Genomic DNA, 57,671 nt, shown 5'->3' with positions numbered 1-57,671 from the left:
ACGCTTTGCCTGTTGGCCGTTTTTAATATTTTCACGGCAAAGGGTGCCTCATATGGAACGGAGATATTGGCGGCGAATGCCGTACTCATCCAAATTAGCTATCTGATGGCTTACTTCTTTGACGGGCTCGCAAATGCTTCAAGCATTCTTGTGGGAAAAGCGATTGGTGCGGAAGATAAGCACTTATATAAGAAGACTCTGATCCTTTCGTTGCAGTGGGGTGTTCTGTTCTCCCTGATGATTGCCGTCAGTTACTATTTATGCGGTGATATCATCCTATCGCTTTTCACACGGATGCCAAGTGTCATTGAGCTGGCAAACATTTATGGGATCTGGCTTATTTTATTCCCGCTATCTGCTAGTGTAGGCATCGTTTTCTACGGGGTTTTTACTGGGGCAACAGAAGCTGCCCCTATTCGTAACTCGATGATCTATTCCTTGATTGCCTTCTTGATAACACTTTATATTTTTGTGCCGGCATATCAAAACCATGCATTATGGCTGGCCTTTACTGTATTCAGCCTAGGACGCTCGGTATTTTTGGCTTTGTATATACCACGGTTAAGCAAAAAATTATTTCCTAATAGGAGTGTGCGCCTTGAAAACGATCAAATGGTCTAGAAATCAGGAAAAAATCATTCATACATATCTGGATACTTATAAAATTTTACTAAAAGAAGATGATTTATCACCAAATAACGAAATCATCAATCGCGTTTTAACCGAACTGGTTTCGATGATTTCGAAACCGTTGGATCAGCATGTGGCAGAAGAAATTCTCAACCATGATGAAATCCGATCGATTCGGGGTACCATGCTTGAAAAGCTGACGATTGCTGAATCATTGATGGAGAATCATTATGCAGAAATATTTGTTGGCAGTGTGAACACCTTGGATGACTTCCGTTCTTTCATTTATTGGGATAACTACAAAGAACTGATTCAAACGGAGATCAGTGAATTGAAAAAGGTGAAAAATGATATTCAATCATTCGCATTTGTAGGGACGGGTCCTCTGCCACTAAGTCCATTGCTGCTTCAACGGGAGTTGGGTGCGAAAATGACATGTCTCGATATAGATGAACAAGCCCATTCACTTGGCAGGCGCATTGTCCACGAACTGGATGTCGAAGGGAATTCAGACTATATCCTGAATGATGGCGCCCTTCATGATTACAGGGAGTTCGATCTTGTATGGATTGCCAGCCTGGTTCCCAATAAAGAAGAAATACTGGAACGGATATTTCGGACGAACCCTCGCGCAACCGTCGCAATAAGGTCGGTTGACGGCATTCATCGATTATTATATGAGCCCGTTGATGCGACAAAGTTCAGTAAAGTGGCATGTGAGGAAGTCGGAAGAACGATCGCGGATTCTTTCATCATCAATTCAACCATTTATTACACATTTAAATAGTGACACCATGGAACGAGTTGCTACGGCAATTCGTTTTCTTTTGGGAAAAAGATATTCCTATAAACTTACTTGACATTATAAACTTATTAAAATATAATAACTTACATAAAGTAACTAACTAAAGGAGAATTCATACATGAATAAAAATGATGCAGGTCAAGTTTTTTTAAGGGTGATTTTAGGTCTTACTTTTTTCATTCACGGCGTTTCAAAGTTTCAAGGGGGCATAGGGAATACGGCTGGATTTTTCGATAGTCTTGGCATTCCTGGCTTCATGGCATACATCGTTGCAATAATCGAATTGATCGGTGGCATTGCGGTTATACTGGGTTTGGGAACACGAATCGTTTCCGTCCTATTTGCGGTCATTATGGCGGGGGCGATCTTCACGGCAAAATTACCTGCCGGCTTTCTTGGCAACGGGCAAGCGGCGGGCTATGAACTGGACTTGGCGCTGCTGGCCATGTCTGTCTATCTAGTGTGTGCAAACCGTACGGTTCTTTCTTTGGATCATGTGATTTTCAATAAAAAAGGGAAGTGATAATATGGATAAAAATTTTCATCAAAAACCAATTACTTTTGTTGGCGAAGTCAGTATAAACGTTTTGGATTTGAATAAGGCCATTTTGTTTTATCAAGAAATCATCGGTCTTCAAGTATTGAAGAAAAACGACCGGCTGGCTGTTTTAACGACAGACGGAAAAACCCCGTTGCTGACACTTGAGCAGCCTGCGGATGTGATTCCGAAAGAAGGGCGGACTACGGGCTTATATCACTTTGCCCTTTTGCTGCCAAGCCGTGCCGACTTATCGATTTTTTTACGCCATTTACTTCAAACGAAATATCCATTTGGAGCGGCGGATCATGAAGTGAGTGAAGCGCTGTACATTACCGATCCGGATGGCAATGGCATTGAAGTATACACTGACCGGCCATCCACTGATTGGAGATGGGCCGGTGGGGAAGTCGCAATGGGTACGGATCCGTTGGATGGGAATGACCTTCTGGAAGAAAGCGATGGTGAGTGGAGCAAACTCCCAGCAGGTACTTTAATGGGGCATATACATCTGCATGTAGCGGATTTACGTAAAACGGAGGAGTTTTACATGCAGGGTCTTGGGTTTACCGTTGTGAATCGATATGGAGGAGCGCTCTTTACTTCAACCGGCGGATATCATCATCATATCGGGCTGAACACTTGGAATGGCGTGGGCGCTCCTGCTCCAAAGGAAAATAGTGTGGGACTGAACTGGTATACTCTTGTTTTTGCTGATGAAGATGCGAGAAACAAAGTAACGGAGCAACTGCAAGGAATCGGGGCTGCCGTAACGGAAAAAGAAGGATTTTTCGCTGTAACAGATCCATCTGGCAATGAGATTCATTTAGTCGTCTAATTTAAAAGCAGAAAGCAAGGGTGAGGATAATGGGATTCTTAAGTAAATTATTTGGAAATAAAGAAACCGCGGCAGGGGAGAATGGAGAAATGACAAAAGTATTATTCGTTAAAGTGAATGATCGTCCAGCAGATCAGGCAATCAGCTCGAAAATGTATGACACCTTCTTAAAAGCATATAAAGAGACACACCTAACAGATGAAGTGACCGAGCTGGATTTATTTAAAGAAGAACTTCCGTACTATGGAAATACGGCGATAACCGGGTTGTATAAACGCAGCCAAGGTCTTGAACTGACAGCTGAAGAGGAAAAGGCGGCAGAACTGGTTGACCAATATTTAAATCAATTCCTGGCCATGGATAAAGTGGTATTCGCTTTCCCTCTATGGAACTCAACGGTTCCTGCACCGCTAATCACCTACCTTTCCTATTTGGCACAAGCCGGTAAAATGTTCAATTATACGGCGGAAGGTCCTGTCGGGTATGCTGGTGATAAGAAAGTCATGTTATTGAATGCCCGCGGTTCTGATTATGCATTGGAAGGAATGGCTTCTGCTGAAATGGCCGTGAATTTAGTGAAAAATATCATTGGCCTATGGGGAATCAATAATCCTGAGGTCGTGGTCATTGAAGGCCATAATCAGTATCCGGACCGGACACAAGAAATCATCGCAGATGGTTTGGAAAACGTTGCAAAAGCGGCTGAAACATTCTGATTGCGAGTGGAATGAATAGCAGGCAAAGAAGGCCCTCCATATTAATGGGGGCCTTTTTTGTGCGGGAATGATGTTATTTGACCTGATACTTTTTCAAGCGGTATTGAAGGCTTTGGCGGCTTATATTCAAGGCCTTGGCAGCTTGGGAGATATTCATGCCGTGTTCTTTCAAGATTTTCTCCAAATATTGCTTTTCAGTATTGGCAATATAATCATCAAGAGATAAGGTCGACTCCTGTAAATCTCCATTTGCATGATTCTCTTTTCTTTCGGGATGAATGTCTTCCAAATGGGCTTTCTTCCTAAATAGAGTCGGAAGGTGGGTGATGGCAATCTTTGTATCGCCAGGTTCCATTAAATTCATGGCCCCCTCAATGATATGTTCAAGTTCCCTTACGTTCCCGGGCCAGTCGTAATCATAAAAAAGCGAGTAGACCTCTTCACTGATCCCTTCAATATTCAATTCGAACAGCGCATTGAATTTCTCGATGAAGGATTGCGCCAGCAAGGGAATATCCTCTTTCCGTTCACGAAGAGGCGGGATGAATAACGAAACGACACTTAATCGATAATATAAATCCTTTCGTAAATGATCATTTGCAATGGCATCTATTGGATCTTCATTTATCGTTGCTATGACCCGTACGTCAATTTTTTTATCTTTTGTATCCCCAACGCGGCGAATCGTCCTTTCTTGAAGGGCCCTTAATAATTTCGCCTGCATATTCGGATTTAAGGAATTGATTTCATCAAGAAGGATGGTCCCGCCTTGTGCCTGTTCGAATAAACCTGGCCTTTCAATCGATCCGGTGAAGGCCCCTTTCTTCGTACCAAAAAGAATTCCTTCAATAAGACTATCTGGCAGGGCAGCACAGTTTTGGCTGATGAAAGGATGTGTCGAACGGCTGCTGCCATTATGGATGCTTTGGGCAAAGAGTTCTTTTCCCGTTCCCGTCTCCCCGACAATGAGGATGGAGGATGCCGTCCTGGTCGAACGCTTGCTTTTTTCAATGACTTCCAAGAAATTCTCACTCGTTCCGATGATGCTGTCAAACGTATATTTCGTATCGCCTTTATTCAGGATATTATCTTTAATGATTCTTTCAAGATTCGTTATATCCTTTGCCACTTCAATGGCTCCGATGATATTTTGATTCTGGTCCAAAATCGGAAATGTATTATTGATTGTTGTAATTTCCTGTCCGAGATTATTGAAGTAGGTCTGCTTCGAGTTTTCGGTTTTCCTTCCAGAATGAAGCGCCCGTATTAATGTGCTCTCCGTTTCTTCCTTGAATTTAAAGATCTCGTGAATCTTTTTCCCTAATACCTCTTCCGAATCCATGCCTTCTATTTCAGCCATTTTCTTGTTATATATAATGGTCCGCCCTTTTATATCGATTATATGTAACCCGATATCGATTACGTCCACTAGTGAGTGGAGGATGGTTTGGAAACCTTCTATTTTAATGATTTGATCTAAATGCATGAATGCCTCCCGTTTTTCTTCTTTTCTTAGAGCTATTGTAGAGGAATTAAAGCAAAGGCGCAAATAAAATTTGCACAGCAAGAATATTTTGCATTGAAGTGCAAAAATATTTTGCGGAAAAAGTGAAAAAACGCTGTTTTTTATGGTTTTTCTAGTTGGCATGAATTTTGCATTAATAAAAGTGTAAGGTTTAAGCGACAAAAATAGGGATTAGAGCAAAAAATAATGGCATTCTATGTCAGTTTTGCCCCAAAAGTGCTGAATTTCTTTGCATTTTAAAAGAAAAAACATTATTTTTTCAAAAAAATGAAAAGTTGGCACGGTACTTGCTTGATTAATAAGCGAGAAGTAAAAACATAAACTTTAGGGAGATGAGCCATAATGGTCCAACCATATAAACACGAACCATTTACTAATTTTAAAATCGAAGAAAACAAAAAAGCTTTTCAAGCGGCATTGAATGATGTAGCTAATGATTTAGGGAAGAAATATCCGCTGATCATTAATGGTGAAAAAGTGTTTACTGATGAAGTCATTACCTCTGTAAACCCAGCAAATAAAGAAGAAGTTATCGGAACCGTATCCAAAGCGAATAAGGATCTTGCCGAGCAAGCGATGCAGGCGGCAGATAAGACATTCCAAACTTGGAGAAAAACGAACGCGGAAGTGCGTGCGAATATTTTATTCAGGGCTGCAGCCACCGTTCGGAGAAGAAAACACTATTTCTCGGCACTATTGGTTAAAGAAGCAGGGAAGCCTTGGAATGAGGCGGATGCAGATACAGCGGAAGCAATCGACTTCATGGAATACTATGCACGTCAAATGCTGAAGCTTAAAGACGGCATGCCAGTCGAAAGCCGTCCGATTGAACATAATGCTTTCAATTATATTCCACTTGGTGTCGGTGTCATCATCTCACCTTGGAACTTCCCGTTTGCGATCATGGCAGGCATGACGACGGCTGCTCTTGTTTCAGGAAATACAGTCTTATTGAAACCGGCCAGTACAACACCGGTCATTGCAGCTAAATTCATCGAAGTATTGGAAGAAGCGGGCTTGCCTGCTGGAGTCGTGAACTTCATTCCAGGAAGCGGTGCCGAAGTGGGCGATTATTTGGTGGATCATCCTCGTACACGTTTCATCAGCTTTACTGGATCTCGTGATGTTGGAATCCGCATTTATGAGCGTGCTGCAAAAGTTCAGGAAGGTCAAATCTGGTTAAAACGTGTCATCGCTGAAATGGGCGGTAAAGATACGATCGTTGTTGATAAAGAGGCAGATCTGGAATTGGCGGCACAATCAATCGTCGCTTCTGCATTCGGATTCTCCGGTCAAAAATGTTCTGCTTGTTCACGTGCCGTAATAGTGGAAGATGTATATGACCAAGTCTTGAATCGTGCCATTGAATTAACGAAAGAAAAAACAATTGGGGAACCAACGGATGTAAGCAACTTCATGGGTCCGGTCATCGATCAAGCCGCTTACGACAAAGTCATGAGCTACGTTGAAATCGGTAAAGAAGAAGGGAAAATTGTTGCAGGGGGAGAAGGAGACAATTCAAAAGGTTTCTTCATCCAGCCAACTATCATTGCCGATGTGGATGAGAACGCACGCGTCATGAAAGAAGAGATTTTCGGACCAGTGGTTGCATTCTGTAAGGCAAAAGATTTCAATCATGCAATCGAGATTGCCAATAACACGGATTATGGATTAACGGGTGCGGTCATATCGAACAACATCGAACATATCGAACAAGCGCGTGAGGATTTCCACGTAGGTAACTTGTACTTCAATCGCGGCTGTACTGGTGCCATTGTAGGATACCAGCCATTTGGCGGATTCAATATGTCAGGTACAGATTCAAAAGCGGGCGGTCCTGATTATTTAGTTCTTCATCTTCAAGGAAAAACAACATCTGAAACGCTATAAATTTTAGGGGGAATCAACATGACAACAGTAACGGAAAAATTAATCGAGCAAACAGAACAATATGGTGCAAACAATTATAATCCACTTCCAATCGTCATCGCGAAGGCAGAAGGAGTTTGGGTGGAAGATCCTGAAGGCAACAAATATATGGATATGCTTAGTGCCTATTCAGCAGTGAACCAAGGCCACAGGCATCCGAAAATCATCGACGAATTAAAAAAGCAAGCTGATCGCGTAACATTAACGTCCCGTGCATTCCATAGTGATAAATTGGGCCCATGGTATGAAATGGTTTCCCGCATTACGCAAAAAGACATGGCACTGCCTATGAATACGGGTGCTGAAGCCGTTGAAACAGCAATCAAGGCTGTTAGACGCTGGGGTTATGATGTTAAGGGAATAGCAGAAAACCAAGCTGAAATCATTGCTTGTGTCGGTAACTTCCATGGCCGTACAATGGCAGCGGTGTCCTTATCATCCGATGAGGAATATAGAAGGGGCTTCGGACCGATGCTGCCAGGGATCAAGCTTATCCCTTACGGCGATCTTGAAGCATTGAAAGAAGCGATTACACCGCAAACGGCTGGATTCTTAATCGAACCGATTCAAGGTGAAGCGGGAATCATCATACCGCCACAAGGATTCTTAAAAGAAGCTTACGACTTATGTAAAGAAAATAATGTCCTATTCGTTTCTGATGAAATTCAGTCAGGACTTGGACGTTCAGGAAAAATGTTCGCCTCTGACTGGGATGGAGTAGTTCCGGACATGTACATTTTAGGTAAGGCGCTGGGCGGCGGGGTTTTCCCAATCTCTTGCGTAGCTGCAAACCGTGAAATCCTTGGCGTATTCAATCCTGGTTCACATGGTTCTACATTCGGCGGCAATCCATTGGCATGTGCGGTTTCCATCGCTTCATTGGAAGTTCTTGAAGAAGAAAAGCTTGCGGAACGTTCATTGGAGCTTGGACAATACTTTATGGATAGTTTAAAAGAAATCAAGAATCCAATGATTAAAGATATCCGCGGCAGAGGCTTATTCATCGGAGTCGAATTAACGGAAGCCGCAAGACCTTATTGTGAGCAGCTTAAAGAAGAAAAACTGCTATGTAAAGAAACACATGATACAGTTATCCGTTTTGCTCCGCCATTAGTGATTACAAAAGAAGACTTGGATTGGGCAATCGAACGCATTAAAAGAGTTTTATCCTAATATACCTATGAGGTGAATTCCATTGAGTACAACGATCAAAGAAGAAAAAGAAACTGCCAGCTTGCTTGATTCAACACAGGTCGTAATCAAGGAGGCGCTTGATAAGCTTGGCTATTCTGAAGAAGTGTTCGAGCTTTTGAAGGAACCTCTCCGGATGCTGACCGTCCGGATTCCGATTAAGATGGATGACAATACGACGAAGATTTTCACTGGATACCGTGCCCAGCACAACGATGCTGTCGGTCCGACGAAAGGCGGAATCCGTTTTCATCCCGAAGTCGATGAGGAAGAAGTCAAGGCACTTTCAATGTGGATGAGTTTGAAATGCGGAATCGTGAATCTGCCATATGGCGGAGGAAAAGGCGGCATCATCTGTGATCCGCGCCAAATGTCCATCGGTGAATTGGAAAGGCTTAGCCGTGGATACGTTCGGGCAATCAGCCAAATAGTGGGGCCGACAAAAGATATTCCGGCCCCGGATGTTTATACGAATTCACAAATCATGGCATGGATGATGGACGAGTACAGTAGAATAAGAGAACACGATTCTCCTGGTTTCATTACAGGTAAGCCACTGGTACTGGGCGGTTCACACGGTAGGGAAAAGGCGACTGCACAAGGTGTCACAATCTGTATCGAGGAAGCGGCAAAGCGTAAGGGCATAGAATTGAAAGGTGCACGCATCATCGTCCAAGGATTTGGGAATGCAGGAAGCTTTTTGGCCAAATTCATGCATGATGCAGGTGCGAAAGTGATTGGCATATCGGACGCATATGGTGCCATTTATAACCAGGATGGTCTGGATATCGATTACTTACTTGATAAAAGGGATAGCTTTGGAACGGTAACGACACTATTCGATAATACAATCACCAATCAGGAACTTCTGGAACAAGATTGTGATATTTTAGTGCCTGCTGCCATTTCCAATCAAATCACCAAAGAAAATGCCCATCTTATCAAAGCCCAAATTGTCGTGGAGGCAGCGAATGGACCGACCACTTTGGAGGCAACCAAGATCTTGACGGAACGCAATGTGCTTCTCGTGCCTGATGTATTGGCAAGTTCAGGCGGTGTGACAGTTTCTTACTTTGAATGGGTTCAAAATAATCAAGGTTATTATTGGGAAGATGCTGAAGTCCAAACCAAATTAAAAGAGTTATTGGTCAATTCATTTAATCAAGTTTATGAAATGTCCGCAACAAGAAAAGTGGATATGAGGCTGGCAGCGTATATGGTGGGTGTCAGAAAAATGGCAGAAGCCTCCATATTCCGTGGCTGGGTATAAGCTTTAGTCAAATAATGGAGAGTGGAGGAGTGATTCCGTGTTAAAACCGATTCATACCATCGAGTGTGCTCAGGATGGGACCGTTGAACAAGTTTACGTTCAAAAGAATTCCTATGTTTATGAATGGGAGAGGCTCTTTTTAGTGAAAACGGAGGATGGGAAATTGATTGATGTTTCAATAGGTGCCAGTGGTCACATTACTGAAATTAATGTTTCGGCAGGGGATCCTATTAATAGAAAGCTTCCTTTAGCTTTGCTCCAAGACGATTTTGTTATAACTGGCTCTGATTGATTATAGGAAAGAGGGTGTTCCAAAGGCGGAAGCGATTTCTGCTTTGGGATGCTCTTTTTTGTTGTGATCATTTAAATGGCAATCATAAAGACAGGAAAAAGTTTGAAAAGAAAAAACGCCCTGTTTCATGGTAAAATATCAGAATGATTGGACAATGCACGAAGCAGTTTCAAACCATGAAGCTACAACTGATCTGCGGGGATTGTCAGGGATTGAATATGTAAAGTTGAGAGGAGGCGGGAAGGGTGAATATGGATGTGGATATATTCAGGCGATTATCCGACTTTGATAATGTTTTGGTCGTAGATGATAAAGGGATGATCATTTTTTATGATATGGCAGATTTAAATGTCCTTAAAGAGCTTGGGATAAGGCCGGAAGAATTCATGGGGAAGAGTGTCACTTCCTTTTATAAAAACATTACAAACGAAAATAGTACGCTCATGAATGTGTTAAGGACGGGAAAACCGTTATGTAATATAAAACAAGAGATGATCACCAAAACGGGAGAGGTCATCGAAACGATCAATTCCACATTTCCGATAGCCGAAAACGGTAAAATCATTGGTGCCGTGGAATTCTCTAAGCGTTTCTTTTCCAAGGATGCCATCCAACATTTGGACAAATATTCGAACCATAAAATTTTCAGGAGAAATAATACCGTTTATACGATCGATGATATCATCACGGTTAACCCTAAAATGGAAAGCATTAAAGATAAACTTGGAAGAATTGCGCTAACGACCTCAAATGTGTTGATCGTTGGGGAAACGGGCACAGGAAAAGAACTTATCGCCCAGGCGATCCATAATTTAAGCGATCGATTTGGAAAGCCCTTCATTTCACTTAACTGCAGTGCAGTTCCTGCTAGTTTATGGGAAAGCACTTTGTTTGGTACGAATAAAGGGAGCTTCACCGGGTCGGAAGATATGCCGGGTCTATTCGAACAGGCTGAAGGGGGAACTTTATTTCTGGATGAAATCAATTCCTTGGATATTGATCTTCAGGTGAAGCTTCTGAAAGCGATTGAAGAGAAAACGATCAGGAGACTGGGCGGAAAGAAAAATATCCGCGTGGACATTAGGGTGATTTCAGCAACGAATGAGGTACCGGATATTTTACTGGCGGAGAAACGGCTGCGGGAAGATTTATTCTATAGAATTGGTGTCGTGCAGATTGACTTGCCAAGCTTGATGGAAAGAAAAGAAGATATAGAAGTCCTTGTTGACCATTATCTGAATTTTTACAACAATACGATGAATATTTATATAGACGGTGTTCAGGATGAAGTGCTCCAATGCTTCAAAAGATATCCATGGCCAGGGAATATCAGGGAATTGAAAAACGCGGTCGAGACGGCATATAATCATGTCCAGTCAAGTAGAATTACCCTTGATGATATTCCCGGAAGAATCAGGGATTATACGGAAACTCCAATGGCTGAAGACAACAATCTTAATGTGGATTCCTTAAAGGATGCGGTTCAGCAATATGAAAAAGAGATCATTGTTCGTCAATTGAAAAACACGAATGGGAAAATTGCGGAATCTGCCAGACAGCTTGGCATCTCTAAACAATTATTGAAATATAAAATGGAGAAACATAAATTGCGGTAAAAATTTTTTTACGCTAGGGGGAAAAATTTCACCCCTTCATAATGGATTTTGATAATCGAAGGGCCACGATTCTATACGCTAAATAGAATCGTGGCCCTTTTTGCTTTGCATGTAGCGTTTATAGGTTAACATGGATAAAAACTATTCAAATATTATTAAGATTGGCACGGTATTTGCTTATTACTAGGATAGGCGTATGAAAAGAGGCTTCATCGAGTGATAAAAAAATAGAGGTGAATGGATGAATACAAACAAGATAGTACGTGACAGCCTTATTTTTGGTTTTGCTTTATTTGCGGTATTTTTTGGGGCTGGCAACCTGATTTTCCCTCCGTCGATCGGACTTGCATCAGGGTCGGATTGGCTTGTGGCGCTAGTTGGCTTCATTCTTACGGGAATCGTACTCCCTATACTGGGAGTTGTGGCGGTCCTGAATTCAAAAGGGAAATTTGAAGAACTGACAAGGCCGATAAGCCCCTGGTTTTATAAGGTATTCAATCTGGTCGTCATGATAGGGATCGCGATGCTCGTCACTGTACCCCGGACGGCCGCTATGACCCATGAGATGGGGGTTCATACATTATTCCCGAATGTGCCATCTTTCGTGACGATGATCACTTTCTTTGGATTGAATTTTTATTTTGCCAGCGATCGATCTAATCTCATTGATAAAGTCGGACAAGTGCTAACGCCTGCCCTGTTCGCGATTCTTCTTTTTATCGTCATCAAAGGCACATTCGATCCATTGGGGGCACCTGTAAATACGGAAATTCAAAATCCGTTCGGTCACTCCTTTTTTAGTGCTTATCAGACGGGTGACGTGTTCACGGGCCTTCTTTGTGCCTCGGTTTTCATTGGCTCGATTGCGGCAAAAGGATATGCCGAAACTTCCAAAATGAAGAAAGTGGTCATGAATGGAACCATAGTGGCTGGTTTGGGATTGCTCATCATATACGGGGGGCTTCTGTTTATCGGTGCTACAGGAAGCGGGTTATTCCCTAATGACATGGAGAGTGCGCAGCTGGTGACGTGCCTGGTTTATAATCTGCTTGGAGATTACGGCACGATTGCATTGGCCATAGCGGTTTCATTAGCGTGCCTTACCACCTCGATTGGAATAACCGCTTCGATAGCGGACTTCCTTAGCGGGTTGACGAAGCAAAAAGTAAGTTACCGTAATTGGGTGATCGTCGTTTGCGCCACTGGAGTGTTGATGGGTCTAATGGGTGTCGAAAAGATCATCGACTACTCCGTACCATTATTCATGGGAATTTACCCTGTTTCGATTGTGGTTGTCTTACTTGGCGTTTTCCGCAAATACATACCAAACGCGGGAGCCTATAAGGGGTCGGTCCTGGCCACTTTCATCATCAGTTTATGCGAAACATTGGAAAGCATCGGCCTCCATATAGGATTCATGAATGATTTCATTTCCATCATTCCATTCAGTTCGTATGGGTTTGCATGGCTCATTCCGGCGGTACTGGGATTCGTGGCAGGAACGTTCATCCATGGAAAACAGGCTCAGGAAATTCCTTCAAGCCCCATGAATGGCGAAAATCATTCATCTTAAATGCTGAGAAAGGGCATAAGTTTGAATATGGGAATAAATAGGTGATTTGGATTTCATCATTTAGATTTTACTTACTAAGGAGAGGGAAAGTATGAATGCGAATAAACGAAATATGAAATGTATTTATATAAACGGAAAAATATTTACAGCGAACCCGAAACAACCTTATGCGAGTGCCATGGTTGTTCATAATGGGCGCGTCGAGTGGGTTGGAGAACAGTCAGAGACAGATGGAATGAATGGGGAACGGATCGATCTTCTAGGGCGGCGGGTACTTCCCGGACTAATTGATGCACATCTGCATCCGCTATTTTTAGCTAAGGCAGCCAAGCAAATTCCATGTATGCCCCCTGTCGTTGAATCGATTGAGGATTTGATCAAGGCCGTTCGTGAACAGTGTGAATCCCATAATTCAGGGGATTGGATTGAAAGCTGGGGATATGATGAAGGGAAATTGACGGAAGGAAGGTCCCCTTCACGCTACGATTTGGATAGGGCGACAACGGACGTCCCTGTTGTCATAACCCGGACCTGCGGCCATATTATCGTCGTCAACAGCAGGGCATTGGAATTGGCCGGGATCACGAAGGACACGCCAAATCCAGCAGGGGGGGAGATTGACAGGGATTCAGAAGGGGAGCCGACAGGGATATTACGGGAAAATGCAAAAGAATTGGTCAATAAAGTGATGCCGGTTCAAACATTTGAAGAAGAAACGGATACTCTTGCCGAATTGAGTCCCAAATTATTATCACACGGGATTACGGCAATCACTGAACTCCTGGCAAGGACCAAGCCGATCGATTACTTGGATATGTATAGGGCAGCAAGCGAAAAGGGCCTAAAGCAACGTACAGTTTTATACTACATTTGGGAAGATATGAAGAATGATATGATCTTGGATAAAGGTAAAACAAACAGAGAAAGCCAGAATCATATAGGTGGGGTTAAGTTATTCTCGGATGGCAGCGTGTCAGGTCAAACGGCGTGGGTCGATCCGCCATTTTTAGGGGAAGAAAAGAACCATGGCATACAGATGACATCAGAGGCAGAGTTGTTAAGTGCAGCTGAGGCAGCCAGGAAAAACAATATTCAATTGGTCATACATGCAATGGGGGAGCAAGCGATCGATTTGATCGTGAATACCTTTTACGGAAAAACGGGATGGATCGCGGATGGTCCATCGATAAGGATCGAACATGCAGCCATGCCTACAAAGCAAGCACTTCAGCGGGCAGCTGAAACGGGTATCGCTTTTGTTCCCCAACCAATCTTCTTATATGCCGAAATCGAAAGCTACCTTAATAATCTGGGTGCAGATCGCACAAGGCGAACCTACCCCATCCAATCCATGTTAGAAGCAGGCATTAAACTGGCATTCTCTTCCGATGCACCTGCCACGGCATGGGTCGATCCGGTCAATCCGTTCGTTGGAATCAAGGCAGCCGTAACTCGCGTTGCCTATGACGGTACTGACACAGGGCAGGATCAGCGTGTAGATGTGACTACCGCGATTACACTATATACAAGGGCCGCTCAGGAGATAACGAGAATCCCGGATGTCGGGCAGCTCACTCCGGGCTATCATGCAGATTTCATTGTACTCGACCAAGATATTTTGGCGATCAGACCGGAGGAAATCGATAGGATTACAGTGGAAGAAACCTATATGGGCGGTACTTTGGTTTATCAAAAAGAAACGACGATAACTAAATAGAAAAATGGGGACGAAAAGGGGGCAGTTTTCCTTTTCGTCCCTTTCCCTTTCTTGGTACGGATGTTCAGCGGCAGTAAAAAAAATTTTACGCTAAAGGGTAAAAAATTTTACTCTTCCATGCGAGGAAGCCTTGAAAGCGATGTTGCCGTTTGAGTGTCTAAGGCGCAAAGGGTTTGCTGAAATCCAATTTACCAAGAAGCCGGATGGTTAATTGCAGAAGATCAATAATTGGCACACAACTTGCTGATTTACTGGATGAATAGATTTTTTAGTTCATATTTGAGGAGGAAATGGTCATGCAAAGTTTGAAGTTATATCCGGAAATAAAAAGTGTAAGAGAAGATGTGATTGCTTGGCGACGTCATCTTCACCAGCATCCGGAATTATCCTATCAAGAAGAGCGGACATCGCAATTCGTATACGACACCCTGTTGTCATTTGGAAACCTGGAAGTTACACGTCCGACAAAATACAGTGTGATGGCCCGCTTGATTGGTACACAGCCCGGAAAAACATTAGGCATCCGTGCAGATATGGATGCACTGCCGATCGAGGAAGAGAACTCTTTCGATTTTAAATCCAAAACACCAGGTGTCATGCATGCTTGCGGTCATGATGGTCATACGGCGATGCTTCTTGGTACGGCGAAAATCCTTTCCGGAATGAAAGATAGCCTGAAAGGTGAAGTCCGCTTCTTTTTTCAGCATGCCGAAGAGTATTTTCCTGGGGGAGCGCAGGAAATGGTGGATGCAGGCGTTATGGAAGGTGTGGATATCGTGATTGGTGCCCACCTCATGTCCACCTTTGAAGTCGGGAAAGTTGGCATCGTGTATGGACCGATGATGGCTGCGCCGGATGGCTTCTTTCTGACCATCAAAGGAAAGGGAGGGCATGGTTCTGCACCTCATGAAACGATTGACAGCATCTCAATTGGTGCCCAGGTCGTTACGAACCTTCAATATATCGTGTCCCGCAATACAGATCCGTTGGACAACTTGGTTCTTTCCATCGGAAAGTTCGTTGGCGGGGAAGCGGCCAATGTCATTGCAAACTCCGTAGAGATCAGCGGAACGGTTCGAAGTTTTGATTTGAAATTCCGGGAATCCATGCCAGTTCTTATGGAAAGGGTAATCAAAGGCATTACGGAAGCACATGGCGCCTCTTATGAATTCGACTATCTAACTGGATATCGGCCGGTCATAAATGACAATGAAGTCACCAAGCTCATTGAAGAAACTGTCGGTGAAATTTATGGAGAACATTCTGTCGACCACCAAAAACCGACGATGGGGGCTGAGGACTTTTCGGCTTTCCAACAGAAGGCACCTAGCAATTATTTCTTGATAGGAGCTGGGAATAAGGAAAAGGGAATCACCTATCCCCACCATCATCCGCGTTTTACTTTTGACGAAGAGGCCATGGAGTACGGTGTTAACATCTTTATCCATGCTGTTCGAAAAATCTTAGGATAGAATTATATGAGCGGCCCGGCCTATCTGGGAGAAGGAAAAAAGAACTAGATTAACGAAAGGACTTTTTACCAATATAAATACAAGCGCCTTCGCTGACCGTTCACCCTCTTAACAGGGTATGGTTTTGCGAAGGTATTTTAATTTAGAAGCGCATAATGCCTTATTCCCCTTCATAAACTGTTATGGAACAAACAAGCCAGTAAACCAAGGGTATGAAAGGAGTGGATATGGCTGTCCGAAACCGGTTCAACCGCTTGACTCTATCCATGTGTGCTTTCTAGGAATTTAAGCCCACGGCCAGAAATATTATTTTAAAATACAACGTGAGATTTAACATCAAATAAATAGTGGTTTTTCTGAATCCATCCGTATTTACAATAAAAAGGAACATTCAGAATTCCGCCATTTAAAAAAGGGGAGTTAAAACAGAGTATGAGAATCTCAGAATTAAAGAGGAAAGCCCTTCAGTCGTTGGGAGGTAAATGGGGAGTAACTATTTCGCTTATGTTGCTCTTGTTCTTGATCAACCTCATTTTACCTTCAATTGTCGATGTGATCGGAAGCGGTGGGTTTTCACAATGGTTCATGCAGGAAGAAACACCATTATGGACGGATATCTTCAGCATGGTCTTTTCCATTGCCCTAATCCCGCTTACCATTTCGACCACTTGGTTCTACCTGAATTTGGTTAGGGAAGGAAACCCTGATATTCCAGAAGTATTCGCCATCTATAAAGATGGAAAAACCTCTTTCAAACTTATTGGGGCATCCATCTTACAAGCAATTTTCATTTTTTTATGGTCATTATTATTAATCATTCCAGGTATCATCAAAGCTATCGCCTATTCGCAGCAGTTTTTCTTATTGAAGGATCATCCTGAATACACGGTGCTTGAAGCCATTACAGAAAGCAGAAAAAGAATGAAGGGCTTGAAATGGAAGTATTTCCTTATGCACCTAAGCTTCATCGGGTGGGGCATCCTTTGCATGTTCACGGTGGGAATCGGTTTACTATGGCTGATTCCTTATGCAGGAACAACAATGGCTGCATTCTATAACGAATTAATCGTGCCTCAAGGAGATATTGACGACGATCAACAAATAGAGGGATAAAAGATCAACCGATAGCCAATGGCTATCGGTTTGAATTTGTAGACAAAAGGGGCATTACCTAAAATTTCAAAACAATGTTGATTGGAACGTAAGGTACGAGACTCCTGCGGGAAAAGCGTGAATCAAATGTATATTTTCCAAGAAAATCAATATGTTTCCACCCAATTATGAGTCGGGGGAAATGGTAAAAACGAAAGGTGAAAGTTGAAAGGTTGTTAAATCCGTTTCACCTTACTGAATTTGAATGTATTTTAATAACTTATATGCCAAAATAGCTAAGTATAACTTTATGCCATTATCATAATTGTTTAGGTCTAATCCAGTTTTTTTCTGTATCTGTTCTAACCTGTACTTCAGTGTATGGCGATGAATATATAACTCGCTTGCTGTTTCTTTAATACTTTGATTGAAAAAAAGATAAGCTTCAAGTGTAGTAATGAGGTCTATACCTTTTGAATCAAGCAGATTTCCAATGTATTTTTGGTAAAATTCTTCTAAATCTACCCCTGATTCTTTCATTTCAATGAGTAATTGATATACGCCAAAATCGTTATAATGGACTATGGATTTTGGTTTAAATAGAATTTGGGAAAATCGTGCTGCTTGCTCAGATTCAGCAGCACTTTTGTGTAATTGATAAACGTCGGCAGTTGTTTTACCAATACCTATAGCTATTTGTTCATTTGATAATGCCGAATTCCAATTATTTAAGAGGTTCTCAGCTAACTCTAAAATATTTAATCCAGGTTTTGCTTCCACCAAAATAATGACACTATCGGATTTTGTCCTCATGAGGTAGGGGATTTTTGACTTTCCCATGGTGTATTGAATACTTTCGGTTAACTCAATGTATTTTTCCTTTATTTTCTCCTCTTTCAATAATGGAAAATAAATATATATGATACTTTGTGGATTTGTAAGGTCTACTCCCAGTTTACGTCCTCTCTCGATCATATCTTTATTATTTGGGATTATAGGATTTAATACTTCTTCCAGGAAGTCACTAGTGAGCCTCAATTGTGTCTCCTCTACTGCTTTCCTCCGCAAAAATTCAATCGCAAATACAGTAGTGGCATGCTCAATTGCAATTGAATCCAATTCTTCCGATAACCTTTTTTCCTTTATAATGAGTAGACTTCCATAGGTATTTTTATTAGCTATAATAGGTTGACTATTAATTTTGTAGTTATCCATTTGTTTTTCATTTAGATCCTTTAAATTGTTAATATCAATGAAGTCATGTTTTATGTAGGAACTTATTATTTCATCTTTTGCTATAAGGATTACACTTGCATCAATTATTTCATGAAGGGTTTTTGTAATGGGATCAAATCCGTGTTGTTCTAATACAAGCCGTGTAAAATCCTGATGGATCCGTAGTGAATATTCAAATGTTTGGCTTTGTTTGTTAACAATTTGTACCAGTAGTTCTTTTGTAATCATAGAAAAGTTTATGTTTGCTGGAATTTCAATTAAAGGTAAGGCATATTCATCTGCGATGGTAATAAATGATTTTGGAATTTCCTTTAAATAAAATCCTGTATATATAGCTATTCCAGATAGTTTTCCGATGGATAAAAGCTTTTCGAATTCCTTGCGTTCCTTCGTATTTTCTCCTAATCCGAATCCTGTTGTGATCAAAAACTCTCCATCTTGTAAACGATAGATATCTTCAATTACCTCCACAATAGTTACCCATTTGATCCAATTTTGTAACCCCTTTTTTCCAGCCTTTAATTTTGTTTGTTTCATGATAGGCAGTTGCAAAGCTTCAGAAATCCGAATAGCCATAGATAGCCCCCTAGTGATTAAACTTAGTTTATCCTATCATCCATTATACGCGGTGTATAATGGAACATCTATTTTTTCATACGTTTGTCAAATTGTTATCTGTCAGAAATTTTAATAAAGTTTTCATATACTCTTATTATTCCGAGGGAGATGTAATGGATGAAGGAACGAGATTATTTAATTAAACCGGTATTAGGACAGCAATATCCAATAGCTGCATCTGCAAAAGGCATATATATATATGATCAGGGCGGTAAGAAATATATGGATGGGTCGTCTGGAGCTGTAACGGTAAGTATTGGACACGGTGTACAGGAGGTTATTAAAGAAACCCTTGCACAGGCAGAAAAAATTTCATTTTCTTATAGATCACAATTTACCAATGAACCGGCTGAAAAGCTAGCAGAAAAATTGAGTCAATTGGCTCCGGGAGATCTTAATTGGTCATTCTTTGTAAATAGTGGTTCAGAAGCGACCGAGACAGCGATGAAGATTGCTATACAATATTGGCAAGAAAAAGGACAACCACAAAAGGATCGCATTATATCTAGGTGGACTAGTTATCATGGCATTACAATGGGAGCATTATCCATGTCAGGACATATATTAAGAAGACAGAGGTTTGCAGCGATGTTAGCTGATTATCCTTCAGTAGCTGCCCCTTACACTTATCGTCGACCCGATCATTTAACTGAAGAAGAATTTGGTCTTCTTTGTGCTCAAGAACTTGAAATGGAGATTAGGCGTATTGGGGAAGAACGTGTTGCTGCATTTATTGCCGAGCCAATTATAGGAGCTTCTGGGGGGGCCATCACTCCACCAGCTAATTACTATCAAAAAATCAAGGAGATTTGTGAGCGTTGTAACGTCCTATTTATTGCAGATGAGGTAATGACCGGAATTGGCCGTACTGGGAAGATGTTTGCAATAGAACATTGGAATGTTACTCCAGACCTTATTACTCTAGGAAAAGGAATGAGCTCAGGGTATACCCCAATGGCAGCTACTCTAGTCAGTGATAAAGTTATGGAACCTATATTAAATGGATCTAAGTCCATTATGGGAGGCCATACTTATAGCGCCAATCCTCAATCTGCAGCAGTTGCACTAAAGGTTATTAAATACGTTGAGAAGCATCAATTGGTAGAAAAGGCAGAAGAACAAGGGATATATCTTATGAGTAAATTGAAAGCGCTTTTAAAGTCTTGCGAAATGATTGGGGATGTAAGAGGAAAGGGCCTTTTAATTGGAATGGAGTTCGTAGCCGACCGTGAAAAGAAAAACCCGTATCCACCTGAATTAAATGTAACAAATAGGGTAATTAAACAAGCCTTTGAAAAAGGGTTACTTATTTACCCAGCGTCAGGAGCTATTAATGGAATGGGGGATGCCATTATCATTTCGCCACCTTTGGTTATTACAAAAGATGAAATTGATAGTTTGGTAGATATTTTAGAAGAAGCAATTTCTGAAGTGCAATGTGAACTCAACATGGAGGGCAAGATCAATGCTACTGTCCAAGTCTAAACAAGGAAAGGTAAGTACTTTAGAGGCTGCCCTTCAAAGAATTTCCGACGGATGCTCCTTAATGTACGGAGGATTTGGCGGCATTGGTACTCCCCCTACCATTGTAGAAGGGATATTGAATAAAGGATGTAAACATTTAAGTTTAATAGGTAATGACGCAGGTTTCCCGGACGTTGGGGTTGGGAGATTGATTAGTTCAGGAAGGGTGAAGAAACTAATTACTTCTCATATTGGCTCCAACCCAATAGCCGGTCAATTAATGAACAAGGGGGAAATGGACGTAACATTTTCTCCACAAGGAACGTTGATTGAACGTATTCGAGCCGGTGGTATGGGATTAGGTGGTATTTTATCCGATGTGGGATTAGCCACGGTTGTAGAGGAAGGAAAGACACATATTACTGTAAATGGACAGGTATTTTTGATTGAAACAGCATTAACTGCTGAAGTATCTATAATCCATGCTTCAAAGGCTGATTATCTTGGAAATCTCATATTTGATAAAAGCGCACGTAATTTTAACCCTTTAGTTGCCATGGCGGGGGATTTTACGATAGTTGAAGCAGATGAGATTGTTCAAGTTGGTGAACTTGATCCAGAATCGATTATAACCCCTGGAATCTTTGTGGATATGGTAATTCCAAGTGAAGGAGTGAATTGGAAATGGGTTTGGGAGTAGAAGAACGCCATCGTATCGCTAAGCGCGCTGCCCAAGAAATAGAAAATGGAATGATTGTTAATCTAGGAATAGGCATTCCTACATTAATTGCTGATTATATCCCATCGGATATTTCTGTCCAATTCCATGCCGAAAATGGAGTGTTGGGCACTGGTCCGACACCAAACAGGAGTGATATTAATCCTAATTTATGTAATGCCGGTGGTTATCCCTGTTCGGTGGTTCAAGGAGCCTCCTTTTTTGACAGTGCTACTGCATTTGGCATGATCCGGCGAGGCCGTTTAGATGTTACCATTTTAGGAGCCCTTGAAGTAAGCGAGGAAGGCGACCTGGCAAATTGGATCGTTCCTGGAAAACTTGTCCCTGGTATGGGTGGGGCGATGGAGTTGGCTCAAAAGTCTAAAAAGGTAATTGTATTGATGAACCATACAAACAAACAAGGTAAATCGAAAATACTGAAGGAATGTACACTACCACTTACCGCTAAAGGTTGTGTTAGTTTGATCATCACTGAAATGGCTGTGATCGAGGTAACGCCACAAGGATTAGAGTTAAAAGAAGTTATGGAGCCTTACACAGTGGAAGATGTAATTAAACATACAGATGCACAATTGAAAGTATTAAAAACCACAGGAAAAGTTTAGGAGTGAATGAAATGGAAGATGCCGTCATCGTATCAGGAGTTCGTACTGGAGTGGGTGCATTTGGAAAGTCCCTTAAAAGTGTTTCCGCCACTGAAATGGGAAGACAAATATTGGAGGGTTTAATGGATAAGACCACTCTTACCAAAGCGGATGTAAATGAAGTGATATTTGGACATGGATATGTACATGGGGGAGGATTGAATTCAGCTAGAATATCATCGCAATTAGCTGGATTCCCAACGAGTGTTCCAGGACATGTAGTGATCAAGGCATGTGGTTCTAGTTTAAAAGCAATTACTAACGCGGCCTTAACGATTAAGGCCGGTCAAGAAGAGGTGGTAATTGCAGGTGGGGTAGAGAATATGAGTCAGGTCCCATATTTAGTTAAAAATAGATGGGGGACAAAGTTTGGGAACGTAGAAATGGAAGATGCCCTATTAACTGATGGTTTAATTTGTTCGTTGGAAAATGAACATATGGGAATGACGGCCGAACGCTTAACGCAAATTTACGGTATCTCCCGAGAGGAACAAGATAAATTTGCCTTTGATAGCCATAAAAAGGCAGTTCAGGCTATTGAAAATCATTATTTTAAAGATGAAATTTTACCAGTTCAGGTCACCGGTACGAAAGGAACTTACCTATTCAGGGCAGATGAGTCTGTACGCTCGGATATTCAGCTAGAAAAATTAATCAATCTTCCACCTGTTTTTAAATCGGATGGGTCAATCACTGCTGGGAATGCGTGCCCTATGAACGATGGAGCAGCAGCAGTTTTAATGATGTCAAAAAAGAAAGCTATACAAAAAGGTATTAAACCTTTGTTAAAAGTGAAAGCATTTTCCAGTGCTGGTGTTGAACCAGGCATTATGGGGATTGGACCTGTTCCAGCAACAAAAAAAGCACTGGAATTAGCCGGGTTAACTTTAGATGATATTGGTTTGATTGAGCTTAATGAAGCCTTTGCTGCACAGGCATTAGCTGTTATTAAAGAACTAGAGTTAGACTATTCAAAAGTAAATGTTAATGGTGGAGCTATTGCATTGGGGCATCCAGTTGGAGCAACTGGTGCTAAGCTAACTGTTAGTCTAATGAATGAAATGTTACGTACCAAAACAAAGTATGGAATGGTGACGCTATGTATGGCCGGAGGAATGGGGCTTACCGTCATATATGAAAACCTAACATTATAACCACATTAAAGCGAGGTGAACTGTATTGCAGTTAATCAAAGAACAAATTCAAACATGGTTAAAAGAGCATTATGAAGAAGGTACAGAATTATTACAACGACTTGTACAATCTCCTAGTATTTCTAAAAATGAGGCAAAAGCGCAATCAATAATCACTGAAGTATTATCGAATATGGGGTTAAAGGTGGATGCCTGGGAGCCATGTGGAGAAGAATTAACCGAAAGTCCCTACTTTTGCTCGTCAAGGGATGATTTTACAGGAAGTCCTAATGTTGTAGGTGTTCTACCCGGAACAGGCGGTGGCCGTTCCATAATCTTAAACGGACATATTGATGTTGTCCCTGAGGGTGATCATGAACAATGGACAGATGATCCCTATAGTGGAGCGATTAAGGAAGGAAAAATGTATGGTCGTGGTGTTACGGATATGAAAGGTGGGCTAGTTTCATTCCTTTTAGCCTTACAAGCCATTCTGCAACTCGACATTAAGCTTAGAGGCGACGTTATTTTTCAAAGTGTTATAGAAGAAGAGAGTGGTGGAACAGGGACTTTATCTACTATTCTAAAAGGCTATAAAGCTGATGCTGCACTAATCACTGAACCTACTAATATGAGGGTTTTCCCTAAACAGCAAGGATCCATGTGGTTTAGGATCTTTGTCAAAGGACGGTCAGCCCACGGGGGAACACGATATGAGGGAGTAAGTGCTTTTGATAAAGCAATGGTACTAGCGGAGCAAATCAGGGCTTTGGAGTTTAACCGGAATCAACGTATTAATGATCCTTTATACGAGCAGACCCCTATCCCCATTCCTATTAATATCGGAGTTTTTTCAGGAGGAAACTGGCCATCTTCAGTACCTGATTTGCTGAAAATAGAGGGAAGAATGGGTGTAGCACCCAACGAGAAGATAGAAGATGCACAACATGAAATGGAGGAATGTCTACAACAACTATCAGTCCTGGACCCATGGTTTAAGGAAAATCCACCTGTCTTAGAATGGTTTGGTGCTCGATGGCTACCAGGGGAAATCGATCTTGAACATGATTTGATGAATACGTTAGTTCATCAATATAGAGAAACTACTGGTGAAGAACCCGTGATAGAGGCCTCTCCTTGGGGAACTGACGGGGGATTACTTACAGAAGTAGGGAAAATTCCAACGGTGGTTTTTGGACCAGGGACAACGGAAATGGCACACTTCCCGGATGAGTATATTGAATTGGATAAAGTTTTTAAATCTGCAGAAATTATTGCATTAACTATAATTCAGTGGTGTAGTATCAAGGACAATATCTGAATTAATAGAAAATTGAATAATTAGTTCATGCATAAAACGGCTGATTTAATTTAGGAGGGTATTATGGCTGAATTAGATAATGAACAAGGTCTCAAAAGGGTAATGAAAAGTCGCCATTTATTTATGATTGCTTTAGGTGGTGTAATCGGTGCAGGGTTTTTCAACGCTTCAGGTTTTACGATTAGTCAGGCAGGCCCTATAGGCGCAGTTTTAGCCTATATGATGGGCGGACTTATTATGTATTTAGTTATGCTGTGCTTAGGGGAATTGACAGTGGAAATGCCAGTATCCGGATCTTTCCAAGCTTATGCGACTAAATACATTCATCCATCGACAGGCTTTACAGTTGGGTGGATTTATTGGATTGGGTGGTCTTCTACCGTAGCCTATGAAATTATCATTATAGGTTCGCTGATGCAAAGATGGTTCCCTGATATTTCTCCATGGATCTGGTCGTTAATTGCAGGAATTGTACTATTTTCTGTAAATGCCCTTTCTGCACGCAGTTTTGCTGAAACGGAATTCTGGTTTGCGAGTATCAAGGTAATCGCTATAATCTCTTTTATCTTTATTGGGTTAGCCGTCATTTTTGGTATTGTACCAATTGAGGGTGAACCAGCGGCTCCTTATTTTACACACTTAACAGAATTTGGCTTCTTTCCTAATGGAATGTTTGCAGTAGTTATTGCTATGATGGCTGTTAATTATTCATTAGGCGGTACGGAACTTATAGGAATTGCTTCTGGTGAAAGTGAAAATCCCGAGAAGACGATCCCTAAGGCCATAAACCAAACTGCTTACCGAATAATATTATTCTTTGTTTTGTCAATAATCATCGTTGTTTCTATAGTTCCTTGGCAACAAATCCAGCCAGCTGCCAGCCCGTTTGTTACAGCACTAGATAACATCGGTATACCATATGCAGCCGATATTATGAATTTTGTCATTATTACCTCATTACTATCTGTTGCTAACTCTGGTCTTTATACTACAACTAGGATGTTATACTCTCTTTCTAGTTCTAAGATGGCACCAAGATCCTTTCAAAAGTTAACCAAACAAGGTGTGCCTTTACTTGCTTTAACGGCTAGTATGGGAATCTCCTGTGTGTCCATTCTTGTTTCAAAAGTAGCGGCTGAAACTATTTATACCTGGATCCTTTCTGTAGCAGGAATGGCATCCATGTTGGCTTGGATGAGTATTGCGGCATCTCAGTATTTTTTCCGCAGACGATATGTAGCTGAAGGAGGAAAAGTTAGTGATCTAAAATTTCGGACCCCACTTTTCCCTTTAGTTCCTATCTTGGCATTTGTCTTTAATCTAGTTGTATTAATAAGTTTAGTATTTGACGAAGGAACTAAGTTGACTATTTATATTGGTGTTCCAGTAGCCATTGCTTTTCATTTGATATATATTTTATTTTTGCAAAAACGCGTAAAGAAAGATGTTGGGTCATCAGTTCAAGAGGAGTATGAAAAGGTGCGTTTAATTAATAAAAGTTAAAAGTGAACGATAAATAACAGATAATATGGCTCAAGTGCAAACAAGTTTCTTCATATATAAACGTCAAAATTGAAGATCATTGAACCGTACTGCTCAAGAACTGTTGGGTTTGTTTGGCATAAAAGCTGATCATGAAATGATATTGTAAAGAGCTATATTCAATATACGGTGGAATTTTTGGAACATAAAAAAAGTGACAGTTAATTCTCTATGCCCCTTAAAAAGGTTAAATTGTTCATTTTTCCTGGTGTATAATAGAATATTGAGAATGCCATTTAGGGGGATTACATAGTGAGTAGTGGTTTTAATATTGCGGATATGATATACCAATTGTTTTGCCTTGTATTTCTAATCCTGATCATCGTTGGGACCGTATCTCTTTTCCGTTCCATGAAGCAACGTAAAACCAGACTGGATATCATGGAAAAGAAAATGGATGATTTACAGGAACTGATTAAAAGGGGTAAAAATTGACGGCGGCATCGTTCATACTGCAGGAAAACTCGAAGAAAAGCGAGTTTGCCTGCAGTTTTTTTATTCGAAAAAGTTCCAGTTGATTGGAACGGAAGGTACGAGACTCCTGCGGGAAAAGCGTGTCCAAGGGAGACCCCGCAGGCGAGCCTGGAGTGGAAATCAACGATCAGATACAAACCCCCAAAAAAGTTCCAGTAGATTTCAGAAAGCCGCTCCTTTCCGCCGACTGCCTGCCAAGCCTCATCAAAGCAAGCATCTAGCAGGTCTCGGCTAGCCAGTTATTCGGCAGGAGTGTCACAAATTTCTTCAATTCAGTAAGGGGTTAACAAACTGGACAGCTGCATGTGCAGCTGTTTTTTCTATGCAGTGGAGGCATTCCGGTTCAAACTCCGGCAATTATAAAAAAATCTATATTGAAATAACTTAGTGAAAAGCACTGTCTCCGAATTTGAAAAAGAGGATTGGATTTTGAGCATCAATGGAGAGACATAAAAAAATAGAAAAAGAAAGTGAATTGTAAAAAATAAGCAGTTTTACATAGGGGTGTTGGGATCGTGGTGCAAATTTCATGTACGGCTGCTGGTATGGAAGATGCATGGTTTGTTGCGGTGTTTTACCCTATAATGGAATAGATGTGTATTTAAGGATTCGGTGAAAAAGTCCACCAGGAATGCTCGACCCTATAACAAATCGGCTGAGATGGAGAAAGCTGAACATCCGATCCTTTTGTTAGGTAACTTTTGAGAAGTGGGAGGAGTCGGTATCATGAAAGAAGTTATTGCAGTAAAAGAAATTACTAGGTTTAAAACACGGACGGAGGAATTTAGTCCGTACGCTTGGTGTAAACAGATGCTAGAAAATGACCCCGTAAGTTATCACGAAGGAACGGATACGTGGAATGTTTTTAAATATGAAGATGTGAAGCGGGTTCTCAGTGATTATAAACATTTTTCAAGTGTTCGGAAACGGACCACCATTTCGGTTGGAACGGATAGTGATGAAGGTTCCATTCCTGAAAAGATCCAAATCACTGAAGCTGATCCACCTGAGCATAGAAAACGCCGTTCACTGCTTGCCGCGGCATTCACACCTAGAAGTCTTCAAAACTGGGAACCTCGCATTCAGGAGATTGCTGATGAATTGATCGGAGAAATGGATGAGGAAACGGAGATTGATATTGTGCAATCATTGGCGAGTCCGCTTCCAATCATTGTCATGTCGGATTTGATGGGCGTTCCTTCGAAAGATCGTTTATTGTTTAAGAAATGGGTGGATATCTTATTCCTTCCGTTTGATAAAGAAAAACAAGAAGAAGTAAATGAATTGAAGCAAGTGGCAGCAAAAGAATACTATCAGTATTTGTATCCGATTGTTGTGCAAAAGCGATTGAACCCGGCGGATGATATCATTTCAGATCTATTGAAGTCTGAAGTGGATGGGGAAATGTTTACGGATGATGAGGTTGTCCGGACGACCATGCTGATTTTAGGAGCGGGGGTCGAGACAACCAGTCATTTACTGGCCAATAGCTTTTATTCGCTGCTATACGATGACAAAGAGGTTTATCGAGAGTTACATGAAAACCTGGATCTGGTTCCGCAGGCGGTCGAAGAAATGCTCCGTTTCCGGTTCAATCTTATTAAATTGGATCGCACCGTAAAGGAAGATAACGATCTATTGGGAGTGGAATTGAAAGAAGGGGATAACGTTGTTGTTTGGATGAGTGCAGCCAATTTGGACGAAGAGATGTTTGAAGATCCTTTCACCCTTAATATCCACCGCCCTAATAATAAGAAACATCTTACCTTCGGAAATGGCCCTCATTTCTGCCTGGGAGCGCCGTTGGCCAGACTCGAAGCAAAGATTGCGCTTACTGCATTCCTGAAGAAATTCAAGCATATTGAAGCAATGCCATCATTCCAGCTGGAAGAGAAACTTACCGATTCAGCAACCGGGCAAACTTTGACATCACTGCCGCTCAGGGCGTTCCCTACAGTTTGAAAAACGAAAAAACCTTGTGCACTAACCTGCATAAGGTTTTTTTCTTTGCCTCTTTTCGTAAAGATTGTTGTTTTTAAAAAACTAAACGATTTAAGGATGATTGGAGCGCAAGTGCGAGACTCCTGCGAGAGCAGCGGGACAGGTGAGATCCCACAGGCGTTTAAGCCGAGGAGGCTCACCGCCCGCCCCGCGGAAAGCGAGCATCTGGTGGGGAAGTCAACCAACCGCTTTACTTGGTAAATAGCAACAAAGTATGCGAAAACAGCCTTTTCTTTTTTTAGTAGGGACGCATGGCATACATGTTCCTGTCACTTCCTGAAACGTTCGGCAGGAAATGTTATAGTAACCTGAAGTTGAGGTGACAATGACGAATAGAGTAGTATGATAAAGTAACGAATTTTGTGCCCAGGCATGTTCCGCGAATTAGGTTGACTGGCGATCAAGCATTTACGTTAAACCATGCAATGAAGAAGGTATGGTAAAATGGAAATTTCCAAATGAAACGGTTTTAAAAAGTGAAAGGATGTTATTATGAAATTAAAGCAGCAATTAACCATTGCCTTTATAATAAGTGTACTCTCTTTGATCGGGTTCAGTTTCATGGCATTTACCATACGTGCAAATGATTACCTGAAATTTGATCAAGATGTGATTTCCTTGGTGCAAGGAATGGAATCTCCCCTTCTGACGGACATCATGAAGTTCTTTACCTACATAGGTTCAACCGATTCCATAATCATCCTTTCCTTGGTCATTTTGTTTTTCTTATATAGGGTTTTGAAGCATCGTTTGGAACTAGTCCTATTCACTGCAGTCATGATTGGTTCACCTCTTCTCAATTTGGTGGTTAAGCTATTCTTTCGACGCGCCCGGCCCGATTTACATCGGCTCATCGAAATAGGGGGGTACAGTTTCCCCAGTGGACATGCCATGAATGCATTCTCTTTATACGGTATTCTCACGTTTCTGCTATGGCGTCACATTACGGCTAGGTGGGCGAGGATTCTATTGATTCTGTTCAGCATGATGATGATCCTCTCGATCGGTATAAGCCGAATATATTTAGGGGTCCATTATCCTAGTGATATCATTGCCGGATATTTGGCAGGTGGTTGTTGGCTTGCGATTTCCATTTGGTTTTTCCAAAGGTATCAAGACCGGCGGAAGAACAAGGATCGTTAATAAAGGGAGCAAGGTTATCAAGATAAGCAGCCGGCAGGTAAGTCAGCTGTTGATTAAAGAAAGTTAGGAGCGTATTAATTGGAAAACTGGATTACGGAATTCATGAATGATTTTGGATATATGGGAATCTTTCTATTGATAGCATTGGAAAATATTTTTCCGCCGATCCCGTCTGAGGTCATTCTTACTTTTGGCGGTTTCATGACGACTACAGCGAACATGACGATCATGGGTGTCGTGATTGCATCGACTATAGGGTCAGTGGCAGGGGCAGTCGTCCTTTATGGAATTGGTTTACTTCTAGATGTGAAGGTCATTGAAAAGTTCGTGGAAAGATGGGGCCATATTCTTAGATTAACGGTATCGGACGTCCATAAGGCGAATTCATGGTTTGACAAGTACGGGTCATGGACCGTGTTTTTCTGCAGATTGGTTCCGCTGATCAGAAGCCTGATTTCGATTCCGGCTGGCATGTCCCATATGAGTTTTTGGCTCTTTCTGCTTTACACAACAGCCGGAACACTGATTTGGAACATCATTTTAGTGAATATCGGGGCAGCTGTTGGATCTTCGTGGGAAGATATTGTGGGGTATATGGACATTTATTCAAATATCGTTTATGCGATATTGGCCTTGCTATTCATTATTTTCGTTGTTTTGATTTTAAGAAGGAATAAAGGCAAAGTATAATTTCAGTTTAGTTGATTGGGCCGTTAGAGTCGGCACCTTCATTACATAACCGAAAATGAACACCAAAGGCTGTCATTGCGACAGCCTTTTTCTTATGGAGAAGGCGGCTGAACTCAGAATAAAGGGGAAGTGCTTTGGACAAAATGAGTGAAACGAAAAAGGAATGAGGTTCGGTGCTATGGCTTCTTTTTTCAAACAAAAGAGACAAGTGAAGCAACGTGAAAAGAAAAAGGAAGATGACAATCAATCCAAAAGCAAAACGCCTGATTATATTGAAAGTTCCATTTCTGCCAATCTGGAAATTGTGAAGAAAAGGACGGGAAACAGTCCGGACATCATCATCCGTACGTTGAAAATCGGTCAAAATCCGGAGATGAAAACAACGATCTTGTATGTGCAAGGCCTGGTTGATAATCCAAGCGTTACGGACTTTTTAATTGAGTCAATCATGAAAAATCCTCATCTATCAGAAAAAATGCTTCCACAAGAAGCATTGGATATAATCTCTGAAGACGTGGTTTCACTCGGTGGTGTAGAAACCGTCAAGGACTGGGAAAAATTGTTTTTGTCCTTATTATCAGGGGACAGCATCATTCTGGTTGATGGAATAAACATCGCCCTGGTTGCCAGTACGAGAGGAGGAGAACAGCGCTCGATTCAGGAGCCAAGCACGCATTTGACTGTCCGGGGATCAAGAGAAGGGTTTACGGAATCGAATGGAACGAACATCGCCATGTTACGCCGGATCATCAATACCCCGGATTTATGGATAGAGTCGATGAAAATTGGCACGGTGACAAAAACGGACGTTTCCATCATGTATATAAATGGAATTGTCAAAGAAGGGATTGTCGAGGAGGTCAAGAAGCGCTTAAATCGAATTAACATCGATAGCATTCTTGAATCAGGATATATTGAACAATTGATAGAAGACCAGGTCATGACCCCATTCCCAACCCTTAACCATACAGAAAGACCGGATATGGTCGCAGGAAATCTTCTGGAAGGAAGAGTGGCGATATTCGTTAATGGAACACCTTTCGTCTTGATAGCCCCGGCATTATTCGTACAGTTTTTCCAATCTGTCGAAGACTACTATAATCGCTTCGACATTGCTTCAGCCACACGTTTTTTACGGATCATCGTTTTCATTATTTCCATAGTCGGACCGGCTGTCTATGTTGCAGCCACGACTTTTCATCAGGAAATGATCCCAACGAAGTTGCTGATCATTGTAGCGGCCCAAAGGGAAACGGTTCCTTTGCCGGCCGTCATTGAAGCGCTTCTCATGGAAATGACCTTTGAAATATTACGGGAAGCAAGTCTTCGGATGCCAAAGGCTGTTGGTTCGACTATGTCCATTGTCGGAGCATTGGTCATCGGGCAGGCTGCTGTCCAAGCTGGTATCGTATCGCCGGCAATGGTCATCATCGTCTCGATCACGGCGATTGCCAGTTTTGCAACCCCTTCTTATTCCATAGCGATTTCTGCCCGCATTGTACGGTTCGGATTCATCATTTGTGCCGGCACTTTAGGCTTTTATGGGATGATTTTAGCCTTTTTCGTCCTTATTGTCCATTTATGCAGCCTGCGTTCACTTGGAGTTCCTTATATGACACCGCTCGCCCCTCTGAATCCGGAAGGGTTAGGCGACACATTCTTCAGAAGACCGATGTGGGCTTTCAAGGAAAGGCCAAAATTATTATCCAACGAAAATAACCTGATAAGGGAAGGCGATAATCAAAGACCCCTGCCTCCTGAATCGCGTGGAATGAAAACGTCTGACGGGAAAAAAGGTGAAGGCAATGAATCGTAAAAAGCTAATTCTGTCCTTGCTGGTGATCTGTACTACATTCATCTCAGGATGTTGGGATAAAAAAGAGTTAAACGAAATTGCCATCGTCTCGGCGGTTGGACTCGACAGAAATAAAGAAGGAAAGTTAGTGGGAACGTTCCAAACCATTAATCCAAGCAACGTTGCGGGAGCTCTTCAGGGCGGCGGCGGATCAAATCCACCGATATCCATTTATAGGGCCACCGGAGATAATGTGCTTGCACTGGATAGTACCGCTTCAACTAAAATCTCGCGGGATATGTATTTTGCCCATGCCAACTTGATTGTCATTGGTGAGGAACTAGCAAAAGAAGAGGGCCTCAACGATATTTTCGACGCATTTGAGCGCTCGCCGGAATTCCGGGCAACTACGAGGATCGTGATTGCCCGGGGTGTGAAAGCAAGGGATATTGTCGAAACGTTAACCGCAATCGATAAGGTATCTGCTGAGAAAGTCATTAGGACGATTGAAATCACTGAAAAAACCCAGGGGAAAAATATTAGCATCAATCTCCAAGAAGTGATCAAGAATCTGCTTAGTACCGGGAAAGAACCGATAATAAGTGGTTTTACCGTGAGAGGAAACACAGGTAAAGAGGATAAAATGGAGAATACCATGTCTTCGGATATTGAGGCAAACCCTAATGCATCAGGAATTGGTGTTTTTAAAGATGGGAAATTGATTGACTGGCTGGATGGTGATATGGCAATAGGAGCTATGTGGGTATTGGATAGGATCAAACATACCAATTCAAACATTGATTGGGAAGGAAAAAAAGACGCAGTCACCTATCAGGTGATTCGTCAAAAAACCAGCGTTTCGGTAAAAATGGAAAATGGAAAACCTAAGGTATTTATAAAGGTCCGTGCAGAAGGAGATATCCGGGAGGTGAATGTTCCTTTGAATCTAACTGATACGCATGTTCTGATAGATCTTGAAAAGAAGCTAGAGAAAGACTTGAAGAAGAAGATGGAAGATGCGATCGTTCGGGCACAGAAAAATAAAGCGGATATTTTTGGCTTTGGTGAAATCATGCACGAATCCCACCCTAAAGAATGGAAAAAAATTGAAAAAAACTGGGACGATGTTTCATTTCCTGAACTGGAAGTAGATGTGCAGGCAGAAACTTTCATTCGCCGTACAGGACTACGTAATAAGCCATATCTTTCAAATTTAAAAAAGAGTGATCAATGATGGAAAGGAAGTGGCATCCTCATGGAAAAGGCAAAAATCAGCGCTTACCAGCTGTTCGTCCTTATTTTTCTGTTTGAAATGGGCAGTGCACTTTTGATTCCGCTTGCAGGTGAAGCCAAGCAGGCTGCTTGGCTAGTCATCCTTATTGCAATGATAGGCGGGTTTTTATTATTTTTCATTTATTATGGCCTTTTTCAATATTACCCTGATCAGCTGTTAACAGAGTTTGTAAAACAGATATTGGGGAATTTTCTAGGCAGGATCGTAGCTTTTCTATACATTCTTTATTTTATCTATCTTTCTGCGAGGGTGCTGAGGGATTTCGGAGATACACTGCTTACTTTTGCCTATCCTCATATTCCGTTATTTTTTGCGAACGCTGTTTTCATTTCAGTCGTGGTATATACGGTCCGTAAAGGGGTAGAAGTATTGGTAAGGACAGGGGAACTATTCTTTGTCTTGGAGAATTTACTTTTAATGACCTTCATGCTTCTGATTATTGCTTCAGGCATGGTCCATTTAAACAACTTAAAACCCGTTTTTGAAATCAGCGGGACAGAGATGTTGAAAATGGGTTTGACTAAAACCGTATTCTTTCCATTTGGCGAGGTCATAGTGTTTCTAATGATCTTTCCTTATATGAAAGAACCTCAGCGACTGAAAAAAATTGGAATAGGGAGCTTGGCGACAAGCGGCATATTTCTCTCGATAATAATGGCAGTGAATGTTGCTGTACTTGGCGTGGACCTTACAACACGTTCACAATACCCTATTCTTACCCTCATCCAGTCCATAGAAGTCGCTGGCTTTCTTGAACGTCTCGATGTGTACTTCTTGTTTTTGTTGATGATTGGCGGGTTCATCAAGCTAAGTGTATTTACTTATGTAGCGGTAACGGGTACGGCGAATGTTTTCAATGTTAAACAGCCCTCCAAACTTGCTTACCCTGTTGGCATGATCATTTTATTGATCTCGATCATTATCGCAAGCAGTTATACGGAACATATCAATGAAGGGTTAGGTGCCGTACCACATTACATCCATCTGCCATTTCAGGTGATCATCCCATTGCTTCTCTTGATCATTGCCTTTTTTAAGAATCGAAAAAAAGGAAGACAAGCACCAAAATAAATTGCTAAAAGGTGGAATTGATGAGAAATGAAAATCTTTGGCATTACAGTTTTGATCCTAGCCCCTTTAGTGGTCATAACTTTAGGTATGGATATATTATTGGGATTTGATTTGGATAATTCAATCAAGCATGCCTTTAACCCATTTTTGGTGAAGGACCCCGCTGAATTTATCCTTTTTCTCATTCTTCTTGTATTCCTTTTGTTCAGTTTCTTTTATCGAAAAAAAAAGAAAGGCAACACGAAAGGACAACAATGATGCTGCAAATTCCCGGTGCTGAAATAGAGATGAACTCCGAATGTGGGAGTTTGTCTTTTTGCTTTTTTACAACCTAATAAACCCATTTATAGTATGATGATAAAATGAGCTTATTTTTCAGCGGAATGTAAAATCACTAAAACAAAAAACCTCGGAAGGAGTGCGGCAATTTGGATATCAAATTGAATCAAAAAATCATAAAAGACATGTGCGGGGCCGTCTCCTTCAAAAGAGGGGAAGCTTTTCATCGTGCCAATAAAGTGACATTTGAAAGTTATCTGCCTGATGGCTGTGAAGCAACGGTTAAAGGAAAGGAAGACTTCCATGTCACGATTGAAGTGGATGCTGTCGGGGGCTTCCGGACGAAATGCAGCTGTCCTACGCTAGCTTCCTTCCAAAGGGATTGCCAGCATATTGCAGCCGTCCTGCTGTCGGTTTACGACCATCAGCGAGATGGGACGATTCCTGAGGGCCTAAATGCAGACAGCTCTGATGCTTCGGCCAATAAGAAGTTGTCAGAAGGCTTGCTGACCCTTTTCAATAATCAGCCTGTACGCAAAAGCGGTCATCAGCGCCACTTTGAAAAAAGAAAGATGCTTGAAGCGGAATTTACATGTAAACCGGTATGGATGGGAACGGATCAATATATGTTAGGACTGGAAATGAAAATTGGTTCTTTCAATGTGGCGAATGTCCGGGATTTCCTGAAGCGAGTTAAAGAAGGAAAGCCTGCCCAAGTGTCCCTTTCATTTATATATGACCCGGTGCTGCATTGTTTTCAGAATGAAAATGATTCCGTGCTTCAGGAGCTTATTACAGTGATATCGGATGAAAAAGTCTATGTTGACGCCCTGACGGATAAATCTGAATACACATTGGACAATCACTTATTACTTTTGCCTCCATCTTCTTTTCGAAGGCTTGTCCCCATCCTTGAAGTGGCGCCAGCGGTGAAGCTTGCCTATGGCGGCCTTACATTCAATGGCTTTCGTGTATCAAACGGACCGCTTCCTTTACAGTTTGACTTTACTGAAAGCGAGGTCAAAGGTTATCAACTGAATATTAAAAGGCTGCACGAGATGATCGTCATGAATGCATACACATTGGTTCTATTTGAAGGGAAATTGGTTCAGCTCGAAAATGAGGATTTCCAACGCCTTTCAGAGTTAAAGCAAATGATGGAGGATTCGGGGATGAATCAAATTCCAATCCATCATGACCAGCTGGAATTATTCATGGACAAAGTGGTACCAGGTTTGAAAAGACTCGGTAAAGTCCATATAGCAAGATCCATCACTGAATTGTTCTTAAAGATACCGCTGGTTGCAAAGCTATACTTGGATCGTGTGAAAAACAGGCTGCTTGCGGGACTGGAATTCCAATATGGGAATATCGTGATCAACCCTTTGGAAAAACAAGAATCCAAGGTGATAAGGGATGTAGAGAAGGAGGCGGAGATACTAAAGCTGATGGAAGATAGCCAGTTTGCCAAGACGGACGGCGGCTATTTCTTGCATAACGAAGAGTTGGAGTATGAGTTTTTGTACCACATCGTTCCGAAACTCCAGAAGCTGGTGCAAATCTATGCCACGACCGCTGTAAGAAACCGAATTTCCCGAGGGAATGCTGCACCGCGCATTAGGGTGAAAATTAAAAAGGAACGTACTAATTGGCTCGAATTCAAATTTGAAATGGATGATATCCCAGATAAACAAATACGTGAGGTCTTAGCAGCGCTTGAAGAAAAAAGGAAATACTATCGTTTAAGGAATGGATCGCTGCTTTCCCTAGAAACAAGAGAATACGAGGAAATCAATCGGTTTCTTCATGCACTCCCCGTACAGGATGAAGACTGGGAAAGCAGGCTGAACATGCCAATCGTAAAAGGGCTGCAGCTCCTTGATTCCGTTAATGACAGCCAGACATTCACAATGGAAGAATCCTTCCGGCAGTTTTTGGATAACATCAGGTATCCGGGCGCTTTGGAGTTCGAGGTGCCAAATAGTCTGGACCCGATTTTGCGCGAGTATCAAAAAAACGGCTACAAATGGATGAAAATACTTGCCCAATACGGTTTTGGCGGGATTCTTGCTGATGATATGGGTTTGGGAAAAACATTGCAAAGCATCGCGTTCATTTTATCCGAGCTTCCTGACATCCGTAAGAAAAGGGTTCCGGCGCTTATTGTCTGCCCATCATCATTGACCTACAATTGGCTGAGTGAATTCACAAAATTCGCTCCTGATATCCAAGCCGTCATCGTGGATGGCGACAAGACGGAAAGGACGAAGCTGCTTAAGGAAGTAGGTGACGTGGATGTTGTGATCACCTCTTATCCATTGCTCCGGAAAGATATCGGGTCGTTTGAAAAAGAGGACTTCCATACGGTGTTCTTTGATGAAGCACAGGCCTTTAAGAACCCAGTGACACAAACGGCACGAGCGGCCAAGAAGATAAAAGCGGCACATCGCTTCGCATTGACTGGTACGCCCATCGAGAATTCACTAGAAGAGCTCTGGTCCCTTTTCCACGTCGTATTCCCTGAACTATTTATGGGGTTAAAGGAGTACAGCAACCTCTCAAGGAAGCAGATTTCCCGCAGGATCCGCCCATTTTTGCTGCGGAGAATGAAAGAGGACGTACTGGCGGAACTACCGGAAAAAATCGAGTCCCTGGAATCGATGGAACTGCTCCCTGATCAGAAGAAACTGTACGGCGCCTATCTGGCGAAGCTGCGGCATGATACGCTGAAACACCTGGACAAGGACACCCTCCGGAAAAATCGGATCAGGATCCTCGCAGGCTTGACACGGCTTCGGCAAATATGCTGTCACCCCGCCTTGTTTGTGGACGGATATAAAGGCAGTTCAGCAAAATATGAGCAACTGATGCAAATTGTCGAAGAATCGAAGCTTTCTGGAAGACGGGTGCTGATTTTCTCGCAATTTACAAAAATGCTTCAAATGATCGGCAGGGATCTGGCCATGAAAGGACAACCCTTTTTCTACCTGGATGGGCAAACTCCATCAAAGGAACGTGTGGAAATCTGCAATCGGTTTAATGCGGGAGAACGGGATATATTCCTCATTTCATTGAAAGCGGGCGGTACGGGTCTCAATCTGACGGGTGCCGATACAGTCATTCTATATGACCTTTGGTGGAATCCGGCAGTTGAAGAACAAGCTGCGGACCGTGCCCATCGAATGGGGCAGAAGAATGAGGTTCAAGTCATCAAACTTATTGCCCGCGGCACTATTGAAGAAAAAATGAATGAACTTCAAGAGAAAAAGAGACACCTTATTGAAGAAATCATCGACCCTGGGGACAAGTCGCCGTCTGCCCTTACAGAAGAGGATATCAGGGAAATCCTGATGATATAAGGAGGGAAATGCGGTTACACAGCTTATTAACAGACAGGAACAATTTATGAATTGAATAGTCTAGTCATGAGCATTTCTTTATAATGAGGAATGCTTTTTTTCTTTTTTTAAAAGAAAAGGATACTTAGGTAACAATAATAATATAATATAAAACAACAATGTTTTATTGTAAAACGATAAATCGTATGATAAATTAAATGGACAATAAATAAGTGGGGTGCTTTTTATGAAACTAGGAACAACACTCTTTTTAAAGATAGCTGTCATTCTTATTGGACTGCCTGTTCTTGCTTTGTGCATCTTTTTTGTGCCTGAGATAGCGAACTTTGCAGCAGAATTATATCCGGATATGACTTATTTGAAATATCTCGTTTTAATCGATTTGTATGCATCGGCGATACCTTTTTACTTTGCTCTATATCAAGCCTTTAAACTTTTAAGTTATATTGACAAGAACAAAGCTTTCTCGGAATTATCTGTAAGAGCTTTAAAGACAATAAAAAATTGTGCAATCACAATCAGTGGCTTGTATGTGGTAGGCATGCCGCTCTTTTATCTCATAGCGGAAATGGACGACGCCCCAGGTATCATATTAATCGGAATGGTCGTCATTTTTGCTTCATTGGTGATTGCAGTCTTTGCTGCTGTCCTTCAAAGGCTTTTACAAGAAGCCATCGATATAAAATCAGAAAATGACTTAATAGTCTGAGGTGAAAAACTTGGCGATTATAATCAATATTGATGTGATGCTGGCTAAAAGGAAAATGAGTGTTACAGAACTTTCCGAGAGGGTTGGAATAACGATGGCCAATCTTTCCATATTGAAAAACGGTAAGGCAAAAGCGATTCGATTAACAACTTTAGAGGCGATTTGTAAGGCTTTAGAATGTCAACCCGGAGATATATTAGAATATCGAAATGATGAAGACACCCAAGATTGAAAAAGTGGAAGAACAAGAAAGACTTCAGCAAAGGGGAGTCACTTAACCATTAAAAAAATGGAGGCACCAATCATGAGAGCACTGAAACAACTCGTTCGTTTTGGTTGGGAGCAAGTTTTATCATGCTTGTTCCCTGCCGTTATTTTTGCCTCTTTGGCTATTACAAAGTTCATACCGCTTCCCTTCCTGCCGCGGTATGACTGGCTGCTCATCATCTGCCTTCTGATGCAGTGGTGGATGGTGCGTTCCGGGCTTGAAACAAAGGATGAACTGAAGGTCATCACACTATTCCACCTTATTGGACTTGCTCTTGAACTTTTCAAGGTACATATGGGCTCCTGGACTTATCCAGAGGAAGGTTATTTCAAAATTTTTGGAGTGCCGCTGTATAGCGGATTCATGTACGCAAGTGTAGCGAGTTATCTTTGCCAGGCGTGGAGGAGGTTAAAGGTTGAACTGGTCAAGTGGCCACCGTTTTTGGCCGTTGTATCTCTTGCTGCTGCGATTTATTTGAACTTTTTCACCCACCATTATTGGATTGATGTTCGTTGGTGGTTATCTGGACTTGTCATCATCGTCTTTTGGCGATCATGGGTCACATACGAGGTTGGCGGAACTCATTATCGTATGCCAATCGCGCTTTCATTCGTTCTCATCGGATTTTTTATCTGGATAGCCGAAAATATCGCAACGTTCTTTGGAGCTTGGGAATATCCAAACCAAACCGATGCATGGAGTCTCGTTCATTTAGGAAAGGTAAGTTCATGGCTCTTATTAGTGATTGTTAGCTTTCTTATAGTAGCGACGCTAAAACAGGTTAAGGGGAAAGATTCCACTAAGATGGATGCAAGTCAATTTTTATAAAAGGCTGTTTTCGCTACTTTGTTGCTATTTACCAAGTAAAGGGGTGTGGTTGATTTCCCCTCCAGATGCTCGCTTTCCGCGGGGCGGGCGGTGAGCCTCCTCGGCGTAAACGCCTGTGGGGTCTCACTTGTCCCACTGCTCCCGCAGGAGTCTCGCACTTGCGTTCCAATCAACCTTAAATCGTTTCGTTTTTAAAAACAACAATCTTTACGAAAAGAGCCTTATAAAAAGAAAATTCGGCCTTCGCGTGAAAAACAAATTGGGTGAAAAGACGGCACATAATGAACATATATGTGCCGTCTCTGATTCTCTAAAATCTTTTATAAAGAATTGTGGTGTCCTAGTCCTTTTTTTCTTCTGAATTTCCACGAAAAACATTCCTATGAAACAAGTTTTAATCCCACTGCTGCGCCAAGGACCATGGCTATAAAAATGACCCTTCGCCAATCTTTGGATTCCCCGTAGAGGAGCATCCCGATTATCGCTCCGCCCGATGCACCGATCCCTGTCCAGATTGCATAAGCCGTCCCCATCGGCAAGGTTTTCATGGCAAAAGCAAGAAAGAGGAAACTTGCTCCGAATCCGATGAATAACAGCAGCAAGGATTGCCAATTACGGTCTTTGTGCAATTTATTTATCATCGCAACCCCAAACATTTCAAATAGCCCCGCTAAGATTAAAGAGACCCAAGCCATTATGATTCAGCCCCTTTCTCAGCTTTATCATCAGTCACTAATTTCAAGCCGATCACTCCTGATAATAAAAGGAGGATCAATAGCGTTTTGCTCAGCTTGAAGGATTCCCCAAAGAAAATGATTTCGGAAAAAACGGTCCCGGCCGTCCCCATTCCGACAAAAACGGCATATACCGTTCCGACAGGAAGCTTCCTGCCAGCCATTATCATCAAATAAAAACTGATGATGATCGAAATGACCGTTCCAGACCAAGTCCAAATGTCATCTGCATGTTTTAAGCCAATCACCCAAAATACTTCAAAAAAAGCTGCAATGAATACTTTAATCCAGTTTGTGCTCATGAAATACCGCACCTCCGTTTTTATTCTTTACCAAAAAAACAAAAAAAGCCCAAGAGATAACCGTTAAACAGTTTCTCCCAGGCTTTTATCCTTCCGTGGCACAGCATGCTGTGAGTTTTCTCTCGGACCAGACCAGCAATAGACGCACTGCGGAACCCTAGAAAACATTTGACATATGCAATTACCTTTCATTATACATACTTCTTGAACTTACTCAAGGTAAAAGTTTAATGAAAAAATGGATGGTGAGCTTTTTGCCGCAATAAAATATTGTAAAAGCCCCGATAAGATTCGGGGCTCTTTTTGACTTGCTATTTAGGCACTCACTATCCGTTTCCGTGATGCACCTTCTTTTTTATGTGATACATAGCTATGCAGGATCATTCCTATGATGACGATAAAGATGCCGAACCACGATAACGGAGAAGGAATCGGTAAAGATAGGAATAGTAATTCGCCAGCCAGTGCAAAAAGGACCTCCATCGATTGTGTAGCTTCAACGGAAGCTAATTTCTGCATATTTCCGCTTACCAAATCGGTCGCCTTGAAAAAAAGGACTGTGGCGATGACTCCAGAAAATAGTGCCACCAATAGGGATTGGAAACTTTGCATCTTCGTCGGTGCCCCTACTGTAAAGAAACCGTACAATGAAAGCAGAAACCAGAATGGCAGACTCGCCAAAGTCATTCCCAATACCCGCTGATAGGCATCCAGGCGTCCTTCGGATACCTCCATCATTTTGCGATTTCCCAAAGGGTATGCAAACGAGGCGATGACGATTGGAATCACTCCCAGCCAAAGATTGGCCATTGAAATGTGCTTGGTATGTTCCAGCTGCATCAGGATGATTCCAAGCAGGATGATCATGGACATGAGGAGGCCTTTCACAGAAACCCTTCCTCTTTGCCTTTCGAGCCCATCTTTCGTTTGGACAGTCTCAAAAAACAGCGGCGCAAGTAATGCACCCGAAATGATCGTGATTTGCCAAGTGCCGGCAATTAGCCAGCCTGGTGAGTAGGCGGATGCAAAGCATAATGGAGCATAAAATAACCCAAAGCCGACAAAACTCCATAGCAGCCAAGGACCTGGCTTTTCTCTCATCACTCGTAAAAGGGGAAGCAGATTTTTTCTGCTTAACACGATACATAACAGAAAAGGCACCATAAAGATATAACGCAGCGAAGCACTCCATATCCAGCTTCCGCCAGATAACTCCATTGCCTGATTTAAAACAAACGTAAATGCAAAAAAGAAAGCGGAACAAATACCTAATATAATCGGACGCAATTGACTCACCTCAATCTGTTTTATGAGTCAGTAAGACTCTGGAAGCATGGCAATCGCTTCGTCTTTCTGAACGACTTTCAAGAAATATCCACTGCGTCAAAAGTGGAATGTGAATTTTCGGAATATTATAAGCGATCAAATTAAATTGTCCTTCAAAAGCAATAGAAAATCAACAGGATTCTTTGAAACTAGCGAAATTCCTTCTCCATGATTCGACACGGAACGGAAGAAATGGTCTTTGGAGTTAAATGAAGACGTTTCCATTTTAATATTTAAATTAACAAAATGTACCATTGATACAAGCGAGAAACGTTGTTATGTCGCGGATTATGAAGGGATTACTAATATTTTATATAAAAATCATATAGAGGCAGATAATATATGAAGATACGAGAATTGACGAATATGGTAGGGAGTGGTATCTTTATAAAAGTGCAAATAATGTCGAATGGTGACGAAATATTAAATGCAACATTCGCAAGAAAGTTAGTGGGGTAAATTAAATGAAATCTACAGGTATTGTACGTAAAGTTGACGAATTAGGACGGGTAGTCATTCCAATTGAACTGCGCCGAACATTAGGAATTAATGAGAAAGACGCTCTGGAGATTTATGTAGAACAAGAGCGCATCATCCTTCAAAAATATAAACCAAACATGACTTGCCAGGTTACAGGTGAGGTTTCCGATGACAATATGAAACTTGCTGATGGTAAATTAATACTTAGCCCTGAAGGTGCCGAACTTCTTATTAAAGAAATTCAAGCCAGCATGGAAACTGCTAAATAATTAATATACTAGATATATAGCATCCAAGTGTAGGGAAGGTTTTTTCCCTACACTTTTTTATATTAAATGGTGAAATAATAAAAATGGTTCGTTTCACGGACGAAACCAATTTTTTCATAAAGTCTTTGTGCGTTTACATTATCCTTGCCTGTCTCCAGTGAAACCCCTTTGGCACCTGCTTCGCGTGCAAAAGTGATGGCCGCGTTCAACAACTCCTCGCCAAAACCCTTTTTGCGGGCGGACTCCTTCACGAATAAATCATTCAATACCCATGACCGCATCATACTCACAGATGAAAAAGAAGGATATAATTGTACAAAACCAATAGGATTTCCTTCATCATAGGCCATGAAAATCACAGACTCCACATTTGTCAGCCTTTCCCTTAAAAACTCCCTTGCACGACCAGGATCGGATGCTTGCTCATAAAACACTCTGTATAAATCAAAAAGTTCGGTCAGTGATTCCAGCTCATGCAATGTAGCCTTCTGTATGCTCATAAACGGCCCCCCTAATTATTAGAATACTCTAAATTTATCATTTATTCATGCTTCCCGCCAAATTCAAAGCCACATTTTCCGGCGCCAAAAATCAGGATGGATCCCAAAAAGGCACCATCCTGATTTCATTTCATCATGAAGCGGGCAATATACCAAAGTTGAGCAGTAAACTCATGGATGATAGCTCGTGAGTTTGGAGCAAATACTCGTGAATTATGCCGATTTACTCGAGAAAGGAGCATGATTCATAGAATGCAGCAGCAAACTCACGAAATATAAGCGTTTACTCGTGAGTTTGGTCGATTTACTCGTGAGTTTAGATCAAATACTCGTAAGTTTGGAGCAAATACTCGTGAATTATGCCGATTTACTCGAGAAAGGAGCATTACTCATAGAATGCAGCTGCAAACTCACGAAATATAAGCGTTTACTCGTGAAATTAGAGCAAATACTCGTGAGTTTGGTCGATTTACTCGTGAGTTTAGATCAAATACTCGTGAGTTTGGAGCAAATACTCGTGAATTATGCCGATTTACTCGTGAAAGGAGCATGATTCATAGAATGCAGCAGCAAACTCACGAAATATAAGCGTTTACTCGTGAGTTTGGTCGATTTACTCGTGAGTTTAGATCAAATACTCCTAAGTTTGGAGCAAATACTCGTGAATTATGCCGATTTACTCGTGAAAGGAGCATGATTCATAGAATGCAGCAGCAAACTCACGAAATATAAGCGTTTACTCGTGAGTTTGGAGCAAATACCGATTTACTGATGAAAATGGAGCAAATACTCATGAAATTGGCCAATAAAATCACAAACTTATTCCTTCATTATTCGAGTGGTTTAGCTTCTAAACCGCCTGTATTATGGATGTGAACCTTAACGTTTATATCATGTAGTGAATCCTTATCTAAGTAATCCTTCGGCTCAATTATATGATTCTTTTGCCAGTATTTTGTCTCTTTGATATAAAGGATTTTGCCTAAGCTTAAAGGGTCTGCGTTCTTTTGAATCCCTTTCATGAATGTTGATTGGATTTCTTTTTTTATTTGGCTTTCGAATTTTCGTTTTATTTTATCGATATCCATTTGGGTATCAAGCCCCAGAATTTTACCTGATACGTCAACGTCAATAACGAATTTGTACTTTCCATCCTTAAGAACTGGCTTTACTTGATAATGCGGATGGGAGAAAGATGCATAGATGTCTTGCTTATTCACGTTAATGTTTACGGGAGTTTTGTTGGTCCTTTTAGTGAGCCAGCGTATGCCGCTCAGTTCCTTTTCAGAGAACCAGGGCTGGGATACTTTATAATAAATGGAAAATGCACCATCCATATAGATGCTTTTTCTTTTTTTATCTTTTTCTTTCCATACTGTATCGTTCCAGGAAATGGAGGGAAGGATGGTCGTTGATGCTTTTTCCCGCTGGTTAGAATAATACTTTTGAACCGTAATGGGCTCGATGTATGATCGATTACGATAGATATCTTCTGGTAAATATAATGTCGTGTATAATGGTGACAAATTAAAATAACCGTTAATGGAGAAAAGCTCATCTATGGAACTTTTTGTGCCAAAGATATTGGCTGAGTACCTAAGTAATTGATTTCTGTATATAAAATCCACTATTTCTGTACTTTGCTGCTTCAATACATTTTCACTGATGACAAATGTGGAAACATGCCCGATATAGAGGGCCTGTTGAGTATTCTGCATTAGTTTATTAACAGCGATTGAGATGGAACGCCCTTTTTCTTTCCCTACATATACGGGCGGGGCTTGAGAGGGCTTTGCCTCTGTTTTAGCTACCGCAGCGAAGTCCACAAGTTGAGTATATACAATGTATTCCCCATCTTTGAAATCTATCCCGATGGCCGTTATATAATGGAAGTCCTGGATCGTTTTCTCATCCCAGCAGCCAGAAAGTAAAAGGAATAGAGGGATGGCCAATAATATTTTGCAGATGCGGAACATGGCTCTACTGCCCCTTCCTGGTTTTATCATTAGCGGCCAAGGATCGTTTGCTCAGGGAAGTCCATGGCCTCATTATGAATGAATCCAGTAGTTTAGAGAATATTGGCGGGTTCATTCCGCCAATATATGAAATCCCGAATGAATCAAGCCTGGATAGTAAAGTGACAATGGTAAGGAAACCGATTATCGTACCGTAGATTCCATAAATACAGCTTAGTAACAGCACAAACATACGCAGAATCGTTACGACCCCTGTTAAAGACTGGTTTACAAGAGTATACGATGCGACAGAGGTTACGGCAGTAACCACAAGCATGGTTTGTGAGGTCAGTCCGGCCCTTATCGCGGCATCACCGACAATGAGGCCGCCTACAACAGCAACTGTCTGCCCAACCGCTTTAGGTAACCTGACTCCGGATTCACGGAATAATTCAAATAAAAGGAGCATGAGAATGAATTCCATGGTGGCGGATAAGGGAAGTCCAAGCCTTGAAAGGGTGATGGTGGCCAATAACGGGAATGGCACCTGTTCAATGTTGAAAGCGGAAATGGATATCCAAAACCCGGGCAATAATATGGTAATGCCTAGCCCCATTAAGCGAAGCAGTCGCTCAAGGCTTACAAATAGATAAGGAAGATTCGAATCTTCTGCTGTTTTTATTTGCAATAATAATGTAGAAGGAGCCACGATTATTGTTGGCATTCCGTCCACGATTAGAATGAATCTTCCTTGGTTGAGTGCTTCCACTGCAAAGTCGGGGCGACTTGTATAATGAGTGAGTGGAAAGATACTAAATTTACCGTTTGTGATCAATTCCTCCAATTGTTGGCTGCTCACCAATATATCAATATCCAGGGAGCTGATCTTGGACCTCACATTTTTGACCAATTCTTTATCAATGATGTCATCCATGTACATTAGTGCGACTTTCGTTTGGCTGCGCCTGCCGACGATAAAGTCTTCATAGGCGAGAGATTTTGTTTTTAGCCGTTTTCTGATTAAAGCGGTATTCATGGATAAATCCTCGACAAATCCATCTCTTGGTCCTCTTACAGAGACTTCGAAGGAAGATTCCTCAGGCTGCCTGTTCGGAACATTGGACAAATTTATTGAAAATAACTTTTGGGTTGATGGGATGAATAATAAGACATTCCCGGAGAAAATCAGCTGCTGGACGCTATTGAATTCACTATCAATCGTCACTCTAGTCAAATCTATCAATGGCTTTAGCTTGTTGATTGCCTCTTTTTCATCGATTCTCTCATCCATTTCCATCATTTTGTTTAACTTTTCCAAAATCCCCTCGTTCAGTAAACTGGTATCTGCCATACCCGAGCAATAAAATATAAGGACAGGAATGGGTCTTTCGGTTTCTCCAATATAAATCGTGTCAAATATGATATCCGAGCTTGAACTGAATAACTCCCGAAATGTCTCCTCCTTTAATTCAGGCAGGGTTGGTTCATTTTTGGATCGTTTCATTCTCATGTCGTTTACCCTCCTTAGATCTAATGAACGTGCCGATAAACAAAAAGGCGGACAAAAGTAACAGGAAATAAAAAGCGCCAGGATAATAAAATGTTTGGGTCACATGCAAAAATTCGAAATTACTGAATGGTACGATGGAGATGACAACCATGAGAAAGCCGACAGCGAAAAGAATTCCGACCTTCATTTTTTCCGTTTTCCTATTAAAGATTTCCGTTATTAAGAATAATCCCAGTGAAACACGGATATAAGCACCAGCAAGCCATTGATAAATGGAAAAGAAATCTGTATGTTCAATATATTTTCCAATAGTCAGCAGACGCCACTGTTCATAGGCTGGGTACCTCATGGCTTCGGCTAAGGTCGGTCCGAATTCGGCAAGTGCAGCTGTTAATGGGCCTAGAAGTAAAAATAATAAACCGAGGCAAATGGAAACCAATACTTTCCAACTGACTTTATCAGTAAGCTTTTCCTGGAAAAAAGAGATTAAAATCAGTTCGGCAAGACCATAACCAGAATACTGCAAGGACTTAACGCCTTGAAAATAGCCATTCTCGAAAAGGGGAAGGAGGTGGCTATAGTCTTTTGTCGGTATATTTCCGGTCGCAACGAAAATGCCAAGAATGACGACAATGGGCAATAATACAGAAGAGCAAATGGCGATGGAGCGCATACCTGAATGGGCAAGGAATATGCATAGCAGTGTAAACGGAATGATAATCGCTAAACTTGGGGTTTCAAAAAGGAAGCTCGTCGTGATCCAATCAATCGTTTCCTTGGTGGTGGCCAATACAAGACTGATCAGATAAATCACGATAAAGAATAAAACGATATTTTTAATAGGTTTCCCGAATCTATTATCAAGCCAATTTGTCAGGGATCGATTATTCATATTCTTGATTATCTTCGATAATATGTAGACCCAAACCGGTATCAATCCAATAGTCAGGATAGAAAAAAACCAAGAATCCCTTCCGCCGGTGGATAGAAGGAAAGGGATCAACATAACGTGATTAAGAAGGCCGATTGATAAAAAGAAGATGCTAAGAGTTTGTATCGAACTGATTTTCTTCAAGATGATCCTATCCCCATTTCCATTGTTTAAAGTTTGGGATGATGCAAATGCCATTCTTTTGTTATGGTTGCTAAATGTGGAAATAGTATACGTGATAACGATTGGATTAATATTCCTGCGGGAATGGAAGCATGAACAGGCTTGCAAAACAAAGAATGGCCGGTAAAAAGGATTTGTCTCAATAAAAAAAGAATATAGAATATATACTGGATGCTATTTATATTGAACATCAAGGGGGAAGGAAGATGGATTTAAGATACCCGGTTGGAACGTTTCAGTTTGACGGGCAAATTACTAGTGATGTGGCCTGGGGGTGGATCAACGAGATGGAAGCTTTGCCTCGGATGCTGCGGGAAGCGGTAGGTAACATGGATGATGAAAGGCTTGATACGGCTTATCGGCCTGGAGGATGGACGGTCCGCCAGGTGGTGCATCATGTTGCCGATAGTCATATGAATGCGTATATTCGCTTCAAATTGGCCCTTACGGAAGAACGTCCGGTCATTAAACCGTACGAAGAGACGAAATGGGCAGAACTGCCTGATTATGATTTGCCGATTGAAGTTTCTTTATCGCTAATAGAAAGTGTACATATCCGGATGTGCAACCTTTTATCGGGTCTTCATGCAGACGACATGGGCCGAACATTCATCCATCCTGATTCAGGAGAGGTGACGGTCGGTGAAAATATAGGCATTTATGCTTGGCACGGACGCCATCATCTGGCCCATATTACTTCTTTATCAAGGCGCCAGGGATGGTGAATATGATCGTTTTGCCTGAAAGGTTGTGGTTACTGTGAATGCTGAGTTGAAAATCGAACAATTAACATCAATCGAATCCCACCTTAATGAACTTTCGGTTCTTTTGATGCGGGTTGTGGAAGATGGCGCGTCCATTGGTTTTTTACCTCCCATGAAACGGTCGGAGGCCATTGATTACTGGAGTGGCGCCTTAAATCCTGATGTGATTCTGTTTGTCGCTAAAATACAGGGTGAGATTGTCGGGAGCGTACAGTTACATGTATGTTCAAAGCAAAACGGCAGCCATCGTGCGGAAATCGCAAAATTAATGACACATACTGGTTATAGGCGAAATGGAATAGGCCGTTCACTTATGCTGGAGGCTGAGAAGAAGGCCAAGCAGGAGGGACGGACATTATTGGTCCTGGATACAAGGGAGGGAGATCCTTCTAACGCCCTGTATACTTCATTGGGATATATTCAGGCAGGCAGGATCCCTGATTATGCGAAATCTGCAAATGGTGAATGCCATCCAACCATTTTTTATTATAAAAAAACGAATGGAATGGGGGGAAATATATGCAAGCTGTAATCGAAAAACAAGGTAAGGGGATTATTGCAAGATTCGATCGCCTGCTCAATCATTCGGTGGAAAAGGTATGGAGTGCTTTAACGGAGAATGATAAGGTGGAAAAATGGATGTCCAACCTGGAAGTGAAGGATCTTCAAAAAGGCGGGACCATCAAATTCAATTTCAATGATGGGTCAGGGGAATCTTTTGATATGAAAATTAGGGATTTTCGGGAATCTGCCGTTTTAGATTTTGATTGGGGTGACGGCTGGGTTCGTTTCGAGGTATCCCCTGAAAAGGATGGATGCTCATTGGTATTGAAAGAATCCATCACGCCGGTTAATGATCATACATCAAAGGATTTGGCAGGCTGGCATGTTTGCCTCGAAATGTTGAGTGATTTACTGGATGGTCATCATCAGGACTTCCCGATGGACGAATGGGAAAAATGGCATAAGGAATATAGGGCCGCCGTCGAACGACTTGATGGATGAATGGAATGCAGGTGAATAAATAAAACCGAAGTGATGTTATGACTGTAACTTTTTAGAAAAGGGTTTTGCCATCCAGTTGACTTTAAAATAGAAGAATGATCAAGGGAAATACATTACCTATCCAAGGAGGTCAGAGGGGTGATTCTCCATTATATTGACCAAACCGAAGGCCAGTGGGAGGTTATTTTTTATACTTTCAGATAGGTTCTGATCCATTCACGCTAAACACAGGCATATAGCCTGTGTTTTTTTAGGGCATTAAGAAAAAAAAATATTGAAATTGAATAAGGGGTTTGAGAGATGAAATCATTAAACAAGTAAAGGACAATTGGAAAAAGAATTCACACTTTTTCTAGGCAGTCAGACCATATTAGATTATCCTTAAAGTTTTTTACTGAAACCCTCAATGTATTTCTGAAATCAACTGGGGTTCGAATTGTCTAAAAACTGAGGCCGTCATATTCGGTCTACAGTATGTAAGGGGGAATCGTGTTCTATCAAATCTAAAATAAGGCTCTTTTTGTTAAGATTGTTGTGTTGTTTTTTAAACGAGACTATTTAAGGTTGATTGGAGTGGAAGTGCGAGACTCCTGCGGGAGCAGCGGGACAGGTGAGACCCCACAGGCGTTTACGCCGAGGAGGCTCACCGCCCGCCCCGCGGAAAGCGAGCATCTGGAGGGGAAATCAACCACACCACATTACTTGGTAAATAGCAACAATGTATGCGGAAACAGCCTAAAATAAAGGTGAGCGGAAAGCGAGAGCCCTTTGTTCCATAAAATTGTACAACTGACTTTGTTTTTCGGGACATGAATGCATTATTTTTTCGTATCATTTTCACTGACATGCATTTCTTGTTTAATTTCATTCATTCTGTTTTTTCCCCACTCATACATCATTTCAACGATTGGCAGTAAGGTCATTCCAAGGTCAGTCATGGAATATTCGACTTTGGGAGGGATCTCGGGATATACCTCCCGATGGACGACTCCGTCTTCCATAAGTTCACGTAATTGATTCGTTAAGATTTTATGGGATATTTTTGGGAAAAGCCTTTGAAGATCACTGAATCGGTGTGGGCCTTCTACACCTAAATGCCATAGAATGACGATTTTCCATTTACCGCTGAATATGGATAAAGTAAGTTCTTTTTCGCAATTATAATAGCCGTTTAAGATCTTTTCTTTGATTTCATCTCTTAATGTTTCTGACATGGACAATAACTCCTTTTTAATTTTACCAGTAACCTTTAGGTAACCTCCGCACATAAAAGTGCATTCTTCACATCGTCGATTACCAGCGTTACAATTTGAGTAGTCATCAGACAATTCAATTCAGGAGGCAATATATATGAGTAAAAAAGCATTACTAATTATACCACCAGAACGTTTTAATGAAGATGAATTATTTCAGCCGAAAGAAGTCTTGGAAAATGCAGGAGTGGCAGTAACGATAGCCAGTACGAAAACAGGTGAAATAAATGGGGACTATCAAGGCAAGGCGGTAGCTGAGGTGATCTTTTCTGATGTTTCGGCCAGTGATTATGATGCAGTTGCAGTAATTGGGGGATCAGGTACGAACGATCATCTATGGGGCAACCAAGAATTGCAAAGTTTTTTGAAACAAGCGCATGAGCAAAAAGTTCTTGTAACGGGAATTTGTGCAGGTTCTGTTACTGTAGCGAAAACGGGCTTACTTTCTGGCCGCAAAGCTGCTTGTTACCCAGTCGATGTTCAAATTGACGAATTGAAAGCCAATTCCGTTGAATATGCAAAACAGCATGTCGTTGCGCATGATGATATCATCACAGGTGATGGTCCGGATGGTGCAAAAGAATTCGGAGAAAGCTTAGCCGCAGCGTTACGCTAACTCTATTATAACCCTTATGAAACCCTTGGATTCTATTCAATCCAAGGGTTTTTTGATTTTTTCGTACATATCCAGTGACGGAAATTGTGGGTTTTTAGACAGATTAAAGCGAAAGGTTTATTTTTTAATAGCAATTATGTATTTAGACCTACTATTTTATTCTTTATTGGCAATTGACAAGGGTTGATTAGGTATATAGTATGTTTATGTGGAAAAATAAAGTAAGTGATCGTAAATAAGGAAGGGTCCATTTTGAGCATAGATTGAATCTTTGTTTTCACACAGGTAAGCAAGCGCATTTGCAGGTCAAATAAAAGGGGGAAATTATTAATGGGAAGTTCATCGGTTGATAAGAAAGAAAAAGTAAAGAGAAGGATATCGCTCCGGATAAAATGGTTATTATTTATATGTACATCCGTTTTTCTCGCTATAGTCGTATCCGTTTCGATAATGGGGGTGAAAGTGACCTCCATTTTTAAAGAAGATAGTATATCCATAAACAAAAGCTCGGCAAAAAATGCGGCGTCACAAATCAATTTAAGCATGGCCACATATGAAAAATCGCTAGAGCAGTTATCACAGCTGGTTTCGAATCAGATCAAGAATGGTGATTCAATCAAGGATATCCAAAAAACGATAGGGGCATTTCAAAAGAATAATGAAGATCTAATTTCCGTTTATTATATGGATGGAACGGATGGTTCCTTGTATGCCTCGCCCCAAATGGATTTCAATCAGGATGCAAGGGAAACTAAGACTTATACGCAGCTGACCGAAAGACCAGAAACGAAATGGATGGATGTATATAAGGATAAAGTTTCAGGGATGATCATGACTTCCGTTGTCACGCCCGTTTTATCGGACGGAAAAATGGCAGGTGCCCTCGGTTATGATATCGACCTTACGACAATCGGGAAAATGAGGTCAACCATCGAAAAAGATTCTACTAGCAATCTGGTGATCTTGGATTCACAAGGTTTTATCGTGAGTTCATTCATGAAGGGGATGGACGGGAAGAATATGAATCCTGAAAAAAGCGGCATGGAAGAAGGGGTGGAAGATTTCATTGCGGATACTGACCGATTCAATTCAGAGTTCAAGTGGGTGGCCGACATGTATAATGGGGGCATCAAGGCGAATCAAGCCTTGACGTTGGATGGTGAAGATTATACAGGTGAATGGAGTACGGTCCCTGAAGTGAACTGGAAGGTGCTGGCGCTCACGCCAGACAGAATACTGCAATCAAAGCTGGATGACATTAATAGAATCATAGTGATTTCAGGTATTCTAGGTCTTTTACTAGGGATGGTATGTGCTCTTTATCTAGCAGGAAAGTTAACGAAAATCATGGCCGACTTCCAAAGAATCATAGAAAAGACGGCTAGCGGGGATTTAGTGACCGAATTTGCCGTTAAATCCAATGATGAGATTGCGGACTTAAGCAAAAGCTATAACTCGATGCTGGGGAAATTAAGAGGCTTGGTTGCCAAGGTAAAAGGCAATGCGGAATCGGTGACAAATGCCAATGCCGGCTTAAGTCAAATAGCTGCTGAAAATAGTGCGGCCATTACAGATGTCTCACGTGCGATAGAAGAGATTGCAGCGGGTGCATCGAATCAATCTGAACAGGTGGAGCATGGTGCGAGCACGATCCAGGTACTTGGTGGAGAAATCGATGGGTTATCAAAAAAATCGAGGGAGACCCAATCTGTATTGGAGCGTGCATCCGAAAATATAGAGTCAGGGAAACAACAGGTAAGTGGTTTGGAAACATCCTACCTTAAACTTGAAATGGCGTTCGCTGCAGTCACCAGCATGAGCTTAAGACTTGTGGAAAAATCAAAAACCATTTCCGATGTCACGAATGCCATTTCGAAAATATCGGAACAAACCAATTTGTTATCATTGAATGCATCGATAGAAGCTGCAAGGGCAGGTGAGTCCGGCAAAGGGTTTGCTGTTGTGGCGAATGAAGTACGGAGTTTGGCTGATGATTCAAAAGAAGCTACAAAAAACATTCAAGCCATCATTCAAAGCATTCTGTCAGATACAGAGGAATTGCTAAAAACGACCAATGAAACGAATCAAATCAGCAAGGATCAAAAAAATGCCGTAAACACGGTAAGTGAAGCCATGAAAGAGCTGGAGGATTCCATCGTGAGGATATCCAATTCGATTCGGGAAGAAGCAAGATCCATTGAAGGCATCAATCAACAAAAAGAAATGGTAATTAAAGTGATAGAAGAAATCACAGCCGTATCTCAGCAAACGACGGCTTCATCAGAAGAAATTGCCTCTTCCATGGAAGAACAAGCCGCTGCATCCAATGAACTCGCTCAATATACACAGCAGCTTACCCAGTTAATAACTGATTTGGAGCACACGCTCGGGGAATTTCAGATAAAGAAGTAGAGGAATGGAAAACATAAGCATTGCAAAAGGGGAGGCCGCTAAGTGGTCTCCCTTTTTGGTTGTATTGCAATATCATTCTGCAGGGACTGAACACTGATTCGTTGTACGGGGCTCATTCTAAGTACAAAATGACAACTTAGAAGGGCGGGTCAAGTATCCACGCTTTTTTTTCAAAGGGGAATAATATATAGGAATCGGACAAGTAGTAGGTATTTTGTTGTTATGCCAATAACGACGATAGTGACATTGCTCCACTTAGTAATGCAGCCGCATCACTCATTACTAGCTCTCCATATTCCATTGCAGGAAAACAAATAACTAGATTAAAAATCCTGGAGCCTCCCATGATGATGTAAAACATGGTGTCCATAAAGGGCGGAAAAACAGTGTACATGGCATAGTTTCATAGAAACGAGGGGAAGGCCATTTAAGCTTTCTCCTTATTTTCTTCTGCTAGATGATAGGTGATACCAACGGATTCGGGTTCTTGATCAAAAATCCATCACCTTCGTAATCAATTTCCGTTTGATCTGTAAAAGGGGAGTCCAATGGGTCTAGCAACATTTTTATATCATGTAAAACGAGTATTTCCTCGTAATCCTTTTTAGAGATTGCCAAGCTTAATGTATAGTTCATCTGGTTACAGCAAGGTCTATTTATGCCAAACCTTAAATACGTTTCCGCTCCCAAACTATGCTGCATATCTTTAATTGCCTGTCGGGCTTTCTCTGTCATTCTTATCAAAATATTCACTCCTATATTGTTAGCCACTTCATAAATAAGGCAGGCCGTTATGCACGTCATGACCGGGATTCCTTCCATCTAACATTACCCATTCTGCATAAAAAAATAAAATCCTCTAGGAATTCTTCGATTTCTCACTTATCTCGGGTGGGGTGAAATTTTACAGCGCTGATTTTTTGTGAAAATAGGCTAAAAGTTTTATTTGTCTCGCCGATATTATCGTTGTGATAGGTATTAAGGTGTATCTGATTGGGTGAATTATAGGATAAAAGATTCATATGATGGGATTTGCTTGAACATCGTAAATTAAAAAATATTTCAGGTATAAAGGAAGGGTTAAAATGTTTAATGGAAAAATAAGCTGTATGATACTTACATTGGTATTCATGGTTAGTTTCACTTTTTTACCTGGCTTAAAGGCCGAGGCGGCAGACCCTGTGCATACTGTAATCTCTGGCGAAACGGTAGAATCGATTGCCAGGACATATGATATATCGGCTGAGCAATTAATGAAAACGAATGGTTTACCGGATGAAAAGTTATTTGCGGGCCAAAAGTTGACAATCATTAAAACGGCGTATACTCCTTTCATCTATCAATGGTCGGAGAGAGGACAAAAAATTGCGAGGTATGCGAAATCTTTTATAGGGTTTAAAAAGACAGCTGGTGAGGAGACGCCTGAAAAAGGCTTTGATTCAAGCGGGTTGATTCATTGGGTTCTTTCCCAGCAAAATGTGCCGGTTGACCGTTTGACAGTGGATGGTTTTTATAAGCAAGGGATGGATACAGCCACTCCAAAAACCGGGGATATTATATTCTTTCTGGAAAAAGACACCTTAAAGGTCGTGACTGCAGGTATTTATGTCGGCAAAAACCAATTTGTCAATTCTGGATATGGCGCAGAAACGGTTCAGGTGAGATCCACTACAGAAGCTTACTTTGCCAAATACCAAGTGGCATACAAAACATACACGCCAAAAGGAGAGCATATCGTCCAAACGGGAGAAACGCTTAAAAGTATATCGGAGAATTACAGCATTTCCATGAAAACGATCAAAAGCCGTAACGCGTTAAGTACTGATGATTTGATGCAAGGGCAGTATCTTCAACTATACAGCAACCCGTTATATCCGTTTTATGTAGACCAGGAGGCTGCATATGATAAAGCATATGATGTCATCAAGTATGCATACACTTTACGCGGATTCCCCTATGTTTTCGGGGGAGACGATCCAATGACCGGAATGGATTGCAGCGGCTTCATTTATTGGGTCATGAAGGAGCAGGGTCTTACAGTAAAACGGGGCTCCGCAGAGGATTACTTCTCATTGCTGCCCAAAATCGAAAATCCAAAGGCAGGGGATTTAGTGTTTTTCAGCAACACAGGAACAAGGCTAGGTGTGACCCATGTAGGCATATATCTAGGTGATGGCCGTTTTCTCCATACAACGGAAAACGCAGGCGTTCATATCTCCAACCTTTCGTCAGGTTATTTTGCACAGAAATTCGAAAGCTTCGGTCAAGTTGCAAACCTGATGGACTAAGAAAGTCATTCACCCTGTTTATATTCAAGAGTCGCTTTTTCAATGGCAGTAACGAACCGTTTAAAAAGATCACATGGATTGGCCCTGTTCTTACTGGTAAAGTCATTACCTTTGAAAAAGCTTTTTCTAAGCTTTGTGGAAAGTTCCAATTGCACGCCTGCACCCATCTTGGATGAGTTGGTGATGTTGTTTCCTTTCATGCCTGAAAGGTGCTGCGGTGCATGATCAGTTTGAAATCCAGCTTTGCTGAGGTATTGCTGAATGAGGTTCTTATAGGGTTCGTTCCTTCCGCCGATGTAAACCAGCGCATTATGTACGTCGTAGTGGCCATGGATCGAAAGGGTGGTCTGAGCGTTCGCTGCCATTGAAACGCCGAACGGTTCATTGAACAAGCAGGATGTTATATGAAGGACCTGGTTACCCCTTAGTTTAAGGCCTTCGAAAAGATAGGTGCTTGCACAAAGACTCTCTCCAAGTGCGGCTGCAATCTCGCTGGTTCCAGGTTCGATGTTCCCGCCGTGTATGGCCAGAATTGCGATATCAGGATTCCTGTGATGAACGATGATGCGGTAATCGAGTTCTTCTTGTTCATTTTGCTGCAGTTCAATATAATCGGTATAGCTATTTCCATTCATGGTTATCCTCCGTAACTTGTAGGTAATTAATCTTCCATATCCGTTGAAGGCAAAAATAAAAAAAGCGGGGATGCCCCAGCTTTTTTTTATTTTTCGATAGTCGTATATTGTTCTATTTTCTGTTGCTCTTCGGGTGTTAACGTTTCTGTCCGTTTAAATGTATTCATGGTCACAAGAAGGGCAGCTATTAGAAAAACGGGTATAACCCAGCTTGTTATTTTTTTTACGATATTCATATTCTAAGTCCCCTTATACATCGCTAAAATTCATATGATATTTAGAAAAGGAGGGACTGGATTGCCCTTTTATTGCTGGGCTTTCCAGCTTCCATTCCTTCTTTTATCTCCAGCTCCGGATACTTGTCCATTTTTCTCATTTTTAACGAGTACTTGAACCCCGCCGTAATACATGGGGGAGATCTTCTGGATGACTTCATATCCTGAATTTTCCAATTCTGTTGTTATTTCATTCGAAAGCCTGGATTCCGTATAAATCTTATTTCCATCGTAGACGAACCGATTACGGTCGATGATATCCTGAAATGAGCCTTCATTCTCTGTATATGAATAAAGGACCTGCATCAATACTTGAGGAATTCTATCGCCGCCTGGTGAGCCGATCCCGATCGATTCCTGCCCTGGTTTCTTGAGAATGGTAGGAGCGGTGAAAGTTCTTGACCGTTTATATGCCTCTTGA

General features: G+C 41.6%; 54 protein-coding genes and 1 riboswitch (2 of these 55 cut by a window edge). Of the genes, 40 read left to right on the top strand and 14 right to left on the bottom strand.

The genetic code is table 11. From position 1 onward, the window contains the following. From N0M92_RS10095 to N0M92_RS10075, 5 genes are all read left to right on the top strand, one after another. Positions 1-621 carry the final stretch of an MATE family efflux transporter gene (locus N0M92_RS10095; RefSeq protein WP_260285580.1) on the top strand. It extends 717 nt beyond the left edge of the window, so 621 of the gene's 1,338 nt are visible here — the last part of the coding sequence; its start codon lies off the left edge, out of view; its stop codon occupies positions 619-621. Further along, positions 599-1,417 carry a nicotianamine synthase family protein gene (locus N0M92_RS10090; RefSeq protein WP_260285579.1) on the top strand — a complete coding sequence of 273 codons (819 nt, stop codon included), beginning with the start codon at positions 599-601 and terminating at the stop codon, positions 1,415-1,417. Before N0M92_RS10095 ends, N0M92_RS10090 begins: the two co-directional genes overlap by 23 nt. Before the next feature lie 136 nt (positions 1,418-1,553). After that, a complete protein-coding gene (locus N0M92_RS10085) occupies positions 1,554-1,958 on the top strand; it encodes a DoxX family protein (protein WP_192206218.1) in 405 nt (134 codons plus the stop codon). 4 nt (positions 1,959-1,962) lie between these two features. Next, positions 1,963-2,811: a VOC family protein gene (locus tag N0M92_RS10080; protein WP_260285578.1), complete on the top strand. Its 849-nt coding sequence runs from the start codon at positions 1,963-1,965 to the stop codon at positions 2,809-2,811. 29 nt (positions 2,812-2,840) lie between these two features. Then, positions 2,841-3,527 (top strand): FMN-dependent NADH-azoreductase, encoded by a 687-nt coding sequence (locus N0M92_RS10075; protein WP_260285577.1) that lies wholly within the window; start codon positions 2,841-2,843, stop codon positions 3,525-3,527. A 73-nt stretch (positions 3,528-3,600) separates the two neighbouring features. On the opposite strand, the gene N0M92_RS10070 is transcribed toward N0M92_RS10075, so the two are convergent. Beyond that, on the bottom strand, positions 3,601-5,013 hold the full coding sequence (locus N0M92_RS10070) for a sigma-54 interaction domain-containing protein (RefSeq protein ID WP_260285576.1): 1,413 nt from the start codon (positions 5,011-5,013) through the stop codon (positions 3,601-3,603). Positions 5,014-5,394: 381 nt separating this feature from the next. Here N0M92_RS10070 and pruA point away from each other — a divergent pair, with 381 nt between their 5' ends. From pruA to N0M92_RS10025, 9 genes are all read left to right on the top strand, one after another. Further along, positions 5,395-6,942, top strand: coding sequence for an L-glutamate gamma-semialdehyde dehydrogenase (pruA, locus tag N0M92_RS10065; protein WP_192206214.1), 1,548 nt, complete (start codon positions 5,395-5,397; stop codon positions 6,940-6,942). An 18-nt stretch (positions 6,943-6,960) separates the two neighbouring features. Then, entirely contained in the window at positions 6,961-8,154 is a 1,194-nt protein-coding gene (locus N0M92_RS10060; protein ID WP_192206213.1) for an ornithine--oxo-acid transaminase, read from the top strand. Between the two features lie 22 nt (positions 8,155-8,176). Beyond that, positions 8,177-9,442 (top strand): Glu/Leu/Phe/Val family dehydrogenase, encoded by a 1,266-nt coding sequence (locus N0M92_RS10055; RefSeq protein ID WP_311202535.1) that lies wholly within the window; start codon positions 8,177-8,179, stop codon positions 9,440-9,442. A gap of 37 nt (positions 9,443-9,479) precedes the next feature. Further along, a complete protein-coding gene (locus tag N0M92_RS10050) occupies positions 9,480-9,734 on the top strand; it encodes a hypothetical protein (RefSeq protein ID WP_076364404.1) in 255 nt (84 codons plus the stop codon). Between the two features lie 251 nt (positions 9,735-9,985). Further along, on the top strand, positions 9,986-11,350 hold the full coding sequence (locus N0M92_RS10045; protein WP_260285599.1) for a sigma-54 interaction domain-containing protein: 1,365 nt from the start codon (positions 9,986-9,988) through the stop codon (positions 11,348-11,350). A 241-nt stretch (positions 11,351-11,591) separates the two neighbouring features. After that, the gene (gene brnQ / locus N0M92_RS10040) at positions 11,592-12,923 is read left to right on the top strand and encodes a branched-chain amino acid transport system II carrier protein (RefSeq protein WP_260285575.1); all 1,332 of its coding nucleotides are present in this window, start codon (positions 11,592-11,594) and stop codon (positions 12,921-12,923) included. A 91-nt stretch (positions 12,924-13,014) separates the two neighbouring features. Further along, the gene (locus N0M92_RS10035; protein WP_260285574.1) at positions 13,015-14,640 is read left to right on the top strand and encodes an amidohydrolase; all 1,626 of its coding nucleotides are present in this window, start codon (positions 13,015-13,017) and stop codon (positions 14,638-14,640) included. Positions 14,641-14,936: 296 nt separating this feature from the next. Then, positions 14,937-16,112 carry a M20 family metallopeptidase gene (locus tag N0M92_RS10030; RefSeq protein ID WP_260285573.1) on the top strand — a complete coding sequence of 392 codons (1,176 nt, stop codon included), beginning with the start codon at positions 14,937-14,939 and terminating at the stop codon, positions 16,110-16,112. Between the two features lie 432 nt (positions 16,113-16,544). After that, positions 16,545-17,225: a DUF975 family protein gene (locus tag N0M92_RS10025; protein ID WP_260285572.1), complete on the top strand. Its 681-nt coding sequence runs from the start codon at positions 16,545-16,547 to the stop codon at positions 17,223-17,225. 231 nt (positions 17,226-17,456) lie between these two features. Here the strand turns inward: N0M92_RS10025 and N0M92_RS10020 are convergent, their stop codons facing one another. Then, the gene (locus N0M92_RS10020) at positions 17,457-19,016 is read right to left on the bottom strand and encodes a PucR family transcriptional regulator (RefSeq protein WP_260285571.1); all 1,560 of its coding nucleotides are present in this window, start codon (positions 19,014-19,016) and stop codon (positions 17,457-17,459) included. 159 nt (positions 19,017-19,175) lie between these two features. Here N0M92_RS10020 and N0M92_RS10015 point away from each other — a divergent pair, with 159 nt between their 5' ends. From N0M92_RS10015 to N0M92_RS09930, 18 genes are all read left to right on the top strand, one after another. Next, positions 19,176-20,543 (top strand): aspartate aminotransferase family protein, encoded by a 1,368-nt coding sequence (locus N0M92_RS10015; protein WP_260285570.1) that lies wholly within the window; start codon positions 19,176-19,178, stop codon positions 20,541-20,543. Then, complete coding sequence (locus N0M92_RS10010) at positions 20,524-21,222, top strand: CoA transferase subunit A (RefSeq protein WP_260285569.1); 699 nt, start codon at positions 20,524-20,526, stop codon at positions 21,220-21,222. Before N0M92_RS10015 ends, N0M92_RS10010 begins: the two co-directional genes overlap by 20 nt. After that, positions 21,207-21,866: a 3-oxoacid CoA-transferase subunit B gene (locus N0M92_RS10005; protein WP_260285568.1), complete on the top strand. Its 660-nt coding sequence runs from the start codon at positions 21,207-21,209 to the stop codon at positions 21,864-21,866. Before N0M92_RS10010 ends, N0M92_RS10005 begins: the two co-directional genes overlap by 16 nt. Before the next feature lie 11 nt (positions 21,867-21,877). Next, a complete protein-coding gene (locus N0M92_RS10000; protein ID WP_260285567.1) occupies positions 21,878-23,059 on the top strand; it encodes a thiolase family protein in 1,182 nt (393 codons plus the stop codon). Between the two features lie 25 nt (positions 23,060-23,084). Then, a complete protein-coding gene (locus tag N0M92_RS09995; RefSeq protein ID WP_260285566.1) occupies positions 23,085-24,359 on the top strand; it encodes a peptidase in 1,275 nt (424 codons plus the stop codon). A 63-nt stretch (positions 24,360-24,422) separates the two neighbouring features. After that, on the top strand, positions 24,423-25,862 hold the full coding sequence (locus tag N0M92_RS09990) for an amino acid permease (RefSeq protein ID WP_260285564.1): 1,440 nt from the start codon (positions 24,423-24,425) through the stop codon (positions 25,860-25,862). A gap of 291 nt (positions 25,863-26,153) precedes the next feature. Continuing rightward, positions 26,154-26,336, top strand: coding sequence for a DUF4083 domain-containing protein (locus tag N0M92_RS09985; protein WP_228467493.1), 183 nt, complete (start codon positions 26,154-26,156; stop codon positions 26,334-26,336). Positions 26,337-27,098: 762 nt separating this feature from the next. Beyond that, positions 27,099-28,337, top strand: coding sequence for a cytochrome P450 (locus N0M92_RS09980; protein WP_260285598.1), 1,239 nt, complete (start codon positions 27,099-27,101; stop codon positions 28,335-28,337). 531 nt (positions 28,338-28,868) lie between these two features. Next, a complete protein-coding gene (locus N0M92_RS09975; protein WP_260285563.1) occupies positions 28,869-29,519 on the top strand; it encodes a phosphatase PAP2 family protein in 651 nt (216 codons plus the stop codon). Positions 29,520-29,597: 78 nt separating this feature from the next. Continuing rightward, positions 29,598-30,209, top strand: a complete 612-nt coding sequence (locus tag N0M92_RS09970; protein WP_260285562.1) for a DedA family protein — start codon at positions 29,598-29,600, stop codon at positions 30,207-30,209. 178 nt (positions 30,210-30,387) lie between these two features. Beyond that, a complete protein-coding gene (locus tag N0M92_RS09965) occupies positions 30,388-32,025 on the top strand; it encodes a spore germination protein (protein ID WP_260285561.1) in 1,638 nt (545 codons plus the stop codon). Continuing rightward, positions 32,015-33,238 carry a Ger(x)C family spore germination protein gene (locus tag N0M92_RS09960; protein ID WP_260285560.1) on the top strand — a complete coding sequence of 408 codons (1,224 nt, stop codon included), beginning with the start codon at positions 32,015-32,017 and terminating at the stop codon, positions 33,236-33,238. Before N0M92_RS09965 ends, N0M92_RS09960 begins: the two co-directional genes overlap by 11 nt. A gap of 21 nt (positions 33,239-33,259) precedes the next feature. Then, a complete protein-coding gene (locus N0M92_RS09955; protein WP_260285559.1) occupies positions 33,260-34,369 on the top strand; it encodes a GerAB/ArcD/ProY family transporter in 1,110 nt (369 codons plus the stop codon). A 27-nt stretch (positions 34,370-34,396) separates the two neighbouring features. Beyond that, positions 34,397-34,627, top strand: coding sequence for a hypothetical protein (locus N0M92_RS09950; protein WP_260285558.1), 231 nt, complete (start codon positions 34,397-34,399; stop codon positions 34,625-34,627). 170 nt (positions 34,628-34,797) lie between these two features. Then, entirely contained in the window at positions 34,798-38,007 is a 3,210-nt protein-coding gene (locus tag N0M92_RS09945; RefSeq protein WP_260285557.1) for a DEAD/DEAH box helicase, read from the top strand. Between the two features lie 226 nt (positions 38,008-38,233). After that, positions 38,234-38,716 (top strand): DUF2975 domain-containing protein, encoded by a 483-nt coding sequence (locus N0M92_RS09940; RefSeq protein ID WP_260285556.1) that lies wholly within the window; start codon positions 38,234-38,236, stop codon positions 38,714-38,716. Positions 38,717-38,726: 10 nt separating this feature from the next. Next, complete coding sequence (locus N0M92_RS09935; RefSeq protein ID WP_063232556.1) at positions 38,727-38,948, top strand: helix-turn-helix domain-containing protein; 222 nt, start codon at positions 38,727-38,729, stop codon at positions 38,946-38,948. A gap of 72 nt (positions 38,949-39,020) precedes the next feature. Continuing rightward, on the top strand, positions 39,021-39,812 hold the full coding sequence (locus N0M92_RS09930) for a DUF817 domain-containing protein (protein WP_260285555.1): 792 nt from the start codon (positions 39,021-39,023) through the stop codon (positions 39,810-39,812). Positions 39,813-40,192: 380 nt separating this feature from the next. Here the strand turns inward: N0M92_RS09930 and N0M92_RS09925 are convergent, their stop codons facing one another. The 3 genes from N0M92_RS09925 to N0M92_RS09915 form a co-directional block, all read right to left on the bottom strand. After that, entirely contained in the window at positions 40,193-40,507 is a 315-nt protein-coding gene (locus tag N0M92_RS09925; RefSeq protein WP_192206196.1) for a DMT family transporter, read from the bottom strand. Further along, positions 40,507-40,848 carry a DMT family transporter gene (locus N0M92_RS09920; protein WP_260285554.1) on the bottom strand — a complete coding sequence of 114 codons (342 nt, stop codon included), beginning with the start codon at positions 40,846-40,848 and terminating at the stop codon, positions 40,507-40,509. The genes N0M92_RS09925 and N0M92_RS09920 overlap by 1 nt, the downstream gene beginning before the upstream one ends. Positions 40,849-40,920: 72 nt before the next feature. Continuing rightward, a riboswitch (guanidine-I (ykkC/yxkD leader) is annotated at positions 40,921-41,020 on the bottom strand. Positions 41,021-41,163: 143 nt separating this feature from the next. Beyond that, positions 41,164-42,135, bottom strand: coding sequence for a DMT family transporter (locus N0M92_RS09915; protein ID WP_260285553.1), 972 nt, complete (start codon positions 42,133-42,135; stop codon positions 41,164-41,166). Positions 42,136-42,638: 503 nt separating this feature from the next. Here N0M92_RS09915 and N0M92_RS09910 point away from each other — a divergent pair. After that, complete coding sequence (locus tag N0M92_RS09910; RefSeq protein ID WP_053536026.1) at positions 42,639-42,923, top strand: AbrB/MazE/SpoVT family DNA-binding domain-containing protein; 285 nt, start codon at positions 42,639-42,641, stop codon at positions 42,921-42,923. Between the two features lie 62 nt (positions 42,924-42,985). Here the strand turns inward: N0M92_RS09910 and N0M92_RS09905 are convergent, their stop codons facing one another. Next, positions 42,986-43,423: a GNAT family N-acetyltransferase gene (locus tag N0M92_RS09905; protein ID WP_260285552.1), complete on the bottom strand. Its 438-nt coding sequence runs from the start codon at positions 43,421-43,423 to the stop codon at positions 42,986-42,988. A 310-nt stretch (positions 43,424-43,733) separates the two neighbouring features. Between N0M92_RS09905 and N0M92_RS09900 the strand changes: the two genes are divergently transcribed. Next, complete coding sequence (locus tag N0M92_RS09900; RefSeq protein ID WP_260285551.1) at positions 43,734-43,976, top strand: hypothetical protein; 243 nt, start codon at positions 43,734-43,736, stop codon at positions 43,974-43,976. A 277-nt stretch (positions 43,977-44,253) separates the two neighbouring features. Here N0M92_RS09900 and N0M92_RS09895 read toward each other — a convergent pair whose 3' ends face one another. The 3 genes from N0M92_RS09895 to N0M92_RS09885 are packed head-to-tail and all read right to left on the bottom strand — an operon-like array spanning position 44,254 to position 47,963. Beyond that, entirely contained in the window at positions 44,254-45,399 is a 1,146-nt protein-coding gene (locus N0M92_RS09895; protein WP_260285550.1) for a Ger(x)C family spore germination protein, read from the bottom strand. Positions 45,400-45,403: 4 nt separating this feature from the next. Then, complete coding sequence (locus tag N0M92_RS09890; protein WP_260285549.1) at positions 45,404-46,888, bottom strand: spore germination protein; 1,485 nt, start codon at positions 46,886-46,888, stop codon at positions 45,404-45,406. Beyond that, a complete protein-coding gene (locus N0M92_RS09885; protein WP_260285548.1) occupies positions 46,863-47,963 on the bottom strand; it encodes an endospore germination permease in 1,101 nt (366 codons plus the stop codon). Before N0M92_RS09885 ends, N0M92_RS09890 begins: the two co-directional genes overlap by 26 nt. Before the next feature lie 245 nt (positions 47,964-48,208). Between N0M92_RS09885 and N0M92_RS09880 the strand changes: the two genes are divergently transcribed. Genes N0M92_RS09880 through N0M92_RS09870 form a run of 3 tightly spaced genes read left to right on the top strand, consistent with a single transcriptional unit; the run spans position 48,209 to position 49,771 of the window. Continuing rightward, positions 48,209-48,727, top strand: coding sequence for a YfiT family bacillithiol transferase (locus N0M92_RS09880; protein WP_260285547.1), 519 nt, complete (start codon positions 48,209-48,211; stop codon positions 48,725-48,727). A gap of 34 nt (positions 48,728-48,761) precedes the next feature. Then, positions 48,762-49,298 (top strand): GNAT family N-acetyltransferase, encoded by a 537-nt coding sequence (locus tag N0M92_RS09875; protein ID WP_260285546.1) that lies wholly within the window; start codon positions 48,762-48,764, stop codon positions 49,296-49,298. After that, complete coding sequence (locus N0M92_RS09870; protein WP_260285545.1) at positions 49,286-49,771, top strand: SRPBCC family protein; 486 nt, start codon at positions 49,286-49,288, stop codon at positions 49,769-49,771. The genes N0M92_RS09875 and N0M92_RS09870 overlap by 13 nt, the downstream gene beginning before the upstream one ends. 818 nt (positions 49,772-50,589) lie before the next feature. Here the strand turns inward: N0M92_RS09870 and N0M92_RS09865 are convergent. Continuing rightward, positions 50,590-50,985: a winged helix-turn-helix transcriptional regulator gene (locus N0M92_RS09865; protein ID WP_192206190.1), complete on the bottom strand. Its 396-nt coding sequence runs from the start codon at positions 50,983-50,985 to the stop codon at positions 50,590-50,592. Positions 50,986-51,121: 136 nt separating this feature from the next. Between N0M92_RS09865 and N0M92_RS09860 the strand changes: the two genes are divergently transcribed. After that, positions 51,122-51,640: a DJ-1/PfpI family protein gene (locus N0M92_RS09860; protein ID WP_260285544.1), complete on the top strand. Its 519-nt coding sequence runs from the start codon at positions 51,122-51,124 to the stop codon at positions 51,638-51,640. 330 nt (positions 51,641-51,970) lie between these two features. Beyond that, positions 51,971-54,052 (top strand): methyl-accepting chemotaxis protein, encoded by a 2,082-nt coding sequence (locus N0M92_RS09855; protein ID WP_260285543.1) that lies wholly within the window; start codon positions 51,971-51,973, stop codon positions 54,050-54,052. Positions 54,053-54,505: 453 nt separating this feature from the next. Here the strand turns inward: N0M92_RS09855 and N0M92_RS09850 are convergent, their stop codons facing one another. Then, entirely contained in the window at positions 54,506-54,874 is a 369-nt protein-coding gene (locus N0M92_RS09850; RefSeq protein ID WP_260285542.1) for a HesB/IscA family protein, read from the bottom strand. 263 nt (positions 54,875-55,137) lie between these two features. Here N0M92_RS09850 and N0M92_RS09845 point away from each other — a divergent pair, with 263 nt between their 5' ends. Continuing rightward, positions 55,138-56,340 carry a C40 family peptidase gene (locus N0M92_RS09845; RefSeq protein ID WP_260285541.1) on the top strand — a complete coding sequence of 401 codons (1,203 nt, stop codon included), beginning with the start codon at positions 55,138-55,140 and terminating at the stop codon, positions 56,338-56,340. Positions 56,341-56,345: 5 nt separating this feature from the next. Here the strand turns inward: N0M92_RS09845 and N0M92_RS09840 are convergent, their stop codons facing one another. From N0M92_RS09840 to N0M92_RS09830, 3 genes are all read right to left on the bottom strand, one after another. After that, the gene (locus N0M92_RS09840; RefSeq protein WP_260285540.1) at positions 56,346-56,975 is read right to left on the bottom strand and encodes a poly-gamma-glutamate hydrolase family protein; all 630 of its coding nucleotides are present in this window, start codon (positions 56,973-56,975) and stop codon (positions 56,346-56,348) included. A gap of 86 nt (positions 56,976-57,061) precedes the next feature. After that, complete coding sequence (locus N0M92_RS09835) at positions 57,062-57,211, bottom strand: CapE family protein (RefSeq protein WP_311202534.1); 150 nt, start codon at positions 57,209-57,211, stop codon at positions 57,062-57,064. 69 nt (positions 57,212-57,280) lie between these two features. Next, positions 57,281-57,671: the end of a gamma-glutamyltransferase family protein gene (locus N0M92_RS09830; RefSeq protein ID WP_260285539.1), read on the bottom strand. It continues 1,193 nt past the right edge of the window; the window shows 391 of its 1,584 coding nt (coding positions 1,194-1,584); its start codon lies off the right edge, out of view; its stop codon occupies positions 57,281-57,283.

It is taken from the genome of Peribacillus aracenensis (assembly GCF_025175645.1).
Lineage (GTDB): Bacteria > Bacillota > Bacilli > Bacillales > DSM-1321 > Peribacillus > Peribacillus aracenensis.
This window is presented reverse-complemented; position numbering and strand designations above follow the sequence as displayed.

Coding starts and splice junctions, on each gene's coding strand:
- N0M92_RS10010 (WP_260285569.1), top strand. CDS start 20,524: ATGCTACTGTCCAAGTCTAAACAAGGAAAGGTAAGTACTTTAGAGGCT.
- N0M92_RS10075 (WP_260285577.1), top strand. CDS start 2,841: ATGGGATTCTTAAGTAAATTATTTGGAAATAAAGAAACCGCGGCAGGG.
- N0M92_RS09880 (WP_260285547.1), top strand. CDS start 48,209: ATGGATTTAAGATACCCGGTTGGAACGTTTCAGTTTGACGGGCAAATT.
- N0M92_RS09855 (WP_260285543.1), top strand. CDS start 51,971: ATGGGAAGTTCATCGGTTGATAAGAAAGAAAAAGTAAAGAGAAGGATA.
- N0M92_RS09835 (WP_311202534.1), bottom strand. CDS start 57,211: ATGAATATCGTAAAAAAAATAACAAGCTGGGTTATACCCGTTTTTCTA.
- N0M92_RS09930 (WP_260285555.1), top strand. CDS start 39,021: ATGAGAGCACTGAAACAACTCGTTCGTTTTGGTTGGGAGCAAGTTTTA.
- N0M92_RS09860 (WP_260285544.1), top strand. CDS start 51,122: ATGAGTAAAAAAGCATTACTAATTATACCACCAGAACGTTTTAATGAA.
- N0M92_RS09950 (WP_260285558.1), top strand. CDS start 34,397: ATGAAAATCTTTGGCATTACAGTTTTGATCCTAGCCCCTTTAGTGGTC.
- N0M92_RS10060 (WP_192206213.1), top strand. CDS start 6,961: ATGACAACAGTAACGGAAAAATTAATCGAGCAAACAGAACAATATGGT.
- N0M92_RS09845 (WP_260285541.1), top strand. CDS start 55,138: ATGTTTAATGGAAAAATAAGCTGTATGATACTTACATTGGTATTCATG.
- N0M92_RS10015 (WP_260285570.1), top strand. CDS start 19,176: ATGAAGGAACGAGATTATTTAATTAAACCGGTATTAGGACAGCAATAT.
- N0M92_RS09910 (WP_053536026.1), top strand. CDS start 42,639: ATGAAATCTACAGGTATTGTACGTAAAGTTGACGAATTAGGACGGGTA.
- N0M92_RS09865 (WP_192206190.1), bottom strand. CDS start 50,985: ATGTCAGAAACATTAAGAGATGAAATCAAAGAAAAGATCTTAAACGGC.
- N0M92_RS10070 (WP_260285576.1), bottom strand. CDS start 5,013: ATGCATTTAGATCAAATCATTAAAATAGAAGGTTTCCAAACCATCCTC.
- N0M92_RS10080 (WP_260285578.1), top strand. CDS start 1,963: ATGGATAAAAATTTTCATCAAAAACCAATTACTTTTGTTGGCGAAGTC.
- N0M92_RS10035 (WP_260285574.1), top strand. CDS start 13,015: ATGAATGCGAATAAACGAAATATGAAATGTATTTATATAAACGGAAAA.
- N0M92_RS09960 (WP_260285560.1), top strand. CDS start 32,015: ATGAATCGTAAAAAGCTAATTCTGTCCTTGCTGGTGATCTGTACTACA.
- N0M92_RS09955 (WP_260285559.1), top strand. CDS start 33,260: ATGGAAAAGGCAAAAATCAGCGCTTACCAGCTGTTCGTCCTTATTTTT.
- N0M92_RS09925 (WP_192206196.1), bottom strand. CDS start 40,507: ATGGCTTGGGTCTCTTTAATCTTAGCGGGGCTATTTGAAATGTTTGGG.
- N0M92_RS09905 (WP_260285552.1), bottom strand. CDS start 43,423: ATGAGCATACAGAAGGCTACATTGCATGAGCTGGAATCACTGACCGAA.
- N0M92_RS09990 (WP_260285564.1), top strand. CDS start 24,423: ATGGCTGAATTAGATAATGAACAAGGTCTCAAAAGGGTAATGAAAAGT.
- N0M92_RS09890 (WP_260285549.1), bottom strand. CDS start 46,888: ATGAGAATGAAACGATCCAAAAATGAACCAACCCTGCCTGAATTAAAG.
- N0M92_RS10025 (WP_260285572.1), top strand. CDS start 16,545: ATGAGAATCTCAGAATTAAAGAGGAAAGCCCTTCAGTCGTTGGGAGGT.
- N0M92_RS09920 (WP_260285554.1), bottom strand. CDS start 40,848: ATGAGCACAAACTGGATTAAAGTATTCATTGCAGCTTTTTTTGAAGTA.
- pruA (WP_192206214.1), top strand. CDS start 5,395: ATGGTCCAACCATATAAACACGAACCATTTACTAATTTTAAAATCGAA.
- N0M92_RS10045 (WP_260285599.1), top strand. CDS start 9,986: ATGGATGTGGATATATTCAGGCGATTATCCGACTTTGATAATGTTTTG.
- N0M92_RS09850 (WP_260285542.1), bottom strand. CDS start 54,874: ATGGAAGGAATCCCGGTCATGACGTGCATAACGGCCTGCCTTATTTAT.
- N0M92_RS09895 (WP_260285550.1), bottom strand. CDS start 45,399: ATGTTCCGCATCTGCAAAATATTATTGGCCATCCCTCTATTCCTTTTA.
- N0M92_RS09965 (WP_260285561.1), top strand. CDS start 30,388: ATGGCTTCTTTTTTCAAACAAAAGAGACAAGTGAAGCAACGTGAAAAG.
- N0M92_RS09940 (WP_260285556.1), top strand. CDS start 38,234: ATGAAACTAGGAACAACACTCTTTTTAAAGATAGCTGTCATTCTTATT.
- N0M92_RS10030 (WP_260285573.1), top strand. CDS start 14,937: ATGCAAAGTTTGAAGTTATATCCGGAAATAAAAAGTGTAAGAGAAGAT.
- N0M92_RS10000 (WP_260285567.1), top strand. CDS start 21,878: ATGGAAGATGCCGTCATCGTATCAGGAGTTCGTACTGGAGTGGGTGCA.
- N0M92_RS10085 (WP_192206218.1), top strand. CDS start 1,554: ATGAATAAAAATGATGCAGGTCAAGTTTTTTTAAGGGTGATTTTAGGT.
- N0M92_RS10005 (WP_260285568.1), top strand. CDS start 21,207: ATGGGTTTGGGAGTAGAAGAACGCCATCGTATCGCTAAGCGCGCTGCC.
- brnQ (WP_260285575.1), top strand. CDS start 11,592: ATGAATACAAACAAGATAGTACGTGACAGCCTTATTTTTGGTTTTGCT.
- N0M92_RS09840 (WP_260285540.1), bottom strand. CDS start 56,975: ATGAATGGAAATAGCTATACCGATTATATTGAACTGCAGCAAAATGAA.
- N0M92_RS09975 (WP_260285563.1), top strand. CDS start 28,869: ATGAAATTAAAGCAGCAATTAACCATTGCCTTTATAATAAGTGTACTC.
- N0M92_RS10020 (WP_260285571.1), bottom strand. CDS start 19,016: ATGGCTATTCGGATTTCTGAAGCTTTGCAACTGCCTATCATGAAACAA.
- N0M92_RS09870 (WP_260285545.1), top strand. CDS start 49,286: ATGCAAGCTGTAATCGAAAAACAAGGTAAGGGGATTATTGCAAGATTC.